The 57671-nt window shown below is 64.3% G+C and carries 48 protein-coding genes and 5 pseudogenes (1 of these 53 running past the window's edge); 28 read left to right on the plus strand and 25 right to left on the minus strand.

The genetic code is table 11. The features are described from left to right. Positions 1-310: 310 nt before the first annotated feature. Positions 311-802: an IS66 family transposase gene (locus AKN84_RS50760; protein WP_430649927.1), complete on the plus strand. Its 492-nt coding sequence runs from the start codon at positions 311-313 to the stop codon at positions 800-802. Here AKN84_RS50760 and AKN84_RS24360 read toward each other — a convergent pair. The 4 genes from AKN84_RS24360 to AKN84_RS24375 all read right to left on the minus strand — a co-directional run bounded on the left by AKN84_RS24360 (position 755) and on the right by AKN84_RS24375 (position 6841). Then, positions 755-1975 carry a glycosyltransferase family 4 protein gene (locus AKN84_RS24360; RefSeq protein WP_050423134.1) on the minus strand — a complete coding sequence of 407 codons (1221 nt, stop codon included), beginning with the start codon at positions 1973-1975 and terminating at the stop codon, positions 755-757. The two genes, AKN84_RS50760 and AKN84_RS24360, sit on opposite strands and share 48 nt — an antisense overlap. A gap of 2 nt (positions 1976-1977) precedes the next feature. Continuing rightward, entirely contained in the window at positions 1978-3891 is a 1914-nt protein-coding gene (locus AKN84_RS24365) for a nucleoside-diphosphate sugar epimerase/dehydratase (RefSeq protein WP_050423199.1), read from the minus strand. A gap of 1102 nt (positions 3892-4993) precedes the next feature. Beyond that, the gene (locus AKN84_RS24370; protein ID WP_050423135.1) at positions 4994-5929 is read right to left on the minus strand and encodes a UDP-glucose 4-epimerase family protein; all 936 of its coding nucleotides are present in this window, start codon (positions 5927-5929) and stop codon (positions 4994-4996) included. Between the two features lie 36 nt (positions 5930-5965). After that, entirely contained in the window at positions 5966-6841 is an 876-nt protein-coding gene (locus AKN84_RS24375) for a dTDP-4-dehydrorhamnose reductase family protein (protein ID WP_050423136.1), read from the minus strand. A gap of 393 nt (positions 6842-7234) precedes the next feature. Here AKN84_RS24375 and AKN84_RS45950 point away from each other — a divergent pair. Then, positions 7235-7404, plus strand: a pseudogene (locus tag AKN84_RS45950) (GDP-mannose 4,6-dehydratase); the annotation flags it as partial. Beyond that, positions 7403-7560: pseudogene (locus AKN84_RS45955) on the plus strand (NAD-dependent epimerase/dehydratase family protein); the annotation flags it as partial. The pseudogenes AKN84_RS45950 and AKN84_RS45955, both read left to right, overlap by 2 nt. Before the next feature lie 4 nt (positions 7561-7564). On the opposite strand, the gene AKN84_RS24380 reads toward AKN84_RS45955, so the two are convergent. Together AKN84_RS24380 and AKN84_RS24385 are read right to left on the minus strand one after the other, a co-directional pair. Further along, complete coding sequence (locus AKN84_RS24380) at positions 7565-8083, minus strand: D-glycero-alpha-D-manno-heptose-1,7-bisphosphate 7-phosphatase (RefSeq protein ID WP_050423137.1); 519 nt, start codon at positions 8081-8083, stop codon at positions 7565-7567. An 86-nt stretch (positions 8084-8169) separates the two neighbouring features. After that, positions 8170-9393, minus strand: a complete 1224-nt coding sequence (locus AKN84_RS24385) for a phenylacetate--CoA ligase family protein (RefSeq protein ID WP_050423138.1) — start codon at positions 9391-9393, stop codon at positions 8170-8172. A gap of 95 nt (positions 9394-9488) precedes the next feature. Between AKN84_RS24385 and AKN84_RS24390 the strand changes: the two genes are divergently transcribed. After that, positions 9489-10637: an AGE family epimerase/isomerase gene (locus AKN84_RS24390; RefSeq protein ID WP_050423139.1), complete on the plus strand. Its 1149-nt coding sequence runs from the start codon at positions 9489-9491 to the stop codon at positions 10635-10637. A gap of 73 nt (positions 10638-10710) precedes the next feature. On the opposite strand, the gene AKN84_RS24395 is transcribed toward AKN84_RS24390, so the two are convergent. The 6 genes from AKN84_RS24395 to AKN84_RS24420 all read right to left on the minus strand — a co-directional run bounded on the left by AKN84_RS24395 (position 10711) and on the right by AKN84_RS24420 (position 18051). Continuing rightward, complete coding sequence (locus AKN84_RS24395; RefSeq protein WP_029084718.1) at positions 10711-11550, minus strand: ABC transporter ATP-binding protein; 840 nt, start codon at positions 11548-11550, stop codon at positions 10711-10713. Between the two features lie 132 nt (positions 11551-11682). Beyond that, positions 11683-12966: an ABC transporter substrate-binding protein gene (locus AKN84_RS24400; RefSeq protein ID WP_050423141.1), complete on the minus strand. Its 1284-nt coding sequence runs from the start codon at positions 12964-12966 to the stop codon at positions 11683-11685. A gap of 51 nt (positions 12967-13017) precedes the next feature. Next, on the minus strand, positions 13018-14091 hold the full coding sequence (locus AKN84_RS24405) for a branched-chain amino acid ABC transporter permease (protein ID WP_050423142.1): 1074 nt from the start codon (positions 14089-14091) through the stop codon (positions 13018-13020). A 104-nt stretch (positions 14092-14195) separates the two neighbouring features. Then, entirely contained in the window at positions 14196-15089 is an 894-nt protein-coding gene (locus tag AKN84_RS24410; protein WP_050423143.1) for a branched-chain amino acid ABC transporter permease, read from the minus strand. 215 nt (positions 15090-15304) lie between these two features. Continuing rightward, positions 15305-17233, minus strand: a complete 1929-nt coding sequence (locus AKN84_RS24415) for a long-chain fatty acid--CoA ligase (RefSeq protein WP_050423144.1) — start codon at positions 17231-17233, stop codon at positions 15305-15307. Continuing rightward, the gene (locus tag AKN84_RS24420; protein ID WP_050423145.1) at positions 17230-18051 is read right to left on the minus strand and encodes an ABC transporter ATP-binding protein; all 822 of its coding nucleotides are present in this window, start codon (positions 18049-18051) and stop codon (positions 17230-17232) included. The genes AKN84_RS24415 and AKN84_RS24420 overlap by 4 nt, the downstream gene beginning before the upstream one ends. A 393-nt stretch (positions 18052-18444) precedes the next feature. Between AKN84_RS24420 and AKN84_RS24425 the strand changes: the two genes are divergently transcribed. The 3 genes from AKN84_RS24425 (at position 18445) to fcl (ending at position 21282) form a co-directional block, all read left to right on the plus strand. Then, positions 18445-19119, plus strand: a complete 675-nt coding sequence (locus AKN84_RS24425; protein WP_050423146.1) for a Crp/Fnr family transcriptional regulator — start codon at positions 18445-18447, stop codon at positions 19117-19119. Positions 19120-19259: 140 nt separating this feature from the next. Beyond that, positions 19260-20345: a GDP-mannose 4,6-dehydratase gene (gene gmd, locus AKN84_RS24430; protein ID WP_050423147.1), complete on the plus strand. Its 1086-nt coding sequence runs from the start codon at positions 19260-19262 to the stop codon at positions 20343-20345. Continuing rightward, positions 20326-21282 carry a GDP-L-fucose synthase gene (gene fcl, locus AKN84_RS24435; RefSeq protein WP_050423148.1) on the plus strand — a complete coding sequence of 319 codons (957 nt, stop codon included), beginning with the start codon at positions 20326-20328 and terminating at the stop codon, positions 21280-21282. Before gmd ends, fcl begins: the two co-directional genes overlap by 20 nt. 9 nt (positions 21283-21291) lie before the next feature. Here the strand turns inward: fcl and AKN84_RS24440 are convergent, their stop codons facing one another. Next, positions 21292-22134: a uroporphyrinogen-III synthase gene (locus AKN84_RS24440; protein ID WP_050423149.1), complete on the minus strand. Its 843-nt coding sequence runs from the start codon at positions 22132-22134 to the stop codon at positions 21292-21294. Between the two features lie 136 nt (positions 22135-22270). On the opposite strand from AKN84_RS24440, the gene purU reads away from it, so the two are divergent. Both purU and AKN84_RS24450 read left to right on the plus strand, forming a co-directional pair. Then, the gene (purU, locus tag AKN84_RS24445) at positions 22271-23134 is read left to right on the plus strand and encodes a formyltetrahydrofolate deformylase (RefSeq protein ID WP_050423150.1); all 864 of its coding nucleotides are present in this window, start codon (positions 22271-22273) and stop codon (positions 23132-23134) included. Between the two features lie 63 nt (positions 23135-23197). Continuing rightward, complete coding sequence (locus AKN84_RS24450; protein ID WP_050423151.1) at positions 23198-23983, plus strand: phosphodiesterase; 786 nt, start codon at positions 23198-23200, stop codon at positions 23981-23983. A 7-nt stretch (positions 23984-23990) separates the two neighbouring features. On the opposite strand, the gene AKN84_RS24455 is transcribed toward AKN84_RS24450, so the two are convergent. After that, positions 23991-24191 carry a hypothetical protein gene (locus tag AKN84_RS24455; protein ID WP_430649926.1) on the minus strand — a complete coding sequence of 67 codons (201 nt, stop codon included), beginning with the start codon at positions 24189-24191 and terminating at the stop codon, positions 23991-23993. 453 nt (positions 24192-24644) lie between these two features. Here AKN84_RS24455 and AKN84_RS24460 point away from each other — a divergent pair, with 453 nt between their 5' ends. The 6 genes from AKN84_RS24460 to AKN84_RS24485 all read left to right on the plus strand — a co-directional run bounded on the left by AKN84_RS24460 (position 24645) and on the right by AKN84_RS24485 (position 30431). Then, a complete protein-coding gene (locus AKN84_RS24460; protein ID WP_050423201.1) occupies positions 24645-25826 on the plus strand; it encodes an ABC transporter substrate-binding protein in 1182 nt (393 codons plus the stop codon). Positions 25827-25926: 100 nt separating this feature from the next. Further along, positions 25927-26796 (plus strand): branched-chain amino acid ABC transporter permease, encoded by an 870-nt coding sequence (locus tag AKN84_RS24465; RefSeq protein WP_050423152.1) that lies wholly within the window; start codon positions 25927-25929, stop codon positions 26794-26796. Positions 26797-26803: 7 nt separating this feature from the next. Further along, positions 26804-27835 (plus strand): branched-chain amino acid ABC transporter permease, encoded by a 1032-nt coding sequence (locus tag AKN84_RS24470; protein ID WP_050423153.1) that lies wholly within the window; start codon positions 26804-26806, stop codon positions 27833-27835. Further along, complete coding sequence (locus tag AKN84_RS24475; protein WP_050423154.1) at positions 27832-28584, plus strand: ABC transporter ATP-binding protein; 753 nt, start codon at positions 27832-27834, stop codon at positions 28582-28584. Before AKN84_RS24470 ends, AKN84_RS24475 begins: the two co-directional genes overlap by 4 nt. Beyond that, entirely contained in the window at positions 28577-29293 is a 717-nt protein-coding gene (locus AKN84_RS24480) for an ABC transporter ATP-binding protein (RefSeq protein WP_050423155.1), read from the plus strand. The genes AKN84_RS24475 and AKN84_RS24480 overlap by 8 nt, the downstream gene beginning before the upstream one ends. A 19-nt stretch (positions 29294-29312) precedes the next feature. Continuing rightward, positions 29313-30431, plus strand: a complete 1119-nt coding sequence (locus tag AKN84_RS24485) for a cobalamin-independent methionine synthase II family protein (RefSeq protein WP_050423156.1) — start codon at positions 29313-29315, stop codon at positions 30429-30431. Between the two features lie 145 nt (positions 30432-30576). On the opposite strand, the gene AKN84_RS24490 is transcribed toward AKN84_RS24485, so the two are convergent. Continuing rightward, complete coding sequence (locus AKN84_RS24490; RefSeq protein ID WP_050423157.1) at positions 30577-32307, minus strand: caspase family protein; 1731 nt, start codon at positions 32305-32307, stop codon at positions 30577-30579. 185 nt (positions 32308-32492) lie between these two features. On the opposite strand from AKN84_RS24490, the pseudogene AKN84_RS24495 reads away from it, so the two are divergent. The 3 genes and pseudogenes from AKN84_RS24495 to ahcY all read left to right on the plus strand — a co-directional run bounded on the left by AKN84_RS24495 (position 32493) and on the right by ahcY (position 36659). Further along, positions 32493-33847 (plus strand): annotated as a pseudogene (locus AKN84_RS24495) (hypothetical protein). A 61-nt stretch (positions 33848-33908) separates the two neighbouring features. Continuing rightward, positions 33909-35105, plus strand: coding sequence for a methionine adenosyltransferase (gene metK / locus AKN84_RS24500; RefSeq protein ID WP_050423158.1), 1197 nt, complete (start codon positions 33909-33911; stop codon positions 35103-35105). Between the two features lie 126 nt (positions 35106-35231). After that, a complete protein-coding gene (ahcY, locus tag AKN84_RS24505) occupies positions 35232-36659 on the plus strand; it encodes an adenosylhomocysteinase (protein WP_050423159.1) in 1428 nt (475 codons plus the stop codon). A gap of 561 nt (positions 36660-37220) precedes the next feature. On the opposite strand, the gene AKN84_RS24510 is transcribed toward ahcY, so the two are convergent. Genes AKN84_RS24510 through AKN84_RS24525 form a run of 4 tightly spaced genes read right to left on the minus strand, consistent with a single transcriptional unit; the run spans position 37221 to position 41734 of the window. Beyond that, on the minus strand, positions 37221-38015 hold the full coding sequence (locus tag AKN84_RS24510) for an IclR family transcriptional regulator (RefSeq protein ID WP_050423202.1): 795 nt from the start codon (positions 38013-38015) through the stop codon (positions 37221-37223). 29 nt (positions 38016-38044) lie between these two features. Then, positions 38045-38809, minus strand: coding sequence for an SDR family NAD(P)-dependent oxidoreductase (locus AKN84_RS24515; protein ID WP_050423160.1), 765 nt, complete (start codon positions 38807-38809; stop codon positions 38045-38047). Next, the gene (locus tag AKN84_RS24520) at positions 38806-40524 is read right to left on the minus strand and encodes an FAD-dependent oxidoreductase (RefSeq protein ID WP_193399681.1); all 1719 of its coding nucleotides are present in this window, start codon (positions 40522-40524) and stop codon (positions 38806-38808) included. The genes AKN84_RS24515 and AKN84_RS24520 overlap by 4 nt, the downstream gene beginning before the upstream one ends. Before the next feature lie 10 nt (positions 40525-40534). Beyond that, positions 40535-41734: an ABC transporter substrate-binding protein gene (locus AKN84_RS24525; protein ID WP_050423162.1), complete on the minus strand. Its 1200-nt coding sequence runs from the start codon at positions 41732-41734 to the stop codon at positions 40535-40537. A 353-nt stretch (positions 41735-42087) separates the two neighbouring features. Here AKN84_RS24525 and AKN84_RS24530 point away from each other — a divergent pair, with 353 nt between their 5' ends. Continuing rightward, positions 42088-43017: an aspartyl/asparaginyl beta-hydroxylase domain-containing protein gene (locus AKN84_RS24530; RefSeq protein WP_050423163.1), complete on the plus strand. Its 930-nt coding sequence runs from the start codon at positions 42088-42090 to the stop codon at positions 43015-43017. Positions 43018-43102: 85 nt separating this feature from the next. Here AKN84_RS24530 and AKN84_RS48130 read toward each other — a convergent pair whose 3' ends face one another. Further along, positions 43103-43258 carry a hypothetical protein gene (locus AKN84_RS48130; RefSeq protein WP_167350189.1) on the minus strand — a complete coding sequence of 52 codons (156 nt, stop codon included), beginning with the start codon at positions 43256-43258 and terminating at the stop codon, positions 43103-43105. Positions 43259-43695: 437 nt separating this feature from the next. Between AKN84_RS48130 and AKN84_RS24540 the strand changes: the two genes are divergently transcribed. From AKN84_RS24540 to AKN84_RS24550, 3 genes are all read left to right on the plus strand, one after another. Continuing rightward, on the plus strand, positions 43696-45393 hold the full coding sequence (locus AKN84_RS24540) for an NAD-dependent malic enzyme (RefSeq protein WP_050423165.1): 1698 nt from the start codon (positions 43696-43698) through the stop codon (positions 45391-45393). Between the two features lie 197 nt (positions 45394-45590). Beyond that, on the plus strand, positions 45591-46949 hold the full coding sequence (locus tag AKN84_RS24545; protein ID WP_050423166.1) for an MFS transporter: 1359 nt from the start codon (positions 45591-45593) through the stop codon (positions 46947-46949). A 24-nt stretch (positions 46950-46973) separates the two neighbouring features. Next, positions 46974-47351, plus strand: coding sequence for an SPW repeat protein (locus AKN84_RS24550; protein ID WP_050423167.1), 378 nt, complete (start codon positions 46974-46976; stop codon positions 47349-47351). 88 nt (positions 47352-47439) lie between these two features. Here the strand turns inward: AKN84_RS24550 and AKN84_RS24555 are convergent, their stop codons facing one another. Continuing rightward, positions 47440-47712 (minus strand): hypothetical protein, encoded by a 273-nt coding sequence (locus AKN84_RS24555; RefSeq protein ID WP_244485467.1) that lies wholly within the window; start codon positions 47710-47712, stop codon positions 47440-47442. Between the two features lie 205 nt (positions 47713-47917). Here AKN84_RS24555 and AKN84_RS24560 point away from each other — a divergent pair, with 205 nt between their 5' ends. Together AKN84_RS24560 and AKN84_RS24565 are read left to right on the plus strand one after the other, a co-directional pair. Beyond that, positions 47918-48148, plus strand: coding sequence for a hypothetical protein (locus AKN84_RS24560; RefSeq protein ID WP_050423168.1), 231 nt, complete (start codon positions 47918-47920; stop codon positions 48146-48148). A 177-nt stretch (positions 48149-48325) separates the two neighbouring features. Continuing rightward, complete coding sequence (locus tag AKN84_RS24565) at positions 48326-48592, plus strand: hypothetical protein (protein ID WP_050423169.1); 267 nt, start codon at positions 48326-48328, stop codon at positions 48590-48592. 62 nt (positions 48593-48654) lie between these two features. On the opposite strand, the gene AKN84_RS24570 is transcribed toward AKN84_RS24565, so the two are convergent. Continuing rightward, a complete protein-coding gene (locus AKN84_RS24570) occupies positions 48655-49356 on the minus strand; it encodes a fumarylacetoacetate hydrolase family protein (protein WP_050423170.1) in 702 nt (233 codons plus the stop codon). A 153-nt stretch (positions 49357-49509) separates the two neighbouring features. Between AKN84_RS24570 and AKN84_RS24575 the strand changes: the two genes are divergently transcribed. Continuing rightward, complete coding sequence (locus tag AKN84_RS24575; RefSeq protein WP_050423171.1) at positions 49510-50697, plus strand: dipeptidase; 1188 nt, start codon at positions 49510-49512, stop codon at positions 50695-50697. Here the strand turns inward: AKN84_RS24575 and AKN84_RS24580 are convergent. Both AKN84_RS24580 and galE read right to left on the minus strand, forming a co-directional pair. Beyond that, a pseudogene (locus AKN84_RS24580) lies at positions 50698-52508 on the minus strand (ABC transporter ATP-binding protein). 108 nt (positions 52509-52616) lie between these two features. Continuing rightward, a pseudogene (gene galE / locus AKN84_RS24585) lies at positions 52617-53628 on the minus strand (UDP-glucose 4-epimerase GalE). Between the two features lie 137 nt (positions 53629-53765). Between galE and AKN84_RS24590 the strand changes: the two are divergent. Further along, positions 53766-54806 (plus strand): glycosyltransferase family 4 protein, encoded by a 1041-nt coding sequence (locus AKN84_RS24590; protein WP_050423204.1) that lies wholly within the window; start codon positions 53766-53768, stop codon positions 54804-54806. Here the strand turns inward: AKN84_RS24590 and waaF are convergent. After that, positions 54788-55852: a lipopolysaccharide heptosyltransferase II gene (waaF, locus tag AKN84_RS24595; RefSeq protein ID WP_128971120.1), complete on the minus strand. Its 1065-nt coding sequence runs from the start codon at positions 55850-55852 to the stop codon at positions 54788-54790. The two genes, AKN84_RS24590 and waaF, sit on opposite strands and share 19 nt — an antisense overlap. Positions 55853-55987: 135 nt before the next feature. Between waaF and rfaD the strand changes: the two genes are divergently transcribed. Continuing rightward, complete coding sequence (gene rfaD, locus AKN84_RS24600) at positions 55988-56968, plus strand: ADP-glyceromanno-heptose 6-epimerase (protein WP_050423172.1); 981 nt, start codon at positions 55988-55990, stop codon at positions 56966-56968. 18 nt (positions 56969-56986) lie between these two features. Next, positions 56987-57671, plus strand: the 5' portion of a protein-coding gene (rfaE1, locus tag AKN84_RS24605; RefSeq protein ID WP_050423173.1) for a D-glycero-beta-D-manno-heptose-7-phosphate kinase. Its footprint extends 788 nt past the window's final position; the window shows 685 of its 1473 coding nt (coding positions 1-685); it begins with the start codon at positions 56987-56989; the stop codon falls past the right edge of the window.

The raw sequence follows: 57671 nt of genomic DNA on the forward strand, positions 1-57671 counted from the left end.
CGTTTTTGCGAACGACCCCAAAGATTTCGCGGATGGCTGCTTCTAGGAAATTGGTTTCAGAAAACTGCGGTTCTTGAAAATGGCTTGAAACTGACGTCACTTCGTCTAATCCCCCTTTTGGTTGGCTAATTCCCTCCTTTTTGGAGATCATTATCACCCGAACCTGTTCGGTTGTGAAGGCCCGTTGGAAGCTACCGACAGGAAGAATACTGGATCCTTGGCCTTAAAGTGCGTTACCGAAGATCAGAGCCGGGATGAGGGGAGGAACTTGCGTCCCTCGCTTGTGCCGCGTTGCTTCCTGCCGACAGCGGTGGAATGCCCGGGCTGGGACTCGCCAGGCACTGGCAACAGGACAGATCTTGTCCTCGATGCCGACGATGACCTCGATCCGCGGCAGTGCGCCGGCAAGGCGCCGCGGTTGCCGCTTGCGAGCCCGAGTCTCACGGGCTTCAGGCGCGCCAACGTCCTACGCCGCCTCGGCGATCACCTGCCGCTCTACTGGCGGGCGCTGCTTTACGCCCGCCAGGGCATTGAGCTCGGTCGTTCGACGCTTGCGGATTGGATGGGACCGGCAGACTTCCAGCTACGTCCATTGCATGAGCAGCTCAGGCAACGGAAGCACGACCTCGTCGTCGATGTCCTCCGGGCTGCTAACCGCGTCGGACCGATTATACCTCGCGCGCCAGTGCGAGTTCGACATGGCGACCGACAAAAACCGTCGCACTCCTTACCAGCTCGACGGACTTACGCTCGCTCATCGCTGCTCCGCCAACTTCGGGCTGAGCAACAATTCCTCAACTAGACCGGCATAGGCGTTCATCGCCTCGGTCCGGTCGAATCGCGATGCCGCCTTCACCGCGCGCTTCGCCATGGCGGTAGCGTCGGATCGGGATGCTGCACGGATCGCCTCGGCGAGCAGATCGGCGCGGCCCGGTGTCACGACCCAACCGAGCTCATTCTCCACCACTGTTAACGCGGCCTCGGCCTCCGGTTCAGAGACTAGCACCACCGGACGGCCGATCGCCAGCAGGTTGTAGAAGCGGCTCGGTACCGACACACCCGCGACGTCCTTCCGGTACGGAATGATCCAGAGATTGGCGGACGCCAGAAACGCCTCGAGCTCGGGATCCTCGACGCGCGCCACGAACGAGACATTGGTGAGGTTCGTGGCCGCCTGTAATTGCTTGAGCCGCTCGAAGCCGACACCCCAACCGGAGAGCAGGAAATGGATGTCTGCCTCGTCCTTGAGCAGGCGCGCTGCCTCGAACACGATGTCCGGGTCGTGGGTGAAGCCGAGATTTCCCGATAGGCCGACGACGAAACGCGCGGCGAGCGCCTTGCGGAACGTATTATCCCGACACAGGGGACGCAGGCCGGGCACGAGTGTCGCCCAGTTCGGGATGAAGCGGATCTTGTTCCGCGTCATTCCGGAATAGCTCAGCAGCGGTCCTTCGGCATCGCGGCCGATGGTGATGACGGCATTGAGCGCTCGAAACATCAGGCTGTTGGCGGCGCGCATCGTCCGCGTCACGACTGAGCCGGGTTTCAGTAGGCCCGCCATCACCAGCACCTCGGGAAAGAGGTCATGCATGATAAGCGCTGAGCGTGCGCCCTTCAGCCTTGCCGCTGCCGCTACTGCGTAGGGCAGCATGAATGGTGCGGTGACGGTGAGCACGACATCGCCTCGCCTTAGCTTCCCGATCAAGCTAAAGAACGTGCGCCCCGCGAACAACAGTTCAGAGGTGCCGCGCCGCACTAGCGCCGTTTTCCCCGCCATCCGGTTCTTGATCGCAACTACGCGCGGCCGGCCTGGGCCGGTCTGCGTTGCCGGCAACGCGCCGGGCGAACCGGATAGCACGACGACCTCGTGGCTTGTGGCGAGACGGCAGGCGATCTCTGCCATGATCGCTGCAGTCGTGCTCGGATCCGGTGGATAGTGCTGGCTTGCGACAACGATCTTGCCTTGGGGCTGCATGGTCAGGCCGCGGTCGACCCGAATTCCGGAACCGCATCCTTCAGAACCCTTCTGATGGTCGCGCGATCATCGCACGCAATCGCCTGCTCCAGCGCCACGATCCACTTGCGTAGCGTCTGCATCGGCGGCTCGTTCGGTTGCGCGGCCATGATGCCGGCGACGCCGATCTCGCGGGTCGGCTCCTCGGATGCAAACAGAATCTCGTGCAGGCGCTCACCCGGCCGCATGCCCGTGAACACGATCTCGATGTCGTAGCCGGGCTGAAGGCCCGAGAGGCGGATCATGCGTTCGGCGAGGTCAACGATTTTTACCGGCTGGCCCATATTGAGCACGTAGACCGAGACGTCCGAGTGCACGGCTCCAAGCGCGTGCGTGGCGGCCGTGATGACGAGGTCGCAGGCCTCGCGGATGGTCATGAAATAGCGCACCATGTCTGGATGCGTTACCGTCACGGGACCACCAGCGTCGATCTGGGCCTTGAACTTCGGCACCACGGAGCCGTTCGACGCCAGAACATTGCCGAACCGGACCGAGATCAGCCGCATTGGCGGCTTGCCCCTGCCGCCTCCTACCGAAAGATCACGATCAAGCGCCTGGCAGTACATCTCGGCGAAGCGTTTGGTCAGGCCGAGCATCGACACCGGCTCGATCGCCTTGTCGGTCGAGATCATGACCATGGCTTCCGCACCGGCGGCAAGCGCGGCGTCGGCAACGTTGATCGAGCCGAAGATGTTGGTCTTGACTCCTTCGCTCCAGTCGCGCTCGAGGATCGGCACATGCTTGAGCGCCGCGGCATGGAATACGATGTTCGGCTTGAACTCGGTCATCAGGCGGGTGATGCGCTCGCGGTCCCGAATGTCGGCAATCCGCCCCTCGATTGCAGCAGTCGAGCCGTGTGTGGCGAGCGCTTCCGTAACCGCATAAAGCGCCGGCTCGGAATTCTCCACAATCAGAAGGCGTGCGGCGCCGAAGGCGACCACGCGCTCGCAGATTTCAGAACCGATCGAGCCGCCCCCTCCGGTGACGATCACGGACTTGCCCTTAATCAGGGCTTCAAGCCGCGCGTAGTCGATCTTCTCGCTCGGCCGGAGCAACAGGTCCTCGACCGCAACAGCCATGAGCCGCGGTGTATCGCCGCTCTCTAGCGAAGGCATGCGGTTGACGATCACGCCGAGCTTGCGCGCCCGCATCAGGATCGATTCCGGATGGGCTTCCGGCTCGAATGCCGACGGCGTCATGATGATGCGCGCGATCGCCTTGTTGCGTTTGGAAAAGTCGGCAATGACGTCTTCGACATCGTCGATGCCGCCGAGCACCGGCAGGTTACGGATGAACTGCCCGAGATCGGAGGCCGAAGGAGACACCACGCCAACCGGCCAGATGCGCTTGATCGCCCCGCTTTCGATGCCGCGCAACAGCACCTCGGCATCCGCGGCCCGGCCGATCAGCAGCGTCGGTGCGGCGTCCTCATTCCTCGCGTGACGCCGGACCCGCGTATAGCGGAAATAGCGGTAGGCCATGCGCGCCGCGCTGAGGAAGGCGATCTCGAAGAACCAATAGAGAACGATGGTCACTTTGCCGAGAAAGAAGGCGCCGCGGACGTTTGGAGCGACGAAGATGTAGTCGAGGACCAGCAAGGCAACAGTTAGCATGGTCGAGACACGGATGATATTCAGAGCGTCAGGAAGCGAGATGAAGCGCCACTTCGTAGTGGTCAGGTTGAAGATAAAGAACACGACCACGCTGAAGGCGAGGAAGTAAGGCAGAATCTGGAACAGGAGCGGCAGGCGGTCGAAAAAGCCCTCGCCGCCCTCAAAGCGAATGTAGAAGGCGACGAACAGCGCCGCCGTGGTCGCGAGAAGATCGTGGAGCGCAATCAGGAAATTGCGCAAGGTGAGATGCGAAAAACGCGTCATCCGCCGGCCGATGAAGATCCAGTTAGTTGCAACCTGACCGCGCTGATAGCCCATCTCAACCAGACTTACCAGCCGCGCAGCCGCCCGGGAACCGGCTTCCCCCATCTTCGCGTCGGCCTGTTGTGCCCAGATCACCATGCCGCCCGCTACGTCGACGACGTGCATCCGGCCCTCCGGAAAGTCGAACATATGGCAGTTGAGCAGAGAGGGTAAAGACGTTCTGCACCAGGACCAGCGGCCCGCCCCAGTTGGCCAGCCCATCGCTGCGAATAACATGAAATAGCGCAGGGAGAATGATGATGCCGATAACGCCACATTGGGGCGCAGCGTTCAGCGTCTGACGATGGGGTGCCGATCACCTCGGCAGAGGCCCACTATCCGCTGCCGATCTTCATTTTTTTAATGGCCGCGCGCTAAGTCCGTGCCGCGCCCTGCAGCTTTGGCGAAAAATCCTAGGTACTTGCGCCAGACCCCGGGTCGCGGCTCAAGCGAAGTCGGCTCGTCCCTTCCTTGTAGGCCGTGCTCGCAAAGTTATCGGCGGTCTTGCGCATATGCTACGAGCCTGCCAAGCGGCAGCTGCCCCGGTGATCAGAACGGCGATGCTGCGCCACTTTAATGAAGCAGCACGAACATGGCAAGTATGATGGCCACGGTGACGAGCGCGGTGCGCGGCACCACCACGAAGGCCATATTGACCAGGAAGCTCAGCGCTAGCGCGATGAGCGCGCCGGCGGTTCAGCAGTGCCAAATTGGGCCTTGGGCGCTTTCTCGCGCACAACCTCGGATCGCAAGTGAGGCGCATGCCGATTCGGCAAAACGTGGCATCGATGCGGTTGCGACCAAGCGCTTACATTGTCCATCGACCATGGCGTGCTAGCTCAGCAGTTCGAGAGCTTTGTCCACCACGAGCGAGCCCAACAACATGCCGACGGCTTCGGTCTTGCCCGCCATGCGCGATGAGCTTGAGCACGAAAAACAGCTTGCCCTAGTGATCTAAACGCACCTGACCGAAGAGAGAGAACCGGCACCCAAATAGCCCCTGACCAGCAAGGCCTGCGAAAATTGCAAGCCGACGATCAAGCCGAACAATGCCAACAACGAGTCAAACGCACGCCTCATGAAGGGCCATCTTTTGCAATTGATTGTCCATCGACACTGCGGGCTGCCAGCCCAGCAGTTCACGAGCTTTGATACTGTCCACCACTAACGACCCCAACAACCTGTCTGCGGCTTCAGTCTTGCCTGCCATGTGCGCGACGAGCTTCAGCCACCTAGTTGGTATAGGCATCAATCGAGCCTTCACGTTATAGGCCTTGGCCACTCGCCTCAGTAGATCCGCAGTGGATACATCGTCGCCATCCGATATGAGAAATACCTCGTTGGCGACGCGTGGCGAACGATCGCGGTCCACACACAACGCAATGAAATCGATCAGATTATCCAGCGCCAAAAGCGAACGCCGGTTATTCACTGCGCCCAAGGGCAGCGGTATCCCTTTCCGAACCCACTTCACCATGGAAGCAAAATTGCCCTTCACGCCAGGACCGTAGACCAAGGGCGGGCGGATGATCACCACCTCCATGGTGGTCTCCCGGGCAATGGCCATCAAGCCTTGTTCAGCTTCCATCTTGGAGATGCCGTAAGGATCTCGCGGCGCAGGGGCGGCATCTTCGCGCTGAAATCCGGACTCGCCGTTCACTTTGATAGAGCTGACGAACACAAAGCGCCGGACACCCGCTGCAACGGCCTGTCGGGCCAGATTGAGGGTTCCCTCCACATTGACGCGGCGAAATTCGGAGAGGGGGTCCGCAACTTGATCACGCATCACGTGGACGCGTGCAGCGAGGTGAACGACAGCGTTACAGCCTGATAGGGCGCTATGGAAGTCCGTTTGTGCATTGATTCCGGGAACGAGCATCTCGCCCGAAAGTCCGACACTGCGTCTCACAATCGGAACCGTCCTGTATCCGCGTAACCCCAGCGCCCCAAGCAAGGGCTGTCCGACAAATCCTGTTGCTCCGGTAATCAGGATGTTCACTGTCGTCCGCCTATTGCTTTTGGTGGGGATCAGCCATTAGCCAAATTTTGCCATTGTTTCGATCAACTCCTGCCAGGTAGCAGGAGCATAACCGGTTGCTGTGCGAAAGCGGTTCGAGTCAAGCGAGCGGTCGATCACAAAACTATCGTCGGGAACAATCTCGATCTCCTTGCGATAGATATCAGCCACCAGTCGGAGCAGGTCGAATTTGGCAATGGGGTCCGCGGAAACATGATAGACCCCGCGCAGTTCCGGCCGCGGTAACACGTAGTCGCCGATGACACGCGCCAGCTCCACGGTCGGCAGTCCCGAAAAGATGGCCTTGGTGAACCCTTTGACACTGCCCTCCTGGGACAGAAACCAACCAATCAGAGCATGCGCGCTGTCGAGTTCATGTCCAATGATCGACGTACGCAATGTTATCGCATGCGCGTAATCAACCTCGCCGAGATATTTACTGCGGCCATAGAGATCCTTGGCATCCGACAATTCTTCCTCGCGATAGAGACCTTTGGCCCCGGAGTAGACACAGTCGGTACTGATGTGGACCAATCTCGCCTTAGCAACTTCGCAAATGCGCGCTAGCCGATGCGGCAGTTCCGCATTTATAGGCAAGGCCACCAGTGGATTATTGGCCTGCGCCAACTGCTTGATTAGGCCAATACAATTGATCACGACGTCGGGCCGGACAGCGGAAAAAGCCGAAAGCAAACTATCGACGTTCTCCACGTCCACGCCCGGTAGGATATTTTCATGCAATTCCGGGACAAAGAAACGGCGTATCGCCGCCGAGCGCGCGGTCCCGGTCACCTGAAACTCCGTGGGCCTACCGGCCAGATAGCGGAACACGGTGTTGCCGAGCATACCCGAGACACCGAGCACCATGATCCGTTTGGGCAATGTTGTTGTCATGCTTCCCTCGTCCTCCGGCAAAACGCCGCTGCCTATGGCAGCGCATTTCAGGAAGCTGCCAATCGTGCCACCTTGGTTCTTACCCTGCTAAAGGCGTACACGTTCGCACATTGGCACTGACAGTAGGCTTACGTCTTTGTCAATGCCCTAGATTCGACGGTGATCAGGATCGAACCAAAGTCTAGAGGTAGTTAAATATTGGCTTTTTTCCGTGCGCGCCCCCTGCTGCAACAGGTGAGAGGGCTGGGTCGGTGGCTCGATCTCCGAATAGCGATTTCGCCTTATATGGAAAGTTGTCCGGAGATCATGGGTTATGGCCATCAGGAGTTAGATGAGGTCCTCCGCTGAAAGCGACCGGCGGGGACAAGCGTTATTGGGGGTCAACGTATTGCTATGATCACCGGCGTCACCGGCAGGATGGCGTTCATCTTGCCGAATATCCATTGTCACTCGGGTACGTCGTGGACGGCATCAAATGGCGGTCATCGTCATTTATCACCGCGCACGTGGATCGCCTTTACAAGGATCCACATAGCGGTGATGTGCGGTTCGTGATGCATTATGCGGCCGCAGGTCGTGTTGATCGCGGTGACAAAAGTCGGCGGCATCGTCGCCAATAACGCGCTGCGCGCCGAATTCATCTACGACAACATCGCGATCGTGACGAACGTAATCCAGGCCGCCCGCGTTGAACCGGTGCTGAGAAGCTGATATCACTCCCGCTCAGCGCAAGCTGAGCGCCTGGCGCACGAAGGTCTCGAGATTGCCCGCCCGGAACCGCAACCCGCGGATGCCGGCGGCGCGCGCCGCCTCTAGGTCGCGCTCCTGATCGCCGATCAGCAAGCTCCTATCGGCTGCGACGGGAAAGCGCACCATCAGCTCGGTGATCATGCCTGGTCCGGGCTTGCGCCGGTGGCTGTCGCGACGATAACGCTCGATGGGGGCCTCGGGATGGTCAGGGCAATATTCGAACGCATCGATACGCGCGCCCACCGCCGCGAGATCCTTCGCCATCCAGCGGTGGAGGGCATCTACGTCGCTCTCCTCATAGAAGCCGCGAGCGACACCAGACTGGTTAGTCACGACGAAGGCGAAATAGCCGGCCTCGTTCACGAGCCTGACCGCCTCGCGCGCGCCATCTATCCATCTGAACTTGGCTGCCTCGAAGAGGTAACCTTCATCGTGATTAAGTACGCCATCGCGATCGAAGAAGACGGCCGGGCGCGTTAATGTCGTCGTCATGGGAGCCGCAATAGGTCGTTGCGGCCTTTGTTCACCGGTCCACTGTTGGCTTGTCAAGGGGGCATGCGCATCACCAGGACCGCACCTCACCGCTCGTCCGCAATCACCTTGCCGTCGTTCGGCAGCGAGCCCGCACCGACCAGCTCGACCGCGCCGCCGAGTTTTGTCACCGCGCGTAGTGTCGCCGCAACTTCGTCCAGCAGGGCCTCCGGCCCCGACGCGCATTCGGCCCGGAGCGTCATCGCGTCGGCCTCGCCGGCGCGCGTGACCACGAGGCGCAGCCGGCCGAGCTCGGGATGGCGCTTGCCGATCTCCGCGATCTGCTCGGGGCGGACGAACATGCCCTTCACCTTGGTGGTCTGGTCGGCGCGGCCCATCCAGCCCTTGATGCGCATGTTAGTGCGTCCGCACGGGCTCGCGCCGGGCAGGGCGGCGGTCAGATCGCCGAGCGCCAGGCGGATCCAGGGATGATGCGGATCGAACGAGGTTACCACGATCTCGCCGACATCACCCGGTGCGACGGGGTCGCCGGTGCCGGGCTTGACGATCTCCAGGACCAGATCCTCATTGACCGTCATTCCCTCGCGCGCCGGCGTCTCGAATGCGACCAGGCCGAGATCGGCCGTCCCGAACGCCTGGTAGGCTTCGACGCCGCGCGACTTCATGTCCTCCTGCAGCGATTTAGGAAATGCCGCGCCCGAGACCAAAGCGCGCTTGATCGAGGACACGTCGCGGCCGCCCGCTGCGGCGGCATCGAGCAAGATCTTCAGGAAGTCCGGGGTGCCGCTATAGCCGACCGGGCGATAGGCCTCGATCAGCTCGAATTGTTGCTCGGTGTTGCCCGGGCCCGCCGGGATCACGGCGCAGCCGAGCGCCCGCGCGGAGGCGTCGAAGATGAAGCCGCCGGGGGTGAGGTGATAGCTGAAGGTGTTCAGCACCACGTCACCCTCGCGAAAGCCTGCCGCAAACAGCGCCCGCGCGCCGCGCCAGGGGTCCGTCTGGCGGCCCTCGGGCTCGAAGATCGGTCCGGGCGAGGTGAACAGCCGAGCGAACGAGCCGGGCGCATCAGCCACAAAGCCGCCGAACGGCGGGGCGGCCTTGTGCAGGGCCGGCAATTCCGACTTCCGCAGCACCGGAAGCCCGGCCAGCGTCTCCCGGCTGGTGACGGATGCGGGATCGATGCCCCGCAGCAGGTTCGCATAGGCGGGCGCGGCCATCGCCTTGCGCAGCACCTCCGGCAGCCGGGCGAACAGGGCGGCCTCGCGCTCGGCCGGATCGCGCGTTTCAAGGGCGTCGTAATGGTCGGTCATGGCAGGTCCTTGAGGGGATTTGCGCAGGTGGCGCGCCGGTCCGCCCGTGCTATCAGACGATGAGCGCTGACATTGGGACGGTTCCAGGAAGCACGATGGCTGAGGCAGAGAGCGTTACGGCGGGCGGGGCCGCCGATGTCGTCGCGAGGTTGAAGCGCCGGATCATCGACCAGGCGTTGCCGCTGTGGTCGACCACGGGGTGGGACAGCACGGCTGGCGGCTTCGTCGACCGGCTGCATGCGGACGGTAGCCCCGATCACGCCGCCCCGCGCCGCCTCCTGGTGCAGGCGCGCCAGATCTATTGCTACGCCAAGGCGGCCCAGATGGGCTGGTATCCCGAAGGCCGCGCGATCGCGCTGAAGGGGCTGGATTACCTGCTGGCCAAAGCCAAGGCGCCGGATGGTCGGCCGGGCTTCGTCTTCAGCCTGACGCCGGAAGGCGGCGTGCACGACACGCTGCGCGACACCTACGGCCATGCCTTCGTGCTGCTCGCATTGGCAACCGCCTACGGCCTCGACCAAGACGCCCAGATTCGCGCCGAGATCGGCGCGCTGCTGGCGTTCCTCGACACCCAGCTGCGCTCGCCGCATGGCGGCTTCCAGGAGGGCCTGCCGCCGTCGATGCCGCGCCGACAGAACCCGCAGATGCATCTGTTCGAGGCGATGATCGCGTGCTTCGACGCGACGCACGATTTGTCGTTCCAGAACCGCGCCGGCGAGTTCTTCGCGCTGTTCCTTGCCAACCTCTATGACAAGCAGACGCGTACCCTCAGCGAATATTTCGAGGAGGACTGGTCGAGGATCCCGCCGGTCAGCATCGAGCCGGGGCACCTCGCGGAATGGGTCTGGCTGCTGAAGGGTTTCGAGCGGATCACCGGCTGCCCAACGGGGCGTCCGCGCGGCGAGCTCTTGGCCTCGGCGCTGCGCTATCGCGACGCCACCGGCTGCCTGATCGACGAGGGCGATGCCGAGGGCAATATCCGCCGCCACACCAGGCGACTGTGGCCGCAGAGCGAACTGGCGAAGGCCTGGATCGCGCAGGCTGAATCGGGCGAAGCCGCAGCTGCGGACGAAGCGCGCGCGGCGCTCGTGCTGCTGGAGCGGCACTATCTCAGCCATCCCGTGGCTGGCGGCTGGTACGACCAGTTCGACCGCGACGGCACATCGCTGGTTGCCACGATCCCGGCGTCGTCGTTCTACCATGTGCTCTGCGCGGTTACTGAAGCCGAGCAGGTGCTCGGCTAGAACGGCCTTGCTGGTCTGATGCGTTTTCTGCACGCGAACCGGTCCTCAACTCCGCTCGAAAACGCGCCAAGCCTCAGAGCCAGCGCTTGCGCCGCTTGAAGCTCTTCAGGTTCTTGAAGCTCTTGCGCTGGTCACCGGCGCCGCCGAGGTAGAATTCCTTGACGTCCTCGTTGTCGCGCAGCTCGTCGGCGGAGCCGTCGAGCACCACCTTGCCCTGTTCCATGATGTAGCCATGGCTCGCGACCGAAAGCGCTGCGCGCGCGTTCTGCTCCACCAATAGGATCGTGACGCCGAGATCGCGGTTGATCTCCTTGATGATCGCGAACACTTCCTTGACGAGCAGGGGCGACAATCCCATCGACGGCTCGTCCATCAGGATCATCTTCGGGCGCGCCATCAGCGCGCGGCCGATCGCGAGCATCTGCTGCTCGCCGCCCGAGAGGTAGCCGGCGAGGCCGGTACGCTCCTTCAGGCGCGGGAAATATTTGAACACCATGTCGATGTCGGCGGAAACCTCACCGTCGCGCCGGGTGAAGGCGCCGAGCCGCAAATTCTCCAGCGACGTCATGTCGGCGACGATGCGGCGGCCCTCCATCACCTGGAAGATGCCGCGGCGGACGATCTTGTCCGGATCAATGCCGTTGATGCGTTGGCCCTCGAACAGGATCTCGCCGCGGGTGACCTCGCCGTCCTCGGTCTTGAGCAGGCCGGAGATCGCCTTCAGCGTGGTCGACTTGCCGGCGCCGTTGGCACCGAGCAGCGCCACGATCGCGCCCTTCGGCACCTCGAGGCTGAGGCCGCGCAGCACCAGGATGACGTCGTCATAGACGACCTCAATGTTGTTGACGCTGAGCAGCGGCGGCGGCGGGACGGCCGTCGGCCCTGGGCGGGTGGCTTCGAGGGTTTCGTTCATGGCTCTGGTTCACCCCTTGATGTCATTGCCGGGCTTGACCCGGCATTCCATCGATCGGAAGACGTTTTGTCTTGATGGATGCGCGGGTCGAGCCCGCGCATGACGATTTGTGTGTTCGGTCGGATTACGACCTCACCAGCCAAACCATTCCGGCTTGCGCGGCAGTTCGACGGTCTTCACCTTCTCGAGCTTGATCGTGCCCTTGCCCATCAGGTCGTTGATGTCACCATCGGTCGCACCGGACACCTTGGCGCGATAGAGATCGACCTTCGTCGTCGGGCGGTGATCCTTCTCGGTCCAGCTCGAGGGATTGCAGACGCCGTCCATGCCGGCTGGCACCCAGTCCTTCTTCTGGTAGAAGCCCTTGGCGACGTTCTCGCCGGTGGCGCCGCCGTTCTTGGCGGCCCAATCCAGCGCTTCCTTCATGTAGAGCGCGCTGCAGACCGCGGCGATGTAGTGTACCGGGCGATAGACCTTGCCCGACGGATCGGACATCTTCGAAATCTCCATCACCGTCTTCATGCCGGGCGCATTGCCGCCCCAGCCGACCGCCGTACGCAGCGGGAAGATCACGCCGTCGGCGGCGTCGCCTGCGGTCTTGGCGGCGTTCTCATCCATGCCCCAGACGTTGCTGAGGAACTGGACGTCGACGCCGGCAGTCTTGCAGGCCTTCATCACCGAGATGTTCGAGGCCGCGGTGTTGCCGAGATAGGCGTAGTTGGCGCCGGAGCTCTTCAGGCTCAGGCACTGCGCCGAGTAGTCGCCGGGGGTGAGTGCGAAGACGAGCGGCGGCAGCACTTCGAAGCCGAGCTCGGTTGCGAGCGCCTCGCCGGCGGCCTTCGGCGCGTTCGGATATGGATGGTTGGCGCCCATATGGACGAATTTGGGCTTGCCGGGCTTGCCCTTGGCCTTCCAGTCCTCGGCGGCCCAGGTCAGCTCGGCGCGCAGCGCGTCCGAATAGCTCGGGCCGTAGAAGAAATTGTACGGCGCCGGCTTGGCCTTGCCGCTGGTGCCCTCGGGATCGGTCAGCGCGGCGGCATAGGAGCCGGACATGTCGGGGATCTTGTCCTGCGCGAGGAAGCCGGTCAGCGCCTCGGTGTCCGCCGTGCCCCAGCCCATGATCGCCGCGACCTTGCCGTCGGGCGCCGACCACTTCTTGTACAGCGCGATCGCGCGCGGCACTTGGTAGCCATAGTCGTTGCTGTCGACGCTGAGCTGCTTGCCGCCGACACCACCGTTCTTGTTGACCCAGGCGAAGGTATCGACGACGCCCTGACCATAGGGCGTGCCGACGTCGGAGGTACCGCCCGAGAGGTCCTGCAGATGGCCGATGGCGATCTGGGCCTGTGCGGTGGCGGCCGCGCTGCTCATCAGCAGCGCGAGGGAGACCGAGCTCAAAAGGGATCTAATCGTCATTGTTGCTTCCTCCTGCTTATTCGTTGAACCGAATTTGAGTTGCTCGATGCGTCAGTGCGAGAACGGATAAAGCTTCCAGTAGGCCTTGATCTGGCGCCAGCGGTGCGCGAGCCCGTCCGGCTCGAACATCAGAAAGCCGATGATGATCAGGCCGATCGCGATCTCGCGCAGGAAGGTGATGTTGTTGTTGAGCTGCAACGCCTTGTCGATGGCGCCGCCCTTCAGCCACGCGCTCAGCCATTCCATCGATTCCGGCAGCAGCACCACGAAGGCGGTGCCCATCAGCGTGCCCATCACCGAACCGGTCCCGCCGATGATGACCATCGCGAGGAACAGCACCGAGCGCTCGATGCCAAAACCTTCCTGGGAGACCACGAGCTGATAATGCGCGTAGAGCGCGCCCGCGATGCCGGCAAAGAAGGCGGCCAACCCGAACGACAGCGTCCGGTATTTGGTGAGGTTGATGCCCATGATCTCGGCGGAGAGATAGTGGTCGCGGATCGCAACCAGCGCGCGCCCGTCGCGGGTGCGCATCAGATTGGTCACGAGCAGATAGCTGACCACCATGTAGGCGAGCACGACATAGAAATACTGCCGGTCGCCGCGCAGCGTGTAGCCGAAGATCGAGAACGGGTTGGCGCTGGCCGGCACCGAGCCGCCCGAGAACCATTCGGCGCGCGAGAAGAAATCGAGCAGGATGTACTGCGCGGCGAGCGTCGCGATGACGAGGTAGAGGCCCTTCAGCCGCGCCGCCGGCACGCCGAAGATCAGGCCGACCAGCGCCGTGATCACGCCGGCGAGGGGGATCGCGAAGAACACCGGGATCGGCGCGTTGTTGGAGATGTAGGCCGAGGTGAATGCGCCGAACAAAAAGAACGCGGCGTGGCCGATCGAGATCTGGCCGGTGAAGCCGACCAGGACGTTGAGGCCGAGCGCTGCGATCGCGAAGATGCCGATCTGGATAGCGATCGAGAGCAGGTAGTTGGACAGCAGCATCGGTGCGAAACAGGCGAGAACGATGCCGAGAATCGCAACATTGCGGCTGGTCGCGGTCGGGAAGATCGTGGTGTCGGACGCGTAGCTGGTGCGGAAATCGCCTGACGGGATGAGGGTGCTCGTTGCCATGGGGCTCTATTGTGCTCCCTGCCGGGGTAAAGTCATCGTCACGCGCCTTTTTGTCTGGGCATGATCGTTTCCAAAAACCGGTTTCCACTTTTCGGCGATCATGCCTAGACCCGCTCAATGTCCTTGGTACCGAACAGCCCGTACGGCTTGATCATCAGGATGATGATCAGGACGTAGAACGGCGCGATTTCGTAGAGATTGCCCCAGTGCAGATACTCGCTGTCGACATACTGGGCGACGTTCTCGAGCAGCCCGATGATGATGCCGCCGAGCACGGCGCCGCCGACCGAGTCGAGCCCGCCGAGGATCGCAGCCGGAAACACCTTGATGCCGTAGGCGGAGAGACCGGACGACACGCCGTTGACCACGGCGACCACGACGCCGGCAACCGCCGAGACCGTGGCCGAGATCGCCCAGGCCATCGCGAACACGCTCTTCACGGAGATGCCGAGCGATTGCGCGACCTGCTGGTTGAAGGCGGTGGCCCGCATCGCCAGGCCATATTTGGAGGCGCGGAAGAACCAGGCCATGCCGACCATCATGGCGAGCGAGACCACGAGGCTCATGACATAGACGGTCTGGATCTGCAGCCCGAACAGGCTGGCCGACTGGCTCTGGAACGCGCGCGGGAAAGGCTGCGGGTTGACGCCGAAGATCCATTTCAGCGCCGCCTGGAACACGGTCGAGAGGCCAATCGTCACCATGATTACAGAAATGATCGGCTCGCCGATCATCGGACGCAGGATCACGACCTGGATCGCGATGCCGAAAATGAACATGAACACCAGCGTGATCGGCATGCCGATCCAGAACGGCACTTGGTACTTCGTCAGCAGCGCCCAGCACACCCAGGCGCCGACCAGGAGCAGTTCGCCCTGCGCGAAATTCACGACCTGCGTCGCCTTGTAGATCAGCACAAACGACATCGCGACCACGCCATAGAGCGTGCCGACCACGAGGCCGTTGACGATCAGCTGGATCAGGAACTGGGTGTTCATGGGGCGTGGTCGCTCCGAACGGCGGCGCCAGCACCCTCTCCCTTTGTGGGAGAGGGTGGCTTCGCAAAGCGAAGCCGGGTGGGGGGGTCTCCGCATCGGGATCGTGGGGAGGGAACCCCTCACCCAAGCGAGTTCCTGTCGGCCAATGGCGTAGCCCTCTCCCACAAGGGGAGAGGGCACATTCATGCGCACCGCGCTCTGGTCCCGCAGCACAGTCATTCCGCGGCCTCCGCGATCGCCGGGCGGTTGAGGTCGACGACCTCGAGCGTGGTGCGGACGCGCTGCGTGGTGCCGTCCTGGAAGCGGATCACGGTGTCGACCGGGATGCTGGCCTTGCCGCGGTAGATCGCCTCGATGATATCTGCGTATTTCTCGTTGATCACGCCGCGGCGGACCTTCCGGGTCCGCGTCAGCTCGCCGTCGTCGGCATCGAGCTCCTTGTACAGCAGCAGGAAGCGCGAGATGCGCTGCGCCGGCGGCAGGGTGGCGTTGACGGTCTCGACCTCTTTCTTCAACAGCGCATAGACTTCGGGCCGCGAGGACAGGTCGGTGTAGGTCGTGAACGAGATCCGGTTCTTCTCCGCCCATTTCGAGATGATCGAGTAGCGGATGCAGATCATCGCGGCGAGCGCGTCGCGGCCGGCGCCGAGCACGACGGCTTCGGCGACATAGGGCGAGAACTTCAGCTTGTTCTCGATATATTGCGGCGAGAAGCGTTCGCCGCGCGAGGTCTCGGCGAGGTCCTTGATGCGGTCGATCACCACGAGCTGCCGGTTGTCGTTATAGTAGCCGGCGTCGCCCGAATGCATCCAGCCGTCCTTGATGTCGGCGACCGAAGCGTCGGGGTTCTTGTAGTAGCCGTGGAACATGTTCGGATGCCGCACCACGATCTCGCCGACGCCGTTGACGTCGGCATTGTCGATGCGGATCTCGATGTTATCGGCCATCGGAACGCCTGTCGTGTCGGGATCGACCTTACCCTCGGGATGCAGCGTGTAGGCGCCGAGCAGCTCGGTCTGGCCGTACAGCGTGCGCAGCGGCACGCCCATCGCCTGGAAGAACTTGAATGTATCTGGCCCGAGCGCCGCGCCGCCGGTCGCCGCCGAACGCAGCCGGGTGAAGCCGAGCCGGTCGCGCAGCGCGCGGAACAGGATCTGGTCGGCGAACACAGAGCGCTTGCCTTCGGCGAGCGCCGCAAGCCCGGTCTTCATGCCTAGATCGTAGAGCCGCTGCTTGAACGGCGAGGCGTCCATCACGCCGGCACGGACGTCGGCCGCGATCGATTCCCAGACGCGCGGCGCGAACAGCACGAAGGTCGGCGCGATCTCGCGGAAGTCGTGCATCATGGTGTCGGGCTCTTCGACGAAGTTGACCTTCATCCGGGAGAGCAGCGCTTTGCCCAGCGCGTAGATCTGTTCCATGATCCAGGGCAGCGGCAGCACCGAGACGTATTCGTCGTCCGGCCCCTTCGGATCGAAGGAAAGATAGGTCGCGCAGTGCCGCAGCACGCGCCCGGCCGAGAGCATTGCGAGCTTCGGATTGGCCGTCGTGCCCGAGGTCGTGCAGAGGATCGCGACGTCGTCGCCGCGTGTGGCGTCGACCAGCCGCTCATAAAGCCCAGGCTCGCGCGCGGCGCGATCGCGGCCCAAAGCCACGAGCTTGCTCGCTTCCATCAATCGCGGATCGTCATATTTGCGCATGCCGCGCGGATCGGAATAGACGATGTGCTTGAGATTGGGGACCCGGTCGGCAAGGCCGAGCAGCTTGTCGACCTGTTCCTCGTCCTCGGCGAAGACCAGCTTGGCCTCGCCATAGGTCAGGAGATAGGCAGCTTCCTCGTCCAACACGTCGCGATAAAGCCCGAGGCTCATCGCGCCGATCGCGTGGGCCGCGATCTCGGCCGCGACCCAGTCCGGCCGGTTGTCGCCGATGATACCGATCACGTCGCCGCGGCCGAGGCCGAGCTCGACCATGCCGAGCGCGAAATCATGGGTGCGGGTCTGATAGTCGTTCCAGGTGAATTCGCGCCATAGCCCGAAATCCTTCTCGCGCAGCGCGATCTCCTTGCCGTGCTCCTTGGCGTTGAGGCGCAGCATCTTGGGGAAGGTGTCGGCCTGCGCGGCGCGACCGGCATAGTCCATCATGCCGCGCTCTCCCGCACGGCGGGCTTGTCGTCGGGGTCGACCAGCACCTCGTCCTCTTCACCGAGATAGGCGCGCTTGACGTGGGGATCGGCGAGCACGGTGGCCGGATCGCCCTCGGCGATCTTGCGGCCGAAATCGAGCACCATGACGCGGTGGGAGATGTCCATCACGACGCCCATGTCGTGCTCGATCATCATCACCGTCATGCCGAACTCTTCGTTGAGATCGACGATGTAGCGCGCCATGTCCTCCTTCTCTTCGAAGTTCATGCCGGCCATCGGCTCGTCGAGCAGGATCAGTTGCGGCTCGAGCGCCATCGCGCGGGCGAGCTCGACCCGCTTGCGCAGGCCATAGGGCAGGGTGCCGGCGGTAGCCTTGCGCACCGACTGCAGATCGAGGAAGTCGATGATCTCCTCGACCTTGCGGCGGTGCTCCAGCTCCTCGCGGCGCGCGCCGGTCAGCCAGTACAGCGAGCCCGTGATGAAGTTGTTCTTCAGGAGGTGATGGCGGCCGACCATGATGTTGTCGAGCACGCTCATGTGGTGGAACAGCGCCAGATTCTGGAAGGTCCGGCCGATGCCGAGGCGGGGCCGCGCGTTCGGGGTGAGGCCGGTGATGTCCTGGCCGCGATAGAACAGCTGGCCTTCGGTCGGCCGGTAGCGGCCGGAGATGCAGTTGACGATCGAGGTCTTGCCGGCGCCGTTCGGGCCGATGATCGAGAACAGCTCGCCTTCGTTGACGCCGAAGCTCACTTCGGTCAGCGCGCGGACGCCGCCAAAGCGCAATGAGACTCCGCGCACCTCGAGACTGTTAGCCACCCTGTTCCCTCCAGATACGGGCGCTTTGGCGCGCTCTTTATATCTTTCGCTTCGATCTCGGTTCGATCTTACATGGGGCGCCGAAGGAAACCATCCGACTAATGATGCCGGCGTCCGGGAGCAATTGCTCGCCCGATCGCCTGCGTCATGCGCGGTAACGCCGCACCCCGCCTGCAAGCCCGTCTCGCGTCGTCCGCCTTCAGCGATCCATCGAAGCGCTGCGCCGCGCGGCGTTACGCGAGGTGGCTCTGAGTACGGGAAAGCGATAGGTTGAATTGTCATGTGCCCGACATTTGGTCAGGAATTTTCGCTGGCATTCCAGGCCTCGGGTCACCTGGCTTCGCGCACGGCGTTGCTGCGGTGCAATATCTTGGGTGGGATGCCGTCGCTAGAATGATTGCTGCTGATTACCTGAAGCGCATCGCGGCCTGGTCGCGCGAGCTGACCGAGCAAGAAATCGAGATCGCGCGCGCCGGCATTTCCGAGAAGTCGTACCGCGCCAACGAATTCATCTTCATGCGCGGCGACAACTTCCAGTACTGGACCGGCATCGTCACCGGGCTGGCGCGGATGGGCATCGTCTCGCGCGGCGGCAAGGCGGCGAGTTTCGCGGGCCTCACTGCGGGCGCCTGGTTCGGCGAGGGGACGGTGCTCAAGAACGAGGCGCGGCGCTATGACGTGGTCGCGCTGCGCGACACAAGGCTGGCAATGATGGATCGCCGGACCTTTGTCTGGCTGTTCGAGAACAGCGTCGGCTTCAACCGCTTTTTGGTGGGGTCACTCAATGAGCGGCTCGGCCAGTTCATCGCGCTGCTCGAATATGGCCGCACGCTGGATGCCACCGCGCGGCTGGCGCGCTCGATCGCCTCGCTGTTCAACCCGATTCTCTATCCCGACCTCACTTTGCACCTGGAGATCACCCAGGAGGAGATCGGGGCGCTGTCGGGAATCTCCCGGCAGAATGCGAATCAGTGTCTGAAGCGGCTGGAACGCGAGGGGCTGTTGCGGCTCGAATATGGCGGGGTGACTATCATCAACCTCGACCGGTTGCGCCATTACGGCGAATGAGGTGCTCCGGGCCGGATTTAGCCATTTTTGGAGGCTTCCAAGCCCAGATTCAAGCAATTGTGCCATTAGACTTGGAGCAGACCTGATGCTACAGACCAGCCTCGTCGGAACGCGCGGTTTTCGTGCTCTCTGGAGATAACATGGCGGCTCAGGACTTAAAGCGGCGCGTTGCGTTGATCACTGGCATCACCGGGCAGGATGGTGCGTATCTCGCGGAATATCTCCTCGGCCTCGGTTATATCGTGCACGGGGTCAAGCGCCGCTCGTCCTCGCTCAACACTGCGCGTGTCGACCATCTCTACCAGGACCCGCATGCCGGCAACGTGCCGTTCCTGATGCACTACGGCGACATGACCGATTCGACCAATCTGATCCGGCTGATGCAGCAGATCCGGCCAACCGAGATCTACAACCTCGCCGCCCAGAGCCACGTCCAGGTCAGCTTCGAGAGCCCCGAATACACCGCCAACGCCGACGCCATCGGCGTGCTGCGCCTTCTGGAGGCGATCCGCATCCTCGGCATGGAAAAGGAGACGCGGTTCTACCAGGCCTCGACCTCGGAGCTTTACGGGCTCGTGCAGGAAGTGCCGCAGAAGGAAACCACGCCGTTCTATCCGCGCTCGCCCTACGGCGTCGCCAAGCTCTACGGCTACTGGATCACGGTGAACTACCGCGAGGCCTATGGCATGTTCGCCAGCAACGGCATTCTGTTCAACCATGAGAGCCCGATCCGCGGCGAGACCTTCGTGACACGCAAGATCACACGCGGCGTTGCCCGCATCGAAGTCGGCCTCGAGAGCAAGCTCTATCTCGGCAATCTCGATGCCAAGCGGGACTGGGGCCATGCCCGCGACTATGTCGAGGGCATGCACCGGATCCTGCAGGTGGATGAGCCCGGCGACTACGTGCTCGCGACCGGCGAGACGCGCTCTGTGCGCGAATTCGTCGAGCTGGCGTTTGCGGAGGTCGGCCGCAGCATCGAATGGCGCGGCGCAGGCGTCGAGGAGATCGGTGTGGACAAGTCGTCCGGCGAGACGCTGGTGCAGATCGATCCGACCTATTTCCGTCCGACTGAGGTCGACCTTTTGATCGGCGACGCCAGCAAGGCGCGCGCCAAGCTCGGCTGGGCGCCGAAGACGTCGTTCGCACAACTGGTGAAGGAAATGGTCGCCAGCGATCTCGTCGAGGCCAGGCAGGATGCGGCCAATGGCAAGCACGGCGTTTGAACTGAAGGGCAAGACGGTTTTCGTCGCTGGCCATCGTGGCATGGTTGGCTCGGCGCTGATGCGCCGGCTGGCGCGTGAGCAGGCCGATCTCCTGACCGTCTCGCGCAGCGAGGTCGATTTGCGCGACCAGGGCGCGGTGAATTCCTGGTTCGCGGCGAAGCGCCCGCAGGCGGTGTTCCTCGCCGCGGCCAAGGTCGGCGGCATCGTCGCCAACAACACGCTGCGGGCGGAATTTCTCTACGACAATCTGGCGATCTCGACCAATCTGATCCGCGCGGCGCATGCCAATGGCTGCGAGAAGCTGATGTTCTTCGGTTCGTCCTGCATCTATCCGCGCCTGGCGCCGCAGCCGCTGCGCGAGGACTCGATGCTGACCGGTCCGCTGGAGCCGACCAACGAGCCCTATGCCATCGCCAAGATCGCCGGCATCAAGATGACCGAGGCCTATCGCAGCCAGTATGGCGCCGATTTCATCAGCGTGATGCCGACCAACCTCTACGGTCCCGGCGACAATTATCATCCCGAATACAGCCACGTCGTTGCGGCGCTGATCCGCCGCTTCCATGAGGCCAAGGTCTCGGGCGCCGCCGATGTCGTGGTGTGGGGCACGGGCACGCCGCGCCGTGAATTCCTCTATGTCGACGATCTCGCCGACGCCTGCATCCATTTGATGAAGACCTACTCCTCGTCGGAGCTGGTCAATATCGGCACCGGCGAGGACATCACGATCGCCGAATTCGCCCGCGTCGTTGCCGCCGCCGTCGGCTATCGCGGTGAGATCAGCTTCGACACCTCACGTCCCGACGGTACGCCGCGCAAGCTGCTCGACGTCAACAGGCTCGCCAAGCTCGGTTGGCGCGCCACCACGTCGCTCGAGGATGGCATCAAGCTCGCGTACCAGGCCTATCTGAACGAGACGAAGCAGGCGGCGGTGTAGCGCCGAGCGTCACTTCGCAGCCGTCCGCGGCGGCGCCTTCGCCAGCGCCATCGCCATCGCCGAGATCAGCGGCTTCATGAAGAACGCATCGTTGACCGGATAGATGTCGGTGCGCAGGCCGTAGGTCTTCAGTTCATCCGACACCACGGGCCCGACGGAGGCGATCGGCGTCTGCTCCAGGCCCTCGCGCAATTGCGCCTCGCACTTGTGCGCCTGTGCCACCTCGAGCAGGCGGCGAACCTGGCCGGAGCTCGTCAATGCGATCGCATCAATTTGGCCCCGCGCCATCTCGTCGATCGCGGTGACGATGTTGGCGTCGGCGGCCTGCGCATCATAGACATAGGGCAGCACGGTATCGACCTCGGCGCCCTGCGCCTTGATCGCACCGATCAGGGTGGCGTGATCCTTGTCAGGGTAGAGCTGCAGCCCGAGCCGATGTCCCTTCAGGTCGAGCTTCGACAGCATCTCGGCAACGCCTTCCGAGGTCGGCTTCTCCGTCGTCATTTGCGGCTCCAGCCCGATCTCGCGCAACGCGCGGCCGGGCTTGGGGCCGCGGGCGAATTTGCGCGCCTTGCCGAGGCCGCCGACGAACTCCGCCTCGACCCCGATCCGGCGCACGACCTTCATCAGCCGGCGCAGGCCTTCGCCGGTCATCAGCACGAGGTCGTCGAGCGGTCGTTCGATGGCGCGGCGAATCCAGGCCTCGATCGGTGCCGGATCCGGCGCATCGTGGATAGTGAACATCGGGCATTGCAGCACATCGGCGCCCTGCTCGGCGAGCAGACGGGAAAACTGCGCCTCCTCACGCGTCTCGAGGATCAGGATGCGGTAGCCGTTCAGCCGTTCAGCCATGATGGTCCCTAACAAACATTGTCGTCATTTGTTCGATTTGACCCCCGCGCCGGGATTGGCGCAAGGCCACCTGCAGTGATAGACGGGGGCCGAAAATGACCGTTCCACGCAACTGCTCAAGCTTTGGTCAATTGGCATGCCCGACCATCAATTCGTTCTGACCCTGTCCTGTCCGGACCGCCCCGGGATCGTCTCCGCGGTCTCGACCTTCCTCGCGCATAACGGCCAGAACATCCTGGACGCCCAGCAGTTCAACGATGTCGAGACCGGCAAGTTCTTCATGCGCGTGGTGTTCACCGCAGCCGACCTCGCGGTCGGGCTGCCGGCGCTGCAGACCGGCTTTGCCGCGATCGCCGAACGTTTCGGCATGGAATGGCAGATGCGCGACCGCGCCACCCGCCGCCGGGTGATGCTGCTGGTGTCGAAGTCCGATCATTGCCTGGTCGACATCCTCTATCGCTGGCGCACCGGTGAGCTCGAGATGATCCCGACCGCGATCGTCTCAAACCATCCGCGCGAGACCTACGGCTCGCTCGATTTCGGCGATATCCCGTTCCATCATCTGCCGGTGACCAAGGACACCAAGCGGCAGCAGGAAGACGCGGTGTGGCAGCTGGCGCAGGACACTAATACCGATCTCGTCGTGCTGGCCCGCTACATGCAGATCCTCTCGGACGAGATGTCGGCGCGGCTGTCGGGCCGCTGCATCAACATCCATCATTCCTTCCTGCCGGGCTTCAAGGGCGCCAAGCCCTATCACCAGGCGCATGAGCGCGGCGTCAAGCTGATCGGCGCCACCGCGCATTACGTCACCAGCGATCTCGACGAGGGGCCGATCATCGACCAGGACGTCGAGCGCATCAGCCATCGCGACACGCCCGAGGATCTCGTGCGCAAGGGCCGCGACATCGAGCGCCGCGTGCTGGCGCGGGCGATCCGCTACCATCTCGCCGACCGCGTCATCCTCAACGGGCGCAAGACCGTGGTGTTCGTGGACTGACCCCAGGTTCACCCGGTTGCCGCGCTTTGACTCCCATGGTGTCGCCTTGCATCGAGGTGCTGCATGAAACTCATCCACATGAGCGACATCCATCTGACGGCGCCGGGGAGGACGATCTTCGGCCGTGATCCCCTGGTCAATTTCGAGCGTGCGCTCGATCAGGTGCTTGCCGATCATCGCGATGCCGAGCTGATGGTGATCTCGGGCGACCTTTCCGATCTCGGCGACCTCGCGGACTATCGATTGCTGCGCGATCGCCTGAGCCGGTTTCCGATCCCGACGCGGCTCTGTATCGGCAACCACGACCATCGCGAGACGTTTCTCAGCGTGTTTCCCGAATGCGCCGACGCGGACGGCTTCGTACAAGGTGTGCACGACACGTCGGTCGGACGCGTTTTGCTGCTCGATACCTACGAGCCGCAGACGGCCGCCGGCAGCTTCTGCGAGACGCGGCAGGCCTGGCTGGAGCGGCAGCTATCCGAGCATGACGGGCCGTTCTTCCTGTTCATGCATCACAATCCATTCCCGACCCATATCGGCCCGGTGGACCGTATCGGCCTGCTCGACGATGCCGCGTTCCGCTCGATCGTCGCGAAGCACCGGAGCAAGATCCGGCACATCTTCTTCGGTCACTGCCACATGGTGCTGAGCGGTTCGGTTGCCGGCATCCCCACGACCTCGCTGCGCGGAACCAACCACGCCAGCTATCCGGTGTTTGCGGAGGTGCTGACGGTCGCCGATTTGCCGGAGTCCTACGGCGTGGCGTTCATCGGCGACGACTACGTCACCGTGCACATGGTGGAGTTCGGGTACCGCGGCGAAATCATCAGCGAGGGTGCCCTCGACTAGGCCGCGCTCAGTGGGCAGCGCCCTGCGTGGTCGCCGCCGGCTTGGCGTCGTCGCCGCGCTCGGCCGCGGGCATCAGGCGCTTGCGCTCCCGTTCCTGCATAAACTTATCATACTCCGGGGTGCCCGGCCGCGGCGGCGCATCGGCGGGCAGGCCACCCGCCCAGGCCGGAATGTAGTCGGCCATCCCGGCCGAGACCTTTTGGTTCATTGAGCTGCACCCCCCGAGCGCGCAGGCCGCGAGCGCGAGGGCAGTCAGGACACGGATGTGGCGTGTGAAGATCGGCATTGGCGGCAGCATACAGCCTGGTCTTTATGGATCATGATGTTGGGCGCGACCGTTCGGCTGCAATTGTGCTTGTTTGTTGACATTGGCGATTGATTTGTACGATCGTACAAATGAATCGAGATCGCGGCCCGCTTTAGCTCGCGAGACCGGTTCTCGTTGGGGGCGTTGAGTTTCGGGGAGCGATTCTGGTATCCTGATACTTGTGGCTACGGCTGGGTCCGATCGCGCCACGCGCGACACACGTCCATCGTCCGATTGACAATAGGGCGCTTCGAGACGCCTTGTCGCGTTGCGGCTTGGCCGCAACATGCTTGGGTTAAGGCAAGGGCCGGGCACTCGGCTCGAGGCAGAAGAATGGAAGGGGGAGGGATGTCGATGTTCAATCGTCGCAAGATGTTGCTGTGGGGCGCCGCTTCGGCCGCGCTTTACGGGTTTTGCGCCAGCGTGCCGGCACGGGCGGACGACGCCGTCAAGATTGGCCTGATCCTGCCGATGACCGGCGGCCAGGCCTCGACCGGCAAGCAGATCGACAATGCGATCAAGCTCTACATGCAGCAGAACGGCGACACCGTCGCCGGCAAGAAGATCGAGGTCATCCTGAAGGACGACGCCGCGGTGCCCGACAACACCAAGCGACTCGCCCAGGAGCTGATCGTCAACGACAAGGTCAATTTCATTGCCGGCTTCGGCGTGACGCCGGCCGCGCTTGCGGCCGCGAAGCTTGCCACGGAGGCGAAGATCCCGGAAGTCGTGATGGCGGCCGGCACCTCGATCGTCACCGAGCGCTCGCCCTATATCGTGCGCACCAGCTTCACGCTGGCGCAGTCCTCCACCATCATCGGCGACTGGGCGGTCAAGAACGGCATCAAGAGAGTCGCGACGCTGACCTCTGACTATGCGCCCGGCAACGATGCGCTGACCTTCTTCAAGCAGCACTTCACCGCCGGCGGCGGCGAGATCGTGGAAGAGGTCAAGGTCCCGCTCGCCAATCCCGACTTCGCGCCGTTCCTGCAGCGCATGAAGGATTCCAAGCCCGACGCGATGTTCGTGTTCGTGCCGGCAGGGCAGGGTGGCAATTTCATGAAGCAATATGCCGAGCGCGGGCTCGACAAGAGCGGCATGAAGGTGATCGGCCCCGGCGACGTCATGGACGACGACCTGCTCAACAACATGGGCGATGCCGCGCTCGGCGCGGTGACGGCGCATCTTTATTCCGCGGCGCATCCCTCCCAGATGAACAAGGATTTCGTCGCCGCCTACAAGAAGGCGTTCGGCAACCGTCCGGGCTTCATGGCGATCAGCGGCTATGACGGCATCCATCTGATCTACGAGGCGCTGAAGAAGACCAATGGCGCGACCGACGGCGACAAGCTGATCGAGGCGATGAAGGGCATGAAGTGGGAGAGCCCGCGCGGTCCGATCTCGATCGATCCGGAAACCCGCGACATCGTGCAGAACATCTATATCCGCAAGGTCGAGAAGGTCGACGGCGAGCTCTACAACGTCGAGTTCGCGACCTTCGAGGCGGTCAAGGATTCCGGCAAGACCAAGAAGTGACGCGCGAAGCTCCGCCTCCCTCCACGTCATGGCCGGACAAGCCGGCCATGACGGCCACTTGACGTGGTATCCTTTGCGTCCTCTCGGCTGAGCTGACTTGATGGCCTCTATCCTCACCAACCTGTTCGACGGCGTCGCCTACGGCATGCTGCTGTTCGTGCTCGCCTGCGGGCTGGCGGTGACGCTCGGGCTGATGAACTTCGTCAACCTCGCGCACGGCGCCTTCGCGATGGCCGGCGGCTATATCTGCGCGGTGCTGGTCAATCAGTCCGGCTGGCCGTTCTTCGCCGCGCTGCCGCTCGCCTTTGTCGGCAGCGCCCTGATCGGCATCGCGCTGGAGCGCACGCTGTACCGCCATCTCTACAGCCGCAGCCATCTCGATCAGGTGCTGTTCTCGATCGGTCTGGTGTTCATGTCGGTCGCGGCGGTCGACTACATCATGGGATCGTCGCGGGTCTTCATCAAATTGCCGGCGGCGCTGGAGGGGCAGATCGATCTGTTCGGCGTCGGCATAGGCCGCTACCGGCTGATGATCGTCGTGATCTGCGGCCTGCTCACGCTGGCGCTGCAGTTGATCCTCGCGAAGACGCGGTTCGGCAGCCGCCTGCGCGCCGCGGTCGACGATCCGCGCGCCGCGATCGGGCTCGGCATCAACGTGCCGCAAGTGTTCGCCTTCACCTTCGCCTTCGGCTGCGGCCTCGCCGGTCTCGGCGGCGCGCTGAGCGCGGAGATCCTGGGGCTCGATCCGTACTTCCCGCTCAAATTCATGATCTACTTCCTGATCGTGGTGACGGTCGGCGGCTCGTCCTCGATCACCGGGCCGTTCCTCGCCTCGCTGCTGCTCGGCATCGCCGACGTCGCCGGCAAATATTACGTGCCCAAGCTCGGCCCCTTCGTGATCTACACGGTCATGATCGTGATTCTGCTCTGGCGTCCGAACGGCCTGTTCGGCCGGACCGCGGCGCGGTGAGGCTGATATGACCGCGCTGTCCGACGTCTCCTCTCATGCGATGGCCAGCGCGCGCTGGCGGATCAGCGAGGTCGCGTTCTGGGCGCTGGCGCTCGCCTGCGCATTCCTGTTCCAGTCGCGCTACCTGATCATGACCGACATCGTGCGGCTCGGTCTGTTCGCGCTGTCGCTCGACCTGATCCTCGGCTATGCCGGAATCGTCTCGCTCGGCCACGCAGCCTTCTTCGGCGTCGGCGCCTATTCGGCCGGCTTGCTGGCGCTGCACGGCATCATCAACGAGCCGGTCATCGCGCTGGTCGCCGCGGGTCTCGTTGCGGCGGTGCTCGGCTTCCTGACCAGCTTCCTGGTCATCCGCGGCGTCGACCTGACCCGGCTGATGGTAACGCTCGGCATCGCGCTGCTGCTGGAAGCGCTCGCCGAACGCTTCTCCGATATCACCGGCGGCACCGATGGCCTGCAGGGAATCGAGATGCAGCCGATCCTCGGGCTGTTTGCCTTCGACATGTTCGGCAAGACCGGGTTCTTCTACTCGCTGATCGTGCTGTTCATCCTGTTCCTGCTGGCGCGCCGCGTGGTGCATTCGCCGTTCGGCCTGTCGCTGCGGTCGATCAAGAACAATCCGTTGCGCGCGGCCGCGATCGGCGTGCCGGTCAACCGCCGCCTGATCGCGGTCTATACGCTGGCCGCGTTCTATGCCGGGATCGCCGGCGCGCTGTTCACCCAGACCACGGCACTTGCTTCCCTTGACGTATTTTCTTTCGAGCGCTCCGCCGACCTGATGCTGGTGCTCGTGATCGGCGGTACCGGCTATCTCTATGGCGGCCTGATTGGCGCCGTCGTGTTCAAGATGCTGCAGGAGTTGTTCCAGAGCATCACCCCGCAATACTGGCTGTTCTGGATCGGCCTTGTGCTTGTCGTGATCGTGATGGTCGGCCGCGCGCGCATCCATCGCTGGGTGCTGTTCGTGCCGAATCTGGTCATCCGCCAATTCGCCGGCCGCAAGGCGGCCGTTGCCGTGCCGGAGAGCGACGTGTCATGACGATCGCGCTGGAAACCCGCAATCTCGAGAAATCCTTCGGCGGCCTTCGCGTCACCCGCGACCTCTCGCTGAAGGTGATGCAAGGTGCCCGCCATGCGCTGATCGGACCGAACGGTGCGGGCAAGACCACCGTCATCAATCAGCTCACCGGCGTGCTGACGCCGAACAGCGGCCGCATCCTGCTCGAAGGTGCCGACATCACCGGCCTCTCCGTACACAAACGGGTGCTGCGCGGGTTGTCGCGCACCTTCCAGATCAACCAGCTCTATGCTGACCTGACCCCGCTCGAGACCATCGGGCTTGCGGTCTCCGAGCGAATGGGTCGCGGCGGCGACTGGTGGCGGCGGATGGGAACGCGCGCCGACGTCAATGCCGAGATTGCCGAGATCCTGTCGCGCTTTCACCTGCTCGACGTCATGACCGAGCTCACCGCGACATTGCCTTACGGCAAGCAGCGCCTGCTCGAGATCGCGGTCGCGATTGCGGCGAAACCACGGGTGCTGCTGCTCGACGAGCCCGCGGCCGGCGTCCCCGAAAGCGAGCGCCACGATATCCTGGCGGCGGTCGCAGCGCTGCCGCGCGACGTCACCGTGCTGTTGATCGAGCACGACATGGACCTCGTGTTCTCCTTCGCCGACCGCATCTCGGTGCTGGTCAACGGCGGGTTGCTTACCGAGGGCGCGCCCGACGAGGTCGCGCGCGATCCGCAGGTGAGGGCGGTCTATCTCGGCGAGGCCGCCGATGCCTGACCTGCTCTCCATCCAGGGCCTGCGCGCCGGATACGGCGAGGCCGTGGTGCTGCCCGATATGTCGCTGGCGCTTGCCGACGGCCAGGTGCTCGCGCTGCTCGGCCGCAACGGCACCGGCAAGACCACGCTGATCAATTCGATCGTCGGTATCACCAGCCGCTTCGGCGGCAGCGTGGCGCTCGCAGGCCGTGACGTCACGGCACTGCGGCCCGACCAGCGCGCCCGCGCCGGGATCGGCTGGGTGCCGCAGGAGCGCAACATCTTCCGCTCGCTGACGGTGGAAGAGAACATGACCGCGGTGGCGCAGCCGGGGCCGTGGACGGTCGAGCGGGTGTACGAGATGTTTCCGCGGCTGAAGGAGCGGCGCGGCAATTTCGGCAACCAGCTGTCGGGCGGCGAGCAGCAGATGCTGGCGATCGGCCGGGCGCTGACCTTGAACCCCAAGGTGCTGCTGCTCGACGAGCCGACCGAAGGCCTCGCGCCGATCATCGTTGAGGAATTGTTAAAGGCGATCGGAACCATCACGCGCTCGGGCGGTATCTGCTCGATCATCGTCGAGCAGAACGCGCAAAAGATTCTGGGGCTCGCCGACCGCGTTGTGATATTGGAACGCGGCATGATCGTGCACGATGCGGCGAGCAGCGCGCTGAAAGCCGATCCCTCCGTCCTCGAGCGCCATCTCGGCGTCGCCGGGACCAAAAAACACTGACGACCTCAGGGAGTTCACCATGCAGCGAACCAAGCCTCCGTTCCGCGCCGACGAGGTCGGCAGCCTGTTGCGGCCGCCGAAGATCAAGGAGGCCCGCGCCAAGCTGGAGAAGGGCGAGATCTCGGCCGACGAGCTGCGCAAGGTCGAGGACATGGAGATCGAGAAGGTCGTACACAAGCAGGCCTCGGTCGGCCTGAAGCTTGCGACCGACGGCGAGTTCCGCCGCTCCTGGTGGCATTTCGATTTCCTCAGCCACCTGACCGGCTGCGAGCTGTTCCATCCCGACATGGGCATCCAGTTCGCGGGCGTGCAGACCCGGCATGACGCCATCCGGGTGATCGGCAAGCTGGACTTTTCCGATCAGCATCCGATGCTCGATCACTTCAGGTTCCTGAAGAAGTACGCTGACCAGGCGCATGTCACGCCGAAGATGACGATCCCCTCGCCGGCGGTGCTGCACTTCCGCGGCGGCCGCAAGCTGATCTCGAAGGAGGTCTACCCGGATCTCGAGGAGTTCTATCAGGACCTCGGCAAGACCTATCGCAAGGCAGTGAAGGCGTTCTACGACGCCGGTTGCCGCTACCTGCAATTCGACGACACTGTCTGGGCCTATCTGTGCTCGCAGGAGGAATTGCAGAAATCGCGCGACCGCGGCGACGATCCCGATGGCTTGCAGGAGATCTACGCGCGCGTCATCAACTACGCGATCGCCGATCGTCCGTCCGACATGGTGATCACGACGCATGTCTGCCGCGGCAATTTCCGCTCGACCTGGATTTCCTCCGGCGGCTATGAACCGGTCGCCGAGACCATGCTCGCCGGCACCAATTACGACGGCTATTTCCTGGAATATGATTCCGACCGCGCCGGCGGCTTCGAGCCGCTGCGCTTCCTGCCGAAGGGCAACAAGGTCGTGGTGGTCGGCGTCATCACCTCGAAGTTCGGCGAGCTAGAGAAGAAGGACGATATCAAGCGGCGGCTGGAGGAGGCGGCGAAGTTCGCCCCGATCGAGCAGCTCGCGGTGTCCCCGCAATGCGGCTTCGCCTCGACCGAGGAGGGCAACATCCTCTCCGAGGAAGAGCAGTGGGCCAAGCTCAGGCTCGCCGTCGAGGTCGCGAACGAGGTGTGGGGCAAGTAAGACCGTCTCCGTCGTCATTGCGAGCCAACGGGTCGCGCGAACGCGCGCCCGATGACAGGCTCCACGAAGCAATCCACGTCCCCGCGCGGACAGAATGGATTGCTTCGTCGCTTCGCTCCTCGCAATGACGGGTGAGGGGGCCGCTTCACTGCTCCGCCAGATAGACCTCGCCGAGCAACGAAGAGTTCGACCACGGCACCTGCTTGTCCTTGGTCGCGGCGACGACCTCGGCGCGGACCCGCGTCAGCATCTGCTGCACTTCGAGGCCGGGCGTGCCGACATGGCGCGACAGTGCCGCAGAAAACGGGCTGTTGGCGCCTTCGCCGTCGAGTGCGACCTGGCCCGGCGCGGTCGCGAACGCGATCAGCGTGCCGGCGCCTAGCGTCGAGCCTGACCCGAGCGTAGCGGGCGCGGCAAGGCCGGAGCCGGCCTCGATGCCGCGGCTGGGCCCTGTGGACGCCACCTGCGGCGCCGTCGGATTGTTACGGCAGGCATCGAGGATCAGGATGTTGGTGCGGATCTGATCGTCGAGGCCGGCCATGATCGTATCCATATCGACCATCGCATCGGTCATGCGCCCGCCTGCCTTGAACTCGATATCGACAGGCACGAGGTAATTGCGGCCGTCGACCTGCACGCCATGGCCGGCGTAATAGACCACGGCGATCTGCGACTGCGTCGCCTCGCGCAGGAAGTCGTGGATCGTCCTCTGCATCGCGTCGCGGTCGAGATCGAGACCCTCCGAAACGGTGAAGCCGATGTCGCGCAGGCTCCTGGCGATGGCGCGTGCATCGTTGGGCGGATTGGGTAGCGCCTTCACATGCGCATAGGCGCCGTTGCCGATCACGAGCGCGACGCGCCGGCCGGCCGCTGCGGCTTGCACGCGTGCCGCCGGTGCGGCCGGATGAGCTGCGGCGGGCGCCGGCGGTGCGGGAGCGGGGCTGCTCTCGGCGGCAGGCACTGCCGCGGTCTTGCGTGGTGCTGCGTCAGCCTCCTTCAGCAGCGCGATCCGCACCTTGGCGGTGGCCTGGTTGGCTTTGCTGCCGACGTCGGAGGCGATGCCCTCGATCACCACAGCGTAGTCTTCCTTGGCGTGCGCCGCGTCGCCCTTGGCTTCATAGGCGAGGCCGCGCTGGGTGTAGGCCGAGATCAGCACGCTGCCGGGCGGCGTCATGATGTTGACGGGCGCTTTCGCCTTCGCGAGCCGGATCGCGTCCGTCGTGTCCGCGATCGCGCGCGCGATGTCGCCCTTGGCGCGCCAGATCACGGCACGGCGGATCAGCGGCTGCGGCAGTGACGGATCGATCCTGACGGCCTCGTTGATGTCGGCGAGCGCGCCGTCGAGATCGCCGAGCGCCTGCTTCGACGCGCCGCGGTTCTGATAGGAGAACGCCGACCTCGGATCGGCCTTGATCGCCGCGTCATAGTCGGCAATCGCCTTGGCGTAGTCACCCTTGCCGCGATAGGCGTTGCCGCGGTTGTGATAGATGATGCCGCTCGGCGGCCCCATCCGCAGCGCGTCGTTGAAGTCGGCGATTGCGATGTCGTACTCGCCCTTGTCGTAATAGGCCGAGCCGCGCAGATTGTAGACGGCAGTGCTGGGCTTGAGACGCAGCGCCTCGGTCGCGTCCGCGATCACCTGCGGGTAGTTGCCCTTCTTGTTCCAGCCGACTGCGCGCCAGAAATAGATGGTCGCGAGCTTCTCGCCGGAAACCACCTTTAGCACGATGATCTTGGTGCAGGCGTCGATCATCTGGTCGGCCGGCGTGGTGTCGGTCGTGCAGAGCGGGCCGAGCTGGGAACGCGTCTGGGCGAAACCGGGCGCCGACCACAGGGCGGCAAGCAGCAGGCAGGGGATCAGGAGCAGGCGGCGCATCGGTTATCCGGGCGTGGCGGCCGTCATGGTGATCGGCGACGGCGAGGTGGTTCTGGAGGCGATCATGAATGTTTGGTGATCGGGCGGCAGAGGGGGTTCAACTGGTGGGAAAACGGTGGTAAGACCTCGCCGCACACTATCTCTGCCCACTTTTGTCCCACTCGCTGCTGCCCACTCCAGGCGCCATGAAGAACGACGAAATCCTCAGCCAGATCACGGATTTCTGCCGGCGCTCCGACATGGCGGAGACGACGTTCGGCCGCCGTGCCGTCAATGACGGCAAGCTGGTGCACCGGCTGCGCGAGGGCAAGCGCATCACCATCGATACGCTCGATCGCATCAATGGCTTCATCGCGACGTCGACGCCGGGGGGCGTGGCGCCGCCGCGCGGGCTCGTGGTGCCGCCGGAAAAGCGCGATCCGAGGGGTAATTTCCGCTTCTTCGAGAACCGCCAGCGCTATCTGCTGTTCGTGCATACCTGCAGCGAGAAGCGGGTGATCGCCGACCGGGTCGCGTTGGAACTGGGCGCGATCCACCCCCGGCCGCCGGCGCTGCGGGTGTTCGACGCCGGGATGGGCGATGGCACCGTGCTGGCGCGGGTCCTGCGTGCCATGCATGGCCGCTTCCCACATATGCCGTTCTATGTCGCCGGCAAGGAACTGAGCCTCGAGGACGTCCGCCTCACCCTGGACAAAGTCCCGGACCGTCTGTTTGAGCACCCGGCCAGTGTCTTCGTGTTCACCAACATGTATTACGCCGAGGCGCCCTGGCTGACGCCGAAGAACTCCGCGGCGGCCGCCAGCATGATCTGGCACGAAGTGGCGCTGCGCGGGGCCTCCTCCGGCGAATTCGAGGCCCAGATCGCGGAACTCGGTCCATTCCTGGAGCAGAATTGGCGGGCCAATCTCAGTCCCGGCAATGCGATGCCAATCTATGAGCGGCCGGTGGCACTGGTGCTGTACCGCGACGATCACCGCTTCCTGCTCGATTCCATCATTCCGCGGGCCGGCCGCACCGAAGCGAATTTCGATCTTGTGATCGCCTCGCAACCCTACCGCGCGAAGTCCTCGGTGAACTTTCGCGCCAAGCGGATCATCGCGCCGCTGGCCCGCGCGCTGCGCGGCGGCGGGCGGCTGATAGGAATCCACTCCCACGGAAGCGATCCCGGGCTTGAAATGATTCAAGCGTCTGGCCCGGAGAAAATCCTTTCGCCGTCAGCCGCCATGAGATACTGCGCGCGGTGAAATACGAGTTGGGCTCGGCGGGTCGCGAGCTGAACTTCAATGCCTACGCCGATAATCGCTCGATCTTCCGATATGATATGGAAGCGCTGCCTAATGAGGTGACCGGCTCGATCGGAACCTCGACGGCCTTTGCCGCGTGGAATGCCGCGGTGTATGTCGCGCAGATCGAAGATGAGCGGTTGGTCGAAACGACCGAAAACGGACGAGCTCTCGAGGCCACACGCGAAGTTCTCCGCAAACACAACGGGCTGTGGTTCTACGACGAATCCTACGTCATCTCACGGCGACGAGACTGACATGCCGGGGACATATTCACCAACCAACGTCGGACTTCGACGAAACAAGGGGTTTGCTTGAATGCGCGCGTCTTATCTCTTCACCAGCGAGTCGGTCTCGGAAGGCCATCCGGACAAGGTCTGCGATCGTATCTCGGATGAGATCGTCGATCTGTTCTACCGTGAGGGACCGAAAGCGGGCATCGACCCGTGGCAGATCCGTGCGGCCTGCGAGACGCTCGCGACCACCAACAAGGTGGTGATCGCCGGCGAAACGCGCGGCCCGAGCTCGGTCACCAACGACCACATCGAGAGCGTCGTGCGCGGCGCCATCAAGGACATCGGCTACGAGCAGGACGGCTTCCACTGGAAGACCTGCGACATCGAGATCCTGCTGCATCCGCAGTCGGCCGATATCGCGCAGGGCGTCGACGCGCTGCAGCCGGGCGAGGTCAAGGAAGAGGGTGCCGGCGACCAGGGCATCATGTTCGGTTACGCCACCAACGAGACGCCGGACCTGATGCCGGCGCCGATCTTCTACGCCCACAAGATCCTGCGCCTGATCTCCGAAGCGCGCCACTCCGGCAAAGAGAAGGTGCTGGGTCCGGACTCCAAGAGCCAGGTCACCGTGCAGTACGAGAACGGCAAGCCGGTCGGCGTCCGCGAGATCGTGGTCTCGCACCAGCATCTGGTCGAGGATCTCTCCTCCAACCAGATCCGCGACATCGTCGAGCCGTATGTGCGCGAGGCGCTGCCGAAGGAGTGGATCAACGGCAAGACGATCTGGCACATCAATCCGACCGGCAAGTTCTTCATCGGCGGTCCCGACGGCGATTCCGGCCTGACCGGCCGCAAGATCATTGTCGACACTTACGGCGGCGCGGCTCCGCATGGCGGCGGCGCGTTCTCCGGCAAGGATCCGACCAAGGTCGACCGTTCGGCAGCTTATGCCGCGCGCTACGTCGCCAAGAACATCGTCGCGGCCGGTCTTGCCGACCGCTGCACGCTGCAGCTCGCCTACGCGATCGGCGTGGCGCGTCCGCTGTCGATCTACATCGACACCCACGGCACCGGTAAGGTGTCGGAGGACGAGCTCGAGAAGGCGGCGGCCAAGGCGATGGATCTGACGCCGCGCGGCATCCGCACCCATCTCGATCTCAACCGCCCGATCTACGCGCGCACCTCGGCCTACGGCCATTTCGGCCGCACGCCGGACAATGAGGGCGGCTTCTCCTGGGAGAAGACCGATCTCGTCGAGCCGCTGAAGCGCGCGCTCTAACGCTTGCGTCATTCCGGGGCGCTCGCGAGAGCGAGCGAACCCGGAATCCTCTTCCGTCAGTTCCAGATTCCGGGTTCGTCTCTTCGAGGCGCCCCGGAATGACCAGTTCAACAACAGGACGCTCAAATGAACGCCCCCACGAAGCCCGGCTTCACCGACTACATCGTCAAGGACATTGCGCTCGCCGATTTCGGCCGCAAGGAAATCTCGCTGGCCGAGACCGAAATGCCCGGCCTGATGGCCACCCGCGAGGAGTTCGGCCCCAAGCAGCCGCTGAAGGGCGCGCGCATCGCGGGCTCGCTGCACATGACGATCCAGACCGCCGTGCTGATCGAGACGCTGGCCGCGCTCGGCGCCGACATCCGCTGGGTCTCCTGCAACATCTATTCGACCCAGGATCACGCCGCCGCGGCAATCGCCGCCGCCGGCATTCCGGTGTTCGCCGTCAAGGGCGAGACGCTGACCGAGTACTGGGACTACACCGCCAAGCTGTTCGACTGGCACGGCGGCGGCACCCCGAACATGATCCTCGATGACGGCGGCGACGCCACCATGCTGGTGCATGCCGGCTACCGCGCGGAGCAGGGCGATACCGCCTTCCTCGACAAGCCGACCTCCGAGGAAGAGGAGATCTTCTACGCGCTGGTCAAACGTCTGCTGAAGGAGAAGCCGAAGGGCTACTTCGCCGAGCTCGCCAAGAACATCAAGGGCGTCTCGGAAGAGACCACCACGGGCGTGCATCGTCTGTACGAGATGGCCAACAAGGGCACGCTCTTGTTCCCGGCGATCAACGTCAACGACAGCGTCACCAAGTCGAAGTTCGACAACCTCTATGGCTGCCGCGAGTCGCTGGTCGACGGCATCCGCCGCGGCACCGACGTGATGCTGTCGGGCAAGGTCGCGATGGTCGCGGGCTTCGGCGACGTCGGCAAGGGCTCGGCGGCCTCGCTGCGCCAGGCCGGCTGCCGCGTGATGGTCTCCGAAGTCGATCCGATCTGCGCGCTGCAGGCGGCGATGGAAGGCTATGAGGTCGTGACCATGGAAGACGCCGCGCCGCGCGCCGACATCTTCGTCACCGCCACCGGCAACAAGGACATCATCACCATCGACCACATGCGCGCGATGAAGGATCGCGCCATCGTCTGCAACATCGGCCACTTCGACAACGAGATCCAGATCGCGTCCTTGCGCAATCTGAAGTGGACCAACATCAAGCCGCAGGTCGACGAGATCGAATTCCCCGACAAGCACCGCATCATCATGCTGTCGGAGGGCCGCCTCGTGAACCTCGGCAATGCGATGGGCCACCCGTCCTTTGTGATGTCGGCGTCGTTCACCAACCAGACGCTGGCGCAGATCGAGCTGTTCGCCAACAACAAGGATGGCAAGTACGCCAAGAAGGTCTACGTGCTGCCGAAGACGCTCGACGAGAAGGTCGCCCGCCTGCACCTCGCCAAGATCGGCGTCAAGCTGACCGAGCTGCGCAAGGAACAGGCCGACTATATCGGCGTCAAGCAGGAAGGTCCGTACAAGTCGGATCACTACCGCTACTGAGCTGCGCTGACCGCGATCGATGAAGTGAAGAGCCCCGGCCATCGTCCGGGGCTTTTTGCTGCGCTGTTTTGCAGGCGGGCCTCGTCATTTGTCGTCCTGGCGAAAGCCAGGACCCATAACCACCGCAATTGCTGATGAGCGGGAATGGGGCCCCGGCGTCGCTCAACAATGATCGCTTGGGGTAATGGGTCCTGGCTTTCGCAGGGACGACGATGTGGATGGTTCTCGATTCAAGGTGCCAAACACGCGGTGTCATCACCCGCGAAAGCGGCTGATCCAGTAGAGGCAATTGTTATTGAGGCGATGGGCTGCCCGCCAGGCGTCGTCCCTGCGAAAGCAGGGACCCATACGCCGCGGCGGATTTTGTTGCAGGTACTCGTCGTTCCATCATCGCCAACAATGAGCGATTGTGGTTATGGGTCCCTGCTTACGTAAAGCAGGGACGACAGTGAGTTTGTTGCACGGTCTGGGAGTCATACGTCGCGCATTGGCGCGACATGGTCTGCCCGAGCTTGGCTAGTCGTTCCGCCCTCTCATGAACAGAGGGCGCCGTAATCCGCCTCACCCCGCCTTCCGCGCCGTGCCGTGTCCGAGCTGCCGCGAGATGTCGCTGGCGCAATCGCGCAGCGCGGCCGCGATCGCGCTGTCCCAGCTGGCGTCGAAGGTGCCTTCCGGGCCCATCGCGGTTATGACCAGGGCGACGTGGCCGGCGTGGTCGAACACCGGGGCGGCGAAGGCGTTGACGCCGGGCAAGGGATCGCCGATCGCGCGCGCGAGGCCGCGACTCTGAACTTCCGAAAGCATCTCCGTGGTCTTCGCGCTGATGGTCTCGCGCTTTGGATTGTAGCCGACGCCGAGGCGGTCGAGGCCGCTCTCGAGCGCGGTCTTGACGGCGTTCGGCGGCATGAAGGCGGCGAAGGCGCGGCCGGTCGCGGTTTCGAGCAATGCCACCACCGATCCGACGCGCATTGCGATATGCACGGGATGGCTCGGCTCCTCGAGCCGCACCACGGTCGCGCCGTGGGTGCCCCACACCGAGAGCGACACCGCATGATTAATGCTGTCGGCGAGCGCGGCGATCCTGGGCGTCGCGATCCGCACCGCGGACTGCCGGCGCAGGCTGATCAGGCCGAGCTCGAGCGCCAGCGCCCCGATCTCGTAGCGGCCGGTGGTCTCGTCCTGCTCGATCAGGCCGATGCGCGAAAAACTGACGAGATAGGGATGTGCCTTGGCTGGCGGCATGCCGGCTTCGCGCGCGAGATCGCGCAGCATCATAGGCTCGCCGCTGCGGGCGAGCGCGCGGAGCAATTCCCCGCCGACCTCGATCGATTGTATGCCGCGGCTTTCTCTCGTCATCGCGTCCTGCCAGCTCTCCGACAACGTCCTTATACGGCGAGAAACCCTCCGTCGACCGGCATGGTCACGCCGTTCACATAAGACGCCAGCTCCGAGGCGAGGAACACCACCGGACCCACCAGCTCCTCGGGCTGGCCGACGCGGCCAAGCGGCGTGCGGCCCAGAAATCCGGCGAGCCGGACAGGGTCGTTGCGGGTCGCTTCGGTCATCGCGGTTTCGATCACGCCGGGCGCGATCGCATTGACCCTGATGCCATCGGCGGCGAGCTCGCGGGCGAGCGCCTGGGTCAACAGCTTCACGCCGCCCTTGGACGGTGCGTAGCCCAGCGTGTCGGCCACGCCGAGGAAGGAGGCGATCGAGCCGAGATTGATGATCGTGCCGCGCGTCTCGCGCAGCGCCGGCAGGAAGGCGTGGGTGACGTTGAAGGTACCGGTCAGATTGACGTCGAGCACCCGCCGCCAATTGTCCTGCGCCCGCGGGGAAGAGATGCCTTCGCGGATGATGATGCCGGCATTGTTGACCAGGATCGCGATCGGCCCGACCTCGCGCGCCATCCTTTGCGCCAGCGCGTAACAGGCTTCGGCATCGGTTACGTCGAGGTCGAAGGACCATGCCGCGCGGCCGTGTTCGCGGATGTCGGCCGCGGTTTGCTCGGCGCCGGCAAGATCGATGTCGGTCACGACAACGTCTGCGCCATGCGCCGCGAGGCCGAGCGCGATGGCGCGCCCATTGCCGTGCGCTGCTCCAGTGACCAGCGCGCGCTTGCCGGTAAGCAGGTTCGGCAATGCGCTCATGCTGCGCTTCTTTCCGCCGCTGCGCCGGCGATGTGCTTGCCCGCGATGTAGCCGAAGGTCAGCGCGGGGCCGAGCGTGATGCCGGCGCCGGGATAATTGCCGCCCATGATGCTCGCCATGTCGTTGCCGGCGGCATAGAGGCCGGCGATTGGCTGGCCGTCGGCGTCGAGCGCGCGGGCATTGGCATCGGTGCGGATGCCGGCATAGGTGCCGAGATCACCGATCACCATCTTGATGGCGTAGAACGGCCCGTGCTGGATCGGCGCGATGCAGGGATTGGGCCCGTGCAGCGCATCACCTTGGTAGCGATTGTAGGCGCGCGAGCCCTTGCCGAAGGCGGGATCGCGTCCCTCGGCCGCGGTCGTGTTGAACTCGGCGACTGTCGCCTCGAACGCCCCGGCGTCGATGCCGGCCTGCGCAGCGAGCTCTGCGAGCGTCGCGCCGCGCTTGAGGTAGCCGGTCTTGAGATGATGGCCGAGCGGCATCGGGCGCGGCGGCACACAGCCGAGGCCGTATTTGCGCAGCGTCTCGTGGTCGCAGACGAGATACGCCGCGATCTCCTCGCCGGGCTTCGCCGCCCTGATCATCGCCTGCACGAAGTCGTGATAGGAATTGCCTTCATTGGCGAAGCGCTTGCCGTCGGCCATGACAGCGATCACGCCGGGCTTGGCGCGATCGATGAAATGCGGCATCACGCCCTTCGAGCCGTCCTTGCGCGTGGTGACCGAGACCGGCACCCAGGCCGCGGCATTCGGCAGCGAGTCCTCGACGCGGCCGCCGGCGGATTCCGCAAGCCGCAAGCCGTCGCCGGTGTTGCCGGTCGGACCCGGCGAGTAATGCTCCCTGCCGGTCGGCGCATGCGGAAACATCTTCTGCCGCCGCGCGACGTCGTGCGGGAAGCCGCCGCAGGCGAGCACCACGCCGCGTTTGGCGTTGACGCGGATGGCGCGGCCCTCGCGCACGACGATTGCGCCGCGCACCACGCCGTTCTCGACGATCAATTCGCGTACCGGCGAATTGAGCCAGAGCGGGATCTTGAGGTCGAAGGCGGATTTCGCCAGCCGTCCGGCGAGCGCGTTGCCGTTGGTCAGCGTCATGCCGCGGCCGTTGCGCATCACGTCGATCGCGTGCTTCGACAGCCGCTTGGCGACATAGGCCGCCGAGGTCAGCGACCGCGTCGCGCGCATGAAGTGCACGATCTCCTTGCCGGAGCCGAGCATCATGCCGAACACGGTGAGCTCGGGCAGGGGGCTGCCGAGATTCTTCAGGGCATCGCCGAGTTCGTGCGCGTCGAACGGCCGCGTCACCATCGAGCGGCCGCCCTGCGCGCCGCCGGGCGCTTCGGCATGATAGTCCGGGAAGGTCAGCGGCATGTCGAAACGAACCGCGGTCTTCGTCGTGAAGAAGTCGACCGCCTTCGGCCCCTCGGTCAGGAAGGCATCGACGCGCGCGGCGTCAAAACTGTTGCCGGCCTCATGGCGCAGATAGGTTTTGGCCTGGTCGGGGCTCTCCTCGATGCCCCAGGCCCTGGCCAGCGAGGTGCCGGGGATCCACAGCCAGCCGCCGGAGCGCGCCGTGGTGCCGCCGAACCGCGGCTCCTTCTCGACGACGAGGACCTTCAGGCCGTGATGGCCGGCGGTGACGGCGGCCGACAGCCCGGCGCAGCCGGAGCCGACGACGAGCGCGTCGCAATCATACGTTTCTTCGTTGGCCACGCGATCGATCCTATTTCTTGAGCAGCGGGCACTTCGACTCGGAGATCGGACGGAAGGCGTCCTCGCCCTTCACCATCTTGATGATGTCGAGATAGTCCCACGGCTCCTTGGATTCCGAGGGCTTCTTCACCTTGGCCAGATACATGTCGCGGATGACGCGGCCATCCTCGCGCAGCTTGCCGCCATGCACGAAGGTGTCCTCGATCGGCAGCTCGCGCATCTTGGCCATCACCTTCTGCGGATCGTCGGTACCGGCCGCCTTGATCGCCTTGAGATAATGCAGCACCGAGCCGTAGACGCCGGTCTGGATCATGGTCGGCATCACGTTGGCGCGGGCGAAGAACTTCTTCGACCATGCGCGGGTTTTGTCGTCCATGTTCCAGTACGACGCCGTCGTCATGTAGGTGCCCTGCGCGGCGTTGAGGCCGATCGCATGTACGTCGGTGTCGAACATCAGGAGGCCGACCAGCTTCTGGCCGCCCTGCACAAGGCCGAACTCGCCGGACTGCTTGATCGAATTGTCGGTGTCCTGGCCGGCATTGGCGAACGCCACCACATCCGCCTTCGAGCTCTGCGCCTGCAACGCAAATGAGGAGAAGTCGGCTGTGTTGGTCGGGTGCCGGACGCCGCCGAGCACCTTGCCGCCCATCTCGTTGATGAAGCGGGTGGCGTCCTTCTCGAGCTGTTGGCCGAAGGCGTAGTCCGCGGTGATGAAGTACCAGGATTTGCCGCCTTCCGCGGTCACCGCCGACGCCGTCACTTTCGACAGCGCGTAGGTGTCGTAGGTGAAGTGCACGGTGTTGGGGCTGCACAGCTCGTCGGTCAGCGAGCTCGCGCCGGGACCGGACAGCAGCGCGATCTTGTTGCGCTCGCGCACCATGTTGTGCACGGCGATCGCAATGCCGGAATTGGGAATGTCGACGACGGCGTCGACCTTGCCGTTGTCGAACCAGCCGCGCACGATCTGCACGCCGACATCGGTCTTCATCTGGTGGTCGGCGGAGACGATCTCGATCGGCTTGCCGAGCACGGTGGGGCCGAATTCCTCGACCGCCATCTTGGCCGCCTCGACCGAGCCCGGGCCGGAATTGTCGCGGCCCCAGCTCGACAGGTCGGTCAGCACCCCGATGCGCACGACGTCGTCGGAAACCTGGGCATGAGCAGCCGTCGTCATGACAGCGAGAATGGCTGCCGCCAAAAATTGTCTCATCGTTCCTCCTCTGGATGTCCGCATTCTCTGGCGGGTCGGCCCAAAATTAGGAATTATCAAATCTATTTGTCAATGGCGAATTCAGATGTGTGAATGTTGTCACACAGTCGCCTCCTCGAATGAGGCGGCGCTTCACATTTGGTGAGCATACGCTTACATGGCTGATCCGGGATGGCACTGCGGGGCTTCCAGCTCACGCCAGAGCTTGCGGCAGTACCAAGTCACTATGAACAGGGGAATTTTCGCGGACGGCGATGCGCTTCGCCGCCCGCGCGGAGCCAGCCTTCATCGGGATCGGCTCTTGCGGGGGCGGTGCACGAAGAGCGTGGGCGGGCTGCGATCATAGACGGATCATGTTGAGACAGCTCTTCGCGCCACAGCTCGTTATTCTCTACGTGCTGGCGGCCTCCACACTCTACGTCCACTTCCGCGGCAGACAGCGGCTGCGCTTCGCCCGCCAGCTCGGCGATCACTCGACCTATCTCGCGCCCTACAATGTGCTGATGTATGCGGGCTCCGCGGTGCCCAACACGCCGGTGATTCCGGTCGAGCAATTTCCCGAGCTGAAGAAGCTCTCCGACAATTGGGAGACGATCCGCGACGAGGCGACGCGCCTGTTCGATGAGGGCTTCATCCGCGCAGCCGCCAAGAACAACGACTGGGGCTTCTATTCGTTCTTCAAGAGCGGCTGGAAGCGCTTCTATCTGAAATGGTACGACGACTTCCTGCCGTCGGCCCGCACGCTGTGCCCGCAGACGGTGGAGCTGCTCAATTCGATCCCGAACGTGCACGGCGCGATGTTCGCGATGCTGCCGCCCGGCGGCAAGCTAGGGGCGCATCGCGATCCCTTCGCCGGCTCCTTGCGCTATCACCTCGGCCTCGTGACGCCGAATTCGGACCAGTGCCGCATCCTCGTCGACGGCGTCGAATGCGTCTGGCGCGACGGCGAGGCCTTCATGTTCGACGAGACCTTCATCCACAGCGCCGAGAACAAGACCGACGTCAACCGCATCATCCTGTTCTGCGACGTCGAACGGCCGATGAAGTACGGCTTCATGACCAGGATGAACCGTTGGGTCAGCCACAACATCGTCAAGGCGTCGGCGACCCAGAATGTCGACGGCGAGCATGTCGGCGCGCTGAACAAGGTGTTCGGCAAGCTCTATGAGCTCCACCTCGGCAGCCGCAAGGTCAAGGAATGGAATCGGAACGTGTACTACACGCTCAAATATTCCGTGACCGCGCTGATCCTCGGTTTGATTGTGGTGTCGGCGCTGCGGTGAGCCGCCTACGATTCCTGAAAGCAAACGCCCCGGAGCATGCTCCGGGGCTTTTTGTCTGGGGCGTGAGCTGTGAGGCGCGGCGGCGTCAGTCGCGCTCGAAAACCTTGGCGCCGGGGTAGACGCGCCTTGCGTAGGCGACGACCCACTCCCGATCCTGGGTCTCCAGGAACGGAGTTCGGATCTTGCACGACCCGACGATGAGGTGCCACAGGCCATCCAGCTTCTGAATGTTGACGATCATCTGAGTGTTCCTCGAGAACCCGCGTTCTTCCCGCAATAGTCGTGCGCTTCGCTCCCCGGAGCCGTGATCCCGATCACAGATTTCGCAACACAGCTCGCGCCGGGCGAGGCTTGCTATCGTGTCGGCAGAGAGACACCGGGAACTGTGCATCCGATGAAGTAGCCGCGAGTATAAGAATCACGCGCCATCGCTCTACTGTACGAGCGTAAGCGCAGGGCACCACAAAGATTCAGCGAGGCTATACCAAGGTATGCTGATGTTTGTCCGACGGTGTTGCAGCGGTGCATTGCCTGAGTGACTTTTCCACGACGTCCATCGACCCAGCCGCGATGCCAACTATCGTTCAACTTTGCGCTGCCCGGCAGCTTTCGTGCTCCGATCCGTTACACGAGGGTGATACAGTTTCATCAGGCATTTCGCATTGAGGGGACCTTGTCATGTCGGAGACTGCAGGAGTTTTCGCCACCACCGCGCTGAGCGGCTACGAGCTGTTGGCCGATCCGCAACTGAACAAGGGCACGGCGTTCTCCGAGGCGGAGCGCGAGGCGTTCGATCTGCACGGCCTGCTGCCGCCCAACATCCTGACGCTGGACGAGCAGGTCTCGCGCCGCCTCGAGGCGTTGCGCGGCTACGAGACCGACATCGAGCGCTATGCCTTCTTGCGCGAATTGCAGGACACCAACGAGACGCTGTTCTATGCGCTCCTGGTCGGCAATTTGGAAGAGCTGCTGCCGATCGTCTACACGCCGACCGTCGGCGAGGGGTGCCAGAAATTCAGCCGGCTGTTTCGCAAGCCGCGCGGTCTGTTCCTGAGCATTCCGCACCAGCACCGGATCGACCGCATCTTCGCCCATCCGCGTTTCGATCACGTCGAGGCGATCGTGGTGACCGACGGCGAGCGCATCCTCGGCCTCGGCGACCAGGGCGCCGGCGGCATGGGCATCCCGATCGGCAAGCTCGCGCTCTACACCGGCTGCGGCGGCCTGCATCCGGCGACCACGCTGCCGATCATGCTCGACGTCGGCACCGACAATCCGGACTGCCTGGCCGATCCGCTCTATATCGGCTGGCGCAACGAGCGCGTTCGCGGCCAGGCCTATGACGACTTCATCGAGGCGTTCGTCTCGGCGGTGGTGAAGCGCTGGCCGCGCGTTCTGCTGCAATGGGAGGACTTCGCCAAGAACAATGCGACGCGGATGCTCGAGCGCTACCGCGACCGGCTCCTGACCTTCAACGATGATATCCAGGGCACCGCGGCGGTGGCGACCGGCGCCTTGCTTTCCGCGATCAACGTCACCGGGGTGCCGCTGACCGAGCAGCGCGTCGCCGTGCTCGGCGCCGGCTCCGCCGGCTGCGGCATCGCCAGCCTGATCCGCGCCGCGATGGTCGATGCCGGCCTGCCTGAGAGCGAGGCGGCGAAGCGCTTCTTCATGGTTGACCGCGACGGGCTGCTGCTCGAGGGCATGAGCGGGCTCGCCCCGTTCCAGCTGCCGTTCGTGCAAAACAAGTCGGCGATCGCAGGCTGGCAGCTCAGCCATCCCGACAAGATCGCGCTGCTCGACGTCGTGCGCAACGCGAGGCCAACCGTGCTGATCGGCGTCTCCGGCCAGGCCGGCGCGTTCTCCGAGCCGATCGTGCGCGCGATGGCCGAGTGCAATGCGCGGCCGGTGATCTTCCCGCTGTCCAATCCGACCTCGCGCGAGGAAGCGGCGCCGGTCGATATCGAGGCCTGGACCGAGGGGCGGGCGCTGATCGGCGTCGGCAGCCCGTTCCCGCCGATCACCCGCGACGGCGCGCGCTTCAAGGTCGACCAGACAAACAACTCCTACATCTTCCCGGGCGTCGGCGTCGGCGCGCTCGCGGTCGGCGCCAGCCGGGTCAGCGACGGCATGTTCATGGCCGCCGCCAAGGCGCTCGCCAGCGTCTCGCCGGCGCGCAACAATCCGAAGCACAATCTCTTGCCGCCGGTCAGCGCGCTGCGCGAGGTGGCGCTGACGGTCGCACTGGCGGTGGCGCTGCAGGCGCACAAGGAGGGGCTCGCCAAGGATGTTCCGATCGACCAGGTCGAGGCGCGCATCCACGCCAAGGTCTGGACGCCGCGCTACGTTCCCTATCGGCGCAGCGATCGGCCTTAGGGCCCGGGACGCATCAGCGTGCCGCGACCTCGGCGGTGCCTGCGGTCAGGCGAGGGCTTCGGCTATCGCCTCGGCCGACTAAAGATCTAGCCTCCATGTTCCATTCCGCGGGAACTTTCCGGGGCGCCGTGTCGTTTGTACTCAAACGACCCGAATACGCGACATCCACCGGGGGCTTGTCCGAGGGAGACGCTCCCATGGTAACACTCGGCTCGACACTCGGCACGTCACCCGGCCGCGACGCCAACCAACTCACGCCAGCCGAGCATCAGCTCCAGCTGCGCCGCGCGGTGATCGCCTCCACGGTCGGGACCGCGATCGAATGGTATGACTTCTTCCTCTACAGCACCGTCACCGGCCTCGTCTTCGCAAAGCTGTTCTTTCCGCATTCCGATCCCTGGGTCGGCACGCTGGAAGCCTTCGCGATCTATGCGGTCGGCTTCATCGCGCGGCCGATAGGCGCTGCGATCTTCGGCCACTATGGCGACCGCATCGGACGCAAGTCGACGCTGATCGCGACGCTGCTGTTGATGGGATTGGCCACCGCGGCAGTGGCATTGGTGCCGACCTATTCCAGCATCGGCATCTGGGGCGCGGTGATCCTCACCGTGCTGCGCTTCATCCAGGGCGTCGGCGTCGGCGGCGAATGGGGCGGCTCGGTGCTGATGTCGATGGAATGGGCACGCAACGATCGCTCGCGCGGCCTGATCGCCTCCTGGCCGCAATTCGGCGTGCCGTGCGGGCTGTTCCTCGCCAATCTTGCCGTGCTCGCCTTCAGCCAGATGTCGGGCGACCAGTTCCTGGCGTGGGGCTGGCGCGTCCCGTTTGCGCTCAGCATTATGCTAGTCGGCGTCGGCCTCTACATCCGGCTCGGCATTCTGGAAACGCCTGTGTTCACCAAGCTGCTGGCCGAGCGCAAGGTCGACCGCACGCCGATGCTGACGGTGATCCGCGATCATCCGAAGGAGATCCTGCTGTCCGCCTTCGCGCGGATGTCCGAACAGGCGCCGTTCTACATCTTCACCGCCTTCGTGTTCTCCTACGGCGTCGGGACGCTGCACATGTCGCGAGACATGTTGTTGACCGCGGTGCTGTCGGCTTCGGTGGTCTCGTTCGTGTCGATCCCGGTGTTCGGACATCTGTCCGACCAGATCGGCCGCAAGAACATGTACATGATCGGCGCGTTGGTGACCGGCGTCTTCGGCTTCATCTACTTTGCGATGCTCAATACCGGATCGGTGCCGGTCATCTTCCTTGCGATCATTCTCTCGCTGGTTCCGCACGATATGCAGTACGGGCCGCAGGCCGCCCTGATCGCCGAAAGCTTCACCGGCCGCCTGCGCTACAGCGGCGCCTCGCTCGGCTACCAGCTCGCATCGGTCATCGCAGGCGGTCCCGCGCCGCTGATCGCGACCTGGCTGTTCGGCACCTATCATTCGTCGACTGCGATCGCGATCTACATCGCGCTCTGCGCCGTCATCACGCTGGTCGCAACCGCGCTGATGACCGACTACACCGGCAAGGACATCAACGCCGCGGCCGTGCATCAGCGGTGAGTCTGAGAAGCATGGGAGAAGCAGATGGTGAAATGGCGAAAGGAATCGGCGCTTGATCTCTATAACCTTGCCGCAGCGATCGTCCTGCTCGCTGCGCCGTGGTTGTTCGCGCATGCCAATCCGACGGCGGCGATCGATCTCAGGATCAGTGGTGCCGCCATCGCGATCATGTCGCTGGCGGCGATCGTCGCGTTCGCGATCTGGGAGGAGTGGATCAATCTGTTCGTCGGATGCTGGCTGATCGTCTCGCCCTGGCTGCTCGGCTTCACCCACACCCGCGCGATGCATTTTGCCATCGCCGCGGGTGCTGTGGTCGCGTTCATGGCGCTGCTCGAGCTGTGGCTCGAATACGAGAAGACGCATCTCGGCCCGGCCGCGCCACAGGCCGCCGAAAGACATTAGGAGCCACTGCGGGCGCGATCGCGGATTGACCCTTTCTTTTGAGCATGATCTCTCCGGAAAACCGCTTCGCACTTTTCCGGATCATGCTCTAGCAACCGCGGCAAATGCCCCTGATCTTGCGGTCGACGATCGCATCCTCCTGATCGATGGTCTGCTGCGACGCCGATGCCGCCGCCGGAATGTCGGCGGCGCGTGGCTGGCGATGGCCAACCGGCGCCGACCACGGTCGCGTAGCGGTTTCATTTGAAGCGTAAGCGTTGGGCTCCTGCACCGCCGATTGTGTGAAGGACGAGGTCGCCAATGCCGCGGACAGGATTGCAGCGAGGCCAATCTGTTTGCCCAGGCGCCGAAGATCGCTCATGAGAAATCTCCATGTCATTATCGCCGCGTTGTGCGCGGCCCTGGTGAATGGAGTGCCGCTGTCATTCCGGTATTCCCCGCTCCATCTGATGCGATGGGAGGCGATCGCGGTTCGGTGATCGCGCGTGAGGAAATATTTTCGAACGTTGACGGTCTTGGGTCACAGGAGCCGAGCTTGGTCGGCTTCATCCACGCGGAGAATTCCTATGACCAAATTGACCTTCGCTGCGCTTGCGCTGGTTGCGGCAGCTGCGTATTCGGCTCAGGCGTCGGCCGCCCACAACAATGCTGCGGCGCGGCGTGCCCATGCCTCGATGACGGCGACGACGACACCGGTCAGCAGCAAGACGACTGATTGCGTGCGTGCGCCGAACGTCGGATCGTTCGCGACCGCGCCCTTCACCGAACCGCCCTGCATGCCCGGCACGATGCGCTGACCACACGCAGCGGAAAGTCCCGGACCTCTGGTCCGGGGTTTCCCGGCCATGCGCGGTCGTTGGGATGCGACCGGGATTGAGCGTGACCCACGTCACAGGCGGGCTGCTGCAATCATGCGAACAGTGCGGCGTCGGAGCTGGCGCGTGGTGCCCGGCCCGAGTTCAAGGAGACGTCGCATGACACGCAATTCGCTTATTGCTTTCGCTGCCGTTGTCGCGTTCGGCGTTACCGCGCTGGGCTCCGCACAGGCGGGCAGACTTCCCATGGCGCCGCCGAAGAATGTCGGCGCGAAACTGCCGCCGGGCGGCTCGGGCGGCCCGCATCGCCAGCCGGTCGATCCGCAGCCCTCACTCGGAAGTGGTTACAGTGGTGACAGCGCGGGTGGCAGCGGCGGCGGCGGGTATATGGGCGACCCCAACCATCCCGGCCACGAGCAGTTCTGAAAACGCAAACGGCCCCGAACCTGGTTCGGGGCCGCGGTCTGCGGGCGGATCGGATCCGGAGTCTACTCGGGCTTGCCGATCGTCACGGCGAGCTTGCCGACGCCGTCGACGCCGCATTCGAGCTTGTCGCCGACCTGCAGCTGCGAGACGCCGGCGGGGGTGCCGGTCATGATGATGTCGCCGGCGGCGAGCTTCACCTGCTGCGAGAGCTGCCAGATGATCTCAGGCACGTTCCAGATCAATTCGTTGAGGTCGCCCTTCTGCGCTTCCTTGCCGTTGACGGTGAGCCAGATCTTGCCGCTCGAGGGGTGGCCGATCTTCGAGGCCGGCTGGATCGCGGAGCAGGGCGCGGAATAGTCGAACGACTTGCCGATCTCCCAGGGCCGCTCCTTCTTGCGCGAGGCGATCTGCAGGTCGCGGCGGGTCAGGTCGATGCCGACGGCATAGCCGTAGACATGCTCGAGCGCCTTGTCGGCGGGAATGTTGAGCCCGCCGCTCTTCATCGCCACCACCAGTTCGACCTCGTGATGCAGGTCCTTGGTCAGCGGCGGATAGGGGATCGTCGCACCATCAGGCACCAGCATGTCGGCATGCTTGCCGAAGAAGAACGGCGGCGCACGCTCGTCATTGCCCATCTCCCTGATATGCTCGAGATAGTTGCGGCCGACGCACCAGATGCGACGGACCGGATAGGTGCCGGATTCGCCGACGACGGGAAGCGAGGGCTGCGGGGGAAGCGGAATGACGGTGGAGGCGGCGTTCATGAACGGGTCCCGGAGGGTTGAAGGAGGGAGCGCGGGCGGTTTTTACGCGGTTACGGCGCTGGGGGCTAGAGGCTGCGGTTGCGTCAGGCGCAGAGGTGAGGCCAGCTTTCCGCCGAGCGCGGCCGGCTTCGGCCAGCGAGGGCGGTGATACCGATGCGGAGGTGGCTTTCGATCGGCCTTGCCCTGATTGCCGCGGTCCTGTTCGTTTCCGCCGTGCGGTTCTTTGTGGTCGCCCCGGAACGGATCGACCGGGGGCAGAACAAGGTCCAGCGCGTAGCCGTGGACATCACGCCCGCCGCGCAGGCCTTGCAGGCGACGCTCGACGTCGCGGACATGCATGCGGACAGCCTGCTGTGGAAGCGCAACCTGATCGCGCGATCGGATCGCGGCCATATCGACCTGCCGCGCCTGATCGAGGGCCGCTACGCGCTGCAGGTGTTCTCGTCGGTCACCAAGTCGCCGAAGGGCCAGAACTATGATGCCAACGCCGGCGACACCGACACGATCACGAACCTCGCCATCATCGACCTGCAGCCGATGCGGACGTGGTTCTCGTTGCTGCAGCGCTCGCTGTGGCATGCCGAGAAACTGCACAGCTTCGCCGACAAGTCCGCCGGACGGCTGCGCGTGATCACGACCGCGGCCGATATCGACCGCCTGCTCGCGGACCGCAAGAACGGCATGACGGTGGTCGGCGGAATGCTCTCGATCGAGGGCCTGCAGGATCTCGAGGGCAACATCGACAATCTCGACGTGCTCTACGCCGCCGGATTCCGGATGGCCGGTCTCGCGCATTTCTTCGACAATGATGTCGCAGGCTCGATGCACGGCGTGGCCAAGGGCGGGCTGACGCCGCTCGGCCGGCAGGTGGTGCAGCGGATGGAGGCGATGGGAATGATCGTCGACCTCGCCCATGCGAGCCACGCGACGGTTGCAGATGTGTTGGCGATGGCGAGCCGCCCGGTGGTTTCGAGCCACGGCGGCGTTCAGGCGACCTGCAAGGTCAACCGCAATCTCACCGACGATGAGGTGAGGGGCGTCGCGCGCACCGGCGGCGTGGTCGGCATCGGCTTCTGGCAAGGCGCGGTCTGCTCGCTCGATCCGAACAATGTCGCGCGCGCAATCGCCCATGTCCGCGACCTCGTCGGGATCGACCATGTCGGCCTCGGCTCGGATTTCGACGGCTCGACCACCACGGGATTCGATGCGAGCGGGATTGCCGCCGTGACCCAGGCGCTGATGTCGAGCGGCTTCTCCGAGGACGACATCCGCAAGGTCATGGGCGGCAACGTCCTGCGCGTGCTGCGCGCAGGCATTGTCGCCAAGGACGGCAAGGGATGATCAGCCCGTGGCGCTGATCGGCGCCAACGCCAGCGGCGACGGATCGTGGTGGTGCTGCAGGCGGAAGAACGAGGCGTAGCGGCCGCCGCGGCGCAGCAGCTCCTCGTGCGCCCGCGCTCGACGATCTCGCCGCCCTCGACCACCAGGATCGCATCGGCATGCATGATGGTGTGCAGGCGGTGCGCGATCACGATCGTGGTGCGGCCCTGGCAGAGATGCTCGATCGCTTCCTGCACCTGCTTCTCGGACTCCGAATCGAGCGCGGCGGTGGCCTCGTCGAGCAGGATGATCGGCGCGTTCTTGATCAGCGCGCGGGCGACCGCGATGCGCTGGCGCTGGCCGCCGGACAGTTGCGTGCCGTGCTCGCCGACCGGCGTGTCGTAGCCGAGCGGGAAGCTCATGATGAAGTCGTGCGCGCAGGCGGCCTTGGCGGCGTCGACGATCTCGGCCTCGCTGGCACCTTGCTTGCCGAACGCGATGTTGGCGCGGATGGTGTCGCGGAACAGATAGACGTCCTGGCCGACATAGGCAGTCTGCTGGCGCAGCGACTTGCGCGAGACCTGGGAGATCGACTGTCCGTCGATCAGGATCTCGCCCTCGCTCGTCTCGTAGAAGCGCAGCAGCAGGGCCAGCACCGTCGATTTGCCGCCGCCGGAGGGACCGACCAGCGCGGTCACCTTGCCGGGTTCGGCGACGAAGCTCATGCGGTTCAGCACCGGCTCGCCGGGCCGGTAGGCGAAGCTCAAGTCGCGCAGTTCGATCCGCGCGTCGGAGAGCTGCAGCGCCGGCTTGTCGTCGTCGGCCTGCTCGCTCGCCGGGCTGTCGACGACCTCGAGCAGCATTCGCGCGCCGACCAGCTGGCTGTTGAGGTCGATGTTGAGCCGCGCCAGCCGCTTGGCCGGCTCGGTCGCCATCAGGAAGGCGGTCAGGAAGGTGAAGAACTGGCCGGGCGTGGAACCGAGCGCGACCACGCTGTAACCGCCATACATCAGGCAGCCGGCGACCGCGAAGCCGCCGAGCATCTCCATCAGCGGGTTGGAGCGGTTGGCGACGCGCGCCATCTTGTTGGCGTTGCTCTCGACGATCGCGATGTTCTCGTCGATCCGCTGCTGCATAGTGTCTTCCAGCGTGAACGCCTTCACGGTGCGGATGCCCTGCAGCGATTCCTGCATCGTCTCCATGATGTCGGCGGTGCCGGTGAACTGGTTGTGGGCGAGGCCCTTGATCCGCTTCACCAGCCTGCGCAGCATCAGCATCGCCGGCGGCACCGCCACCAGCCCGATGAACGACATCAGCGGGTCCTGCCAGACCATGACGGCGAGCATGCTGATCAGCATCAGGAAGTCGCGGCCGATCGCATTGACGAGCATGTTGAGCACGTCGGTGATCGACTTGGCGCCGGCGGTGAGCCGCGCCAGGAATTCCGAGGAGTGCCGCTGCGAGAAGAAGCCGATGCTTTCGCTCATCAGCTTGGCGAACAATTGGCGCTGGTTCCGCGCCAGGATCGCGTTGCTGATCTTCGACAGGATCACCATGTGGCCGTAGGTCGCCACGCCCTTGACGAACAGCAGCACCACCGTGACCCCGGCGAACATGGCGATGCCGGGGATGTTCTTGTCGACATAGGCCTGGTTGATGACCTGGCCGAGCACATAGGTGGCGGCCGCCGTCGAGCCGGCCGCAACCGCCATCAGGGCGAACGCCGTCAGATAGCGCCGCCAGTAGGTGATCCCCTGTTCCGTGACCAGGCGGCGGATCAGGATCGCCGCACCGTAGGGATCGTCGGTAATTTTCTTTGGAAACTGAGCCATCCGCGTTCCATTGACGGCGGGCAGCGCCGGCCGTCAGGGTTGCGGACCTCCTTGCCCGCTTGGCGGGGCTTTTTCAAGCACAATAACGGCTTGATAACGGCTTGATTTTTAGGCCGATTCTGCCTGTCGCGCAGCGCCGCCGCGCTCCCGGAACAGCTTCTCCTCCCAGGCCAGCGCGTGGCTCGCGATGGTCTCGAGATCATCGTAGCGCGGGGTCCAGTCGAGCAACGAGCGGATCCTTCTCGTATCCGCCACCATGGTCATGATGTCGCCGGGCCGGCGCGCGGCATAAGCGACGGCGAAATTGCGCATCGAGACCCGGCGCACCGCCTCGATGGTCTCGAGCACCGAATAGCCGCGGCCATAGCCGCAGTTCATCGTCACCGACTGCCCGCCGCGCGCAGATAGGCCAGCGCCGAGCGATGCGCCTCGACGAGGTCGCTGACATGGATGAAGTCGCGGACGCAGCTGCCGTCCTGGGTCGGATAGTCGGTGCCGAACACGTCGATCTTGGCGCGCTGTCCGGTCGCGGCCTCGACCGCGATCTTGAGCAGATGGGTGGCGCCGATGGTGGCAAGACCGACCCGGCCCTTCGGGTCGCGCCTGCGACGTTGAAGTAGCGCAGCACGACATAGTTCATGCCATGGGCGGAGGCGACATCGTGCAGCATGATCTCGGTCATCAGCTTCGACGAGCCGTAGGGCGACAGCGGACGGGTCGGCGCGATCTCCGGCACCGGCACCTGGTCCGGATTGCCGTAAACGGCCGCGGTCGAGGAGAAGATGAAGCGGCTGACGCCGCCCTTCACGGCGGCGTTGAGCAGGCTGCGAGTCGTCATGGTGTTGTTGCGGTAATAGCCGAGCGGATCGCGCATCGAATCCGGCACCACGACCGAGCCGGCGAAATGGATGATGCTGTCGATGCCATGCTGTGCGATCACGCCCTCGACCAGGTTCTCGTCGCCGGCATCGCCGATGAACAGCGGCACGCCTTCGGGCAGGAACGCGGAGAAGCCGGTGGAGAGATTGTCGACGACGATGACGCTCTCGCCGGCATCGACCAGCGCATGAACCATGTGACTTCCGATATAGCCGGCACCGCCGGTCACGAGCACGGTCATGGATAGAGCTCTCCCGATATCTTTAACTGATGATGCTAGCGGCAGTGCGGTGAAGAGGGGGTTTCGCCGCGGCCGAACTGGCCACTATGCTTAATGTTGCGTATAGGAACTGGCGCGAAACGGAGACTTGCGTGCCGATCGAGAACACACCTGCCGGCGAGCTGCAGCTCATCGTGCCGAACCTGCACCGACGCTATTCGGGTGTCACCGCGACCAACCGCATGGTCGCGCCCAAGCTTGCAAAGATGTTTCGCGCAGGCTGGCTCGGCTCGCATCGGCCTGACGGCATCGACGCGTTGCGATTTGCCGATCTGATGCGGCTGTGGCGGCGCGCGCAACCTGTGATCTGGCACGCGCGGCGCAATGACGAGATGATCGCAGGGCTGCTGCTGCGTGCGCTCGGCTGGCCGCTGAAGCTGCTGTTCACCTCGGCCGCGCAGCGTCATCACACCTGGCTGACGCGCTGGCTGATCCGCAACATGGACGCGATCATCGCGACCAGCCCGTTGTCGGCCTCGTATCTCAAGCGCGAGGCCACCGTGGTGATGCACGGCGTCGACACCGACCGTTATGCGCCGCCGGCCGATCGCGCGAGCGCCTTCGCCGAGAGCGGATTGCCGGGGCGCTATGCAGTCGGCTGCTTCGGGCGGGTGCGCGCGCAGAAGGGCAGCGATGTGTTCGTCGAGGCGATGTGCAGGCTGCTGCCGCGCTATCCCGATTTCACCGCCGTCATTGTCGGCGCCGTGGTGCCGGAGCAACTGGCCTTTGCCAATGAGCTGAAGCGCAAGATCGAGGCCGCCGGTCTGCAATCGCGCATCATCATCACGGGTGAATTGCCGATCGAGGATGTCGTGCGCTGGTACCAGCGGCTGACGATCTACGCCTTCACCTCGCGCAATGAAGGCTTTGGCCTCACCTTGATCGAGGCGATGTCGGCTGGCGCGGCGCTGGTGGCCGCGCGGGCGGGCGCCGCCGAGTTCGTGGTCGAAGACGGTGTCACCGGCGTGCTGACGCCGCCCGGCGATGCGGACGCGCTGGCGGCAGCGCTCGAGCCTTTGATGCGCGATCCGGCAGCGGCTGAAGCGATGGGGGCGCGGGCGCGCCAACGAGTTGTGGATAAGTTCAGCCTCGATGCCGAGGCCAATGCCATCGCCAAGGTCTATCGCGCGTTGATCTGAGCCAGCACGCGCTCGGCGATGCCGACGACCTCCTCGGCCGCGATGTCGCGCATGCAGCGATGGTCGTTCATGGTGCAGACCGTGCGCTGGCACGGCTGGCACGGCAGCTTGCTCTTGGTCTGCCGCACGGTCGCGGCGAGGCCATTGAGGGGGGCCCAGAGATAGGGATCGGTCGGGCCGAAAATGCCCATGGTCGGGGTGCCGATCGCGGCCGCGATGTGCATCAGCCCGGAGTCGTTGGAGATGGCGACACTGGCCGCGGCCATCGCCAGCACGCCGTTGCGCAGATCGGTGCCGGTGAGATCACGGACCCGGGCGCCACCGGCGGCCACAATCTCCTGTGCCAGTGCCTTCTCGCCGGGCCCGCCGACCACCCAGACGTCGAAGCCGTGTTCGGCGAACAGCCGCGCGGCTTCCGGATAATAGGTCCAGCGCTTCGAGACCCCGACCGAGCCGGGTCCGAGCGCGATGGCCGGACCGCTGCCGAGGCCGTTGGCCTGTCGCCACCGGCTGACGTCGTCGGCGGGAACCCGGAGTTGCGGCACCGGCCATTCCGGCGGGCGGGCGGCGCCATCGGGCAGCGCCAGAATGGCGTTCTTGTCGATGAAGCGCGGCTGCTGCTTCTCGCCCCATCGCATTGCGTTGATCAGGCCGAACCGCGCCTCGCCGAAGAAGCCGACCCGCTCCGGGATGCCCGCCAGGGCCGGCGCGATGGCCGCCTTCCAGGTGCGCGGCAGCACCAGCGCGGTGGCATAGTTCCGCTCCCGAAACTCGGCCGCCAGCGCCCGCTGCCGGGCCAGCGCCAGCCGGCTGCGCGGCAAGTCGAAGACGATCCCGGCGCGGACACCGGGCATATAGTCGACCAGAGGGGCGCAAAGCCTTGATGTCAGGAGGTCGACCGGCCGGTTGGGCCAGCGCTTGCGGAGCACCCTGACCACCGTGTGGCCGCGCACGAAATCGCCGATCCATAAATAGGGCACGACGAGGATGGGTCTGGTATCCTCGGCATCCTGGGTTTCGATATCAGATATTGAATCAATATTCATTTCTAAATGGGCCAAGGCCGCGCCAGCGCGGCCAAGTCGGTAACCGGTTCGCGATAAGAGGTAAAGCCGTCGTTGCCTGTGGCGCGGGAGTGGGGCAAAGCTGGCGGCTGCAAAGGAATCTGGCGGGATTTCATCATGTTTCTGGTAACCGGGGGCGCCGGTTTTATCGGCTCGAACGTCGTGGCCGCGTTGAATGACGCCGGGCACAGCGACGTCGCGGTCTGTGACATTCTTGGGCACGACGGCAAGTGGCGGAACCTGGCCAAGCGCCAGCTGGCCGACGTCGTTCCTCCCGCCGAGCTCGGCGGCTGGCTGAAGGGGCGGCGGCTTTCCGCCGTCATCCATCTCGGCGCCATCTCCGAGACCACCGCGACCGATGGCGATCTGGTGATCGAAACCAATTTCCGTCTTTCGATGCGGCTGCTCGACTGGTGCACCGCGAATGCCACGCCGTTCATCTATGCCTCGTCGGCGGCCACCTATGGCGACGGCGATCAGGGCTTTGACGACGACGCGTCGGTCGAGGCGCTGAAGCGGCTGCGGCCGATGAACCTGTACGGCTGGAGCAAGCAGCTGTTCGACCTTGCGGTCGCCGGGCGCGTCGCGAAGGGCGAGCCTATGCCGCCGCAATGGGCGGGGCTGAAATTCTTCAACGTGTTCGGCCCGAATGAATATCACAAGGGCTCGATGATGAGCGTGCTGGCGCGCCGCTTCGACGACATCAAAGCGGGCCGCGTCGTGCAGCTGTTCAAGTCGCATCGCGAGGGGATCGCCGACGGCGATCAGCGCCGCGACTTCATCTATGTCGACGACGTCGTGCGGGTGATGATGTGGCTGATCGCGACGCCGCGGGTCTCCGGCCTGTTCAATGTCGGCACCGGCAAGGCGCGCAGCTTCAAGGACCTGATCGTCTCGGCCTATGGCGCGCTCGGCCTTCCGCCGAACATTGAGTATGTCGACATGCCCGAGCAGATTCGCGGCAGCTACCAATACTTCACCGAGAGCGTCGTCGATCGTCTCGCGCACGCCGGATACAATGGCGGATTCACCCGCCTGGAAGACGCGGTCGGGGCCTATGTGAACGGCTTCCTCGATCGCGCGGATCGCTATCGCTAGAGCGGATGACGGTGACTGATGTTTGATTTTGAAGTGATCTCCCGTGCAATGTCCGGCCAGACCGTGCTCTGCGTCGGCGACCTCATGCTCGACGAGTTCGTCTATGGCGAGGTGTCGCGGATCTCACCGGAGGCGCCGGCGCCGGTGATCGCGGTCAGGCGCAGCGAGATCAATATCGGCGGCGCCGGCAATGTCGCGCGCAATATCGCCTCGCTCGGCGGGCGCTGCATTTTCGTCGGCCTGATCGGCGAGGATGCCGCAGGCACGATGCTATCGGAGGCGCTGGCGAAAGAGGCCGGCATCGAGGCCGTGCTGGTGCGCGACGCCGCGCGGCCGACCACGCGCAAGGTGCGCTTCGTCTCCGAGCAGTTCTCGACCCACATGCTGCGCTCCGATTGGGAGCTCGCCGCGCCGGCCACGCCGGCGGTCGAGCAGCAGCTGATCGACGCGATCCTGCCGCGTCTTGCGCAGGCCGACATCGTGCTGCTCTCGGATTATGCCAAGGGCGTGCTCACCGCGCGGGTGATCCGCAACGTGATCGACGCGGCGCGCCAGGCGAAAAAGCGCGTGATCGTCGATCCCAAGAGCGCCAACCTTGCGATCTATCGCGGCGCGACCGTCTTGACGCCGAACCGCAAGGAATTCGCCGAGGCGACCCGCAGCCGCGCCGACAGCCAGGACAGCATCGCGCAGGCCGCGCCCG

The sequence above is a fragment of the Bradyrhizobium tropiciagri genome (genome assembly GCF_001189845.1).
Taxonomy (GTDB): Bacteria; Pseudomonadota; Alphaproteobacteria; order Rhizobiales; family Xanthobacteraceae; genus Bradyrhizobium; species Bradyrhizobium tropiciagri.

Coding starts and splice junctions, on each gene's coding strand:
- AKN84_RS24425 (WP_050423146.1), top strand. CDS start 18,445: ATGATTGCTGCTGATTACCTGAAGCGCATCGCGGCCTGGTCGCGCGAG.
- AKN84_RS24570 (WP_050423170.1), bottom strand. CDS start 49,356: ATGAACGCCGCCTCCACCGTCATTCCGCTTCCCCCGCAGCCCTCGCTT.
- metK (WP_050423158.1), top strand. CDS start 33,909: ATGCGCGCGTCTTATCTCTTCACCAGCGAGTCGGTCTCGGAAGGCCAT.
- gmd (WP_050423147.1), top strand. CDS start 19,260: ATGGCGGCTCAGGACTTAAAGCGGCGCGTTGCGTTGATCACTGGCATC.
- AKN84_RS24475 (WP_050423154.1), top strand. CDS start 27,832: ATGACGATCGCGCTGGAAACCCGCAATCTCGAGAAATCCTTCGGCGGC.
- AKN84_RS24415 (WP_050423144.1), bottom strand. CDS start 17,233: ATGATGGACTATGCCGGTCGCGCCGCGCAGGCCGACACCTTCCCCAAG.
- AKN84_RS24530 (WP_050423163.1), top strand. CDS start 42,088: ATGTTGAGACAGCTCTTCGCGCCACAGCTCGTTATTCTCTACGTGCTG.
- AKN84_RS24450 (WP_050423151.1), top strand. CDS start 23,198: ATGAAACTCATCCACATGAGCGACATCCATCTGACGGCGCCGGGGAGG.
- AKN84_RS24440 (WP_050423149.1), bottom strand. CDS start 22,134: ATGGCTGAACGGCTGAACGGCTACCGCATCCTGATCCTCGAGACGCGT.
- AKN84_RS24490 (WP_050423157.1), bottom strand. CDS start 32,307: ATGCGCCGCCTGCTCCTGATCCCCTGCCTGCTGCTTGCCGCCCTGTGG.
- AKN84_RS24405 (WP_050423142.1), bottom strand. CDS start 14,091: ATGGCAACGAGCACCCTCATCCCGTCAGGCGATTTCCGCACCAGCTAC.
- AKN84_RS24410 (WP_050423143.1), bottom strand. CDS start 15,089: ATGAACACCCAGTTCCTGATCCAGCTGATCGTCAACGGCCTCGTGGTC.
- AKN84_RS24470 (WP_050423153.1), top strand. CDS start 26,804: ATGACCGCGCTGTCCGACGTCTCCTCTCATGCGATGGCCAGCGCGCGC.
- AKN84_RS24575 (WP_050423171.1), top strand. CDS start 49,510: ATGCGGAGGTGGCTTTCGATCGGCCTTGCCCTGATTGCCGCGGTCCTG.
- AKN84_RS24465 (WP_050423152.1), top strand. CDS start 25,927: ATGGCCTCTATCCTCACCAACCTGTTCGACGGCGTCGCCTACGGCATG.
- AKN84_RS24455 (WP_430649926.1), bottom strand. CDS start 24,191: ATGAACCAAAAGGTCTCGGCCGGGATGGCCGACTACATTCCGGCCTGG.
- waaF (WP_128971120.1), bottom strand. CDS start 55,852: ATGAATATTGATTCAATATCTGATATCGAAACCCAGGATGCCGAGGAT.
- AKN84_RS24525 (WP_050423162.1), bottom strand. CDS start 41,734: ATGAGACAATTTTTGGCGGCAGCCATTCTCGCTGTCATGACGACGGCT.
- fcl (WP_050423148.1), top strand. CDS start 20,326: ATGGCAAGCACGGCGTTTGAACTGAAGGGCAAGACGGTTTTCGTCGCT.
- rfaD (WP_050423172.1), top strand. CDS start 55,988: ATGTTTCTGGTAACCGGGGGCGCCGGTTTTATCGGCTCGAACGTCGTG.
- AKN84_RS24515 (WP_050423160.1), bottom strand. CDS start 38,809: ATGAGCGCATTGCCGAACCTGCTTACCGGCAAGCGCGCGCTGGTCACT.
- AKN84_RS24540 (WP_050423165.1), top strand. CDS start 43,696: ATGTCGGAGACTGCAGGAGTTTTCGCCACCACCGCGCTGAGCGGCTAC.
- AKN84_RS24385 (WP_050423138.1), bottom strand. CDS start 9,393: ATGACCGACCATTACGACGCCCTTGAAACGCGCGATCCGGCCGAGCGC.
- purU (WP_050423150.1), top strand. CDS start 22,271: ATGCCCGACCATCAATTCGTTCTGACCCTGTCCTGTCCGGACCGCCCC.
- AKN84_RS24560 (WP_050423168.1), top strand. CDS start 47,918: ATGACCAAATTGACCTTCGCTGCGCTTGCGCTGGTTGCGGCAGCTGCG.
- AKN84_RS24395 (WP_029084718.1), bottom strand. CDS start 11,550: ATGAACGAAACCCTCGAAGCCACCCGCCCAGGGCCGACGGCCGTCCCG.
- AKN84_RS24360 (WP_050423134.1), bottom strand. CDS start 1,975: ATGCAGCCCCAAGGCAAGATCGTTGTCGCAAGCCAGCACTATCCACCG.
- AKN84_RS24480 (WP_050423155.1), top strand. CDS start 28,577: ATGCCTGACCTGCTCTCCATCCAGGGCCTGCGCGCCGGATACGGCGAG.
- AKN84_RS24555 (WP_244485467.1), bottom strand. CDS start 47,712: ATGAGCGATCTTCGGCGCCTGGGCAAACAGATTGGCCTCGCTGCAATC.
- AKN84_RS24550 (WP_050423167.1), top strand. CDS start 46,974: ATGGTGAAATGGCGAAAGGAATCGGCGCTTGATCTCTATAACCTTGCC.
- AKN84_RS24390 (WP_050423139.1), top strand. CDS start 9,489: ATGGCTGAGGCAGAGAGCGTTACGGCGGGCGGGGCCGCCGATGTCGTC.
- ahcY (WP_050423159.1), top strand. CDS start 35,232: ATGAACGCCCCCACGAAGCCCGGCTTCACCGACTACATCGTCAAGGAC.
- AKN84_RS24460 (WP_050423201.1), top strand. CDS start 24,645: ATGTTCAATCGTCGCAAGATGTTGCTGTGGGGCGCCGCTTCGGCCGCG.
- AKN84_RS24400 (WP_050423141.1), bottom strand. CDS start 12,966: ATGACGATTAGATCCCTTTTGAGCTCGGTCTCCCTCGCGCTGCTGATG.
- AKN84_RS24365 (WP_050423199.1), bottom strand. CDS start 3,891: ATGACGCGTTTTTCGCATCTCACCTTGCGCAATTTCCTGATTGCGCTC.
- AKN84_RS24380 (WP_050423137.1), bottom strand. CDS start 8,083: ATGACGACGACATTAACGCGCCCGGCCGTCTTCTTCGATCGCGATGGC.
- AKN84_RS24485 (WP_050423156.1), top strand. CDS start 29,313: ATGCAGCGAACCAAGCCTCCGTTCCGCGCCGACGAGGTCGGCAGCCTG.
- AKN84_RS48130 (WP_167350189.1), bottom strand. CDS start 43,258: ATGATCGTCAACATTCAGAAGCTGGATGGCCTGTGGCACCTCATCGTC.
- AKN84_RS24375 (WP_050423136.1), bottom strand. CDS start 6,841: ATGACAACAACATTGCCCAAACGGATCATGGTGCTCGGTGTCTCGGGT.
- AKN84_RS24545 (WP_050423166.1), top strand. CDS start 45,591: ATGGTAACACTCGGCTCGACACTCGGCACGTCACCCGGCCGCGACGCC.
- AKN84_RS24510 (WP_050423202.1), bottom strand. CDS start 38,015: ATGACGAGAGAAAGCCGCGGCATACAATCGATCGAGGTCGGCGGGGAA.
- AKN84_RS24565 (WP_050423169.1), top strand. CDS start 48,326: ATGACACGCAATTCGCTTATTGCTTTCGCTGCCGTTGTCGCGTTCGGC.